General features: G+C 72.3%; 50 protein-coding genes and 1 pseudogene. 32 read left to right on the top strand and 19 right to left on the bottom strand.

Translation table 11 applies throughout. The features are described 5' to 3' along the window. Positions 1-35: 35 nt before the first annotated feature. Positions 36-1505: a hypothetical protein gene (locus AB0H81_RS18745; RefSeq protein WP_358375893.1), complete on the bottom strand. Its 1470-nt coding sequence runs from the start codon at positions 1503-1505 to the stop codon at positions 36-38. Further along, complete coding sequence (locus AB0H81_RS18740) at positions 1502-2362, bottom strand: DUF4132 domain-containing protein (protein WP_358375891.1); 861 nt, start codon at positions 2360-2362, stop codon at positions 1502-1504. The genes AB0H81_RS18745 and AB0H81_RS18740 overlap by 4 nt, the downstream gene beginning before the upstream one ends. Before the next feature lie 279 nt (positions 2363-2641). Between AB0H81_RS18740 and AB0H81_RS18735 the strand changes: the two genes are divergently transcribed. Then, positions 2642-3124: a hypothetical protein gene (locus tag AB0H81_RS18735; protein ID WP_358375889.1), complete on the top strand. Its 483-nt coding sequence runs from the start codon at positions 2642-2644 to the stop codon at positions 3122-3124. Here AB0H81_RS18735 and AB0H81_RS18730 read toward each other — a convergent pair. Together AB0H81_RS18730 and AB0H81_RS18725 are read right to left on the bottom strand one after the other, a co-directional pair. Beyond that, positions 3099-5636: a polysaccharide lyase family 8 super-sandwich domain-containing protein gene (locus AB0H81_RS18730; protein WP_358375887.1), complete on the bottom strand. Its 2538-nt coding sequence runs from the start codon at positions 5634-5636 to the stop codon at positions 3099-3101. The genes AB0H81_RS18735 and AB0H81_RS18730 overlap by 26 nt on opposite strands. Positions 5637-5931: 295 nt before the next feature. Further along, positions 5932-6471: an RICIN domain-containing protein gene (locus AB0H81_RS18725; protein WP_358375885.1), complete on the bottom strand. Its 540-nt coding sequence runs from the start codon at positions 6469-6471 to the stop codon at positions 5932-5934. Here AB0H81_RS18725 and AB0H81_RS18720 point away from each other — a divergent pair. From AB0H81_RS18720 to AB0H81_RS18705, 4 genes are read left to right on the top strand one after another with little or no spacing between them, the layout of a single operon-like run. After that, positions 6452-6754, top strand: coding sequence for a hypothetical protein (locus AB0H81_RS18720; RefSeq protein WP_358375884.1), 303 nt, complete (start codon positions 6452-6454; stop codon positions 6752-6754). The genes AB0H81_RS18725 and AB0H81_RS18720 overlap by 20 nt on opposite strands. After that, complete coding sequence (locus AB0H81_RS18715) at positions 6735-7271, top strand: HAD family hydrolase (protein ID WP_358375882.1); 537 nt, start codon at positions 6735-6737, stop codon at positions 7269-7271. Before AB0H81_RS18720 ends, AB0H81_RS18715 begins: the two co-directional genes overlap by 20 nt. Before the next feature lie 56 nt (positions 7272-7327). Further along, positions 7328-7993 carry a YoaK family protein gene (locus AB0H81_RS18710; RefSeq protein WP_358375880.1) on the top strand — a complete coding sequence of 222 codons (666 nt, stop codon included), beginning with the start codon at positions 7328-7330 and terminating at the stop codon, positions 7991-7993. 20 nt (positions 7994-8013) lie between these two features. Next, positions 8014-8451, top strand: a complete 438-nt coding sequence (locus AB0H81_RS18705; RefSeq protein ID WP_358375878.1) for a hypothetical protein — start codon at positions 8014-8016, stop codon at positions 8449-8451. Positions 8452-8467: 16 nt separating this feature from the next. On the opposite strand, the gene AB0H81_RS18700 is transcribed toward AB0H81_RS18705, so the two are convergent. From AB0H81_RS18700 to AB0H81_RS18690, 3 genes are all read right to left on the bottom strand, one after another. Next, on the bottom strand, positions 8468-9121 hold the full coding sequence (locus AB0H81_RS18700) for an alpha/beta hydrolase (RefSeq protein WP_358375876.1): 654 nt from the start codon (positions 9119-9121) through the stop codon (positions 8468-8470). Beyond that, the gene (gene ppk2, locus AB0H81_RS18695) at positions 9118-9933 is read right to left on the bottom strand and encodes a polyphosphate kinase 2 (protein WP_358375874.1); all 816 of its coding nucleotides are present in this window, start codon (positions 9931-9933) and stop codon (positions 9118-9120) included. Before ppk2 ends, AB0H81_RS18700 begins: the two co-directional genes overlap by 4 nt. A 70-nt stretch (positions 9934-10003) precedes the next feature. Continuing rightward, a complete protein-coding gene (locus AB0H81_RS18690) occupies positions 10004-11914 on the bottom strand; it encodes an ABC transporter ATP-binding protein (RefSeq protein WP_358375872.1) in 1911 nt (636 codons plus the stop codon). Between the two features lie 500 nt (positions 11915-12414). Here AB0H81_RS18690 and AB0H81_RS18685 point away from each other — a divergent pair, with 500 nt between their 5' ends. The 7 genes from AB0H81_RS18685 to AB0H81_RS18655 all read left to right on the top strand — a co-directional run bounded on the left by AB0H81_RS18685 (position 12415) and on the right by AB0H81_RS18655 (position 17224). Then, a complete protein-coding gene (locus AB0H81_RS18685) occupies positions 12415-13224 on the top strand; it encodes an alpha/beta hydrolase (RefSeq protein WP_358375870.1) in 810 nt (269 codons plus the stop codon). A 65-nt stretch (positions 13225-13289) separates the two neighbouring features. Further along, a complete protein-coding gene (locus AB0H81_RS18680) occupies positions 13290-13844 on the top strand; it encodes a ferritin-like domain-containing protein (protein WP_358375868.1) in 555 nt (184 codons plus the stop codon). A gap of 180 nt (positions 13845-14024) precedes the next feature. Next, positions 14025-14609, top strand: coding sequence for a hypothetical protein (locus AB0H81_RS18675; protein ID WP_358375866.1), 585 nt, complete (start codon positions 14025-14027; stop codon positions 14607-14609). 61 nt (positions 14610-14670) lie between these two features. Further along, positions 14671-15843, top strand: coding sequence for a histidine kinase (locus AB0H81_RS18670; RefSeq protein ID WP_358375864.1), 1173 nt, complete (start codon positions 14671-14673; stop codon positions 15841-15843). Continuing rightward, positions 15840-16520, top strand: a complete 681-nt coding sequence (locus AB0H81_RS18665) for a response regulator transcription factor (RefSeq protein WP_358375862.1) — start codon at positions 15840-15842, stop codon at positions 16518-16520. The genes AB0H81_RS18670 and AB0H81_RS18665 overlap by 4 nt, the downstream gene beginning before the upstream one ends. Positions 16521-16549: 29 nt before the next feature. Beyond that, positions 16550-16882, top strand: a complete 333-nt coding sequence (locus tag AB0H81_RS18660) for a DUF3140 domain-containing protein (RefSeq protein WP_358375860.1) — start codon at positions 16550-16552, stop codon at positions 16880-16882. A 129-nt stretch (positions 16883-17011) separates the two neighbouring features. Further along, the gene (locus AB0H81_RS18655; RefSeq protein ID WP_175594816.1) at positions 17012-17224 is read left to right on the top strand and encodes a hypothetical protein; all 213 of its coding nucleotides are present in this window, start codon (positions 17012-17014) and stop codon (positions 17222-17224) included. 65 nt (positions 17225-17289) lie between these two features. Here the strand turns inward: AB0H81_RS18655 and AB0H81_RS18650 are convergent, their stop codons facing one another. After that, positions 17290-17799, bottom strand: coding sequence for a GNAT family N-acetyltransferase (locus AB0H81_RS18650; RefSeq protein ID WP_358375859.1), 510 nt, complete (start codon positions 17797-17799; stop codon positions 17290-17292). A gap of 125 nt (positions 17800-17924) precedes the next feature. On the opposite strand from AB0H81_RS18650, the gene AB0H81_RS18645 reads away from it, so the two are divergent. The 3 genes from AB0H81_RS18645 to AB0H81_RS18635 all read left to right on the top strand — a co-directional run bounded on the left by AB0H81_RS18645 (position 17925) and on the right by AB0H81_RS18635 (position 21194). Continuing rightward, positions 17925-18479, top strand: coding sequence for an RNA polymerase sigma factor (locus AB0H81_RS18645; RefSeq protein WP_358375857.1), 555 nt, complete (start codon positions 17925-17927; stop codon positions 18477-18479). After that, complete coding sequence (locus tag AB0H81_RS18640; RefSeq protein WP_358375855.1) at positions 18479-19318, top strand: hypothetical protein; 840 nt, start codon at positions 18479-18481, stop codon at positions 19316-19318. The genes AB0H81_RS18645 and AB0H81_RS18640 overlap by 1 nt, the downstream gene beginning before the upstream one ends. Positions 19319-19526: 208 nt before the next feature. Beyond that, entirely contained in the window at positions 19527-21194 is a 1668-nt protein-coding gene (locus tag AB0H81_RS18635) for a hypothetical protein (RefSeq protein WP_358375853.1), read from the top strand. A 116-nt stretch (positions 21195-21310) separates the two neighbouring features. Here the strand turns inward: AB0H81_RS18635 and AB0H81_RS18630 are convergent. Further along, positions 21311-21487: pseudogene (locus AB0H81_RS18630) on the bottom strand (TetR family transcriptional regulator); the annotation flags it as partial. 87 nt (positions 21488-21574) lie between these two features. On the opposite strand from AB0H81_RS18630, the gene AB0H81_RS18625 reads away from it, so the two are divergent. Beyond that, on the top strand, positions 21575-22513 hold the full coding sequence (locus AB0H81_RS18625) for a beta-ketoacyl-ACP synthase III (RefSeq protein ID WP_358375851.1): 939 nt from the start codon (positions 21575-21577) through the stop codon (positions 22511-22513). A gap of 11 nt (positions 22514-22524) precedes the next feature. On the opposite strand, the gene AB0H81_RS18620 is transcribed toward AB0H81_RS18625, so the two are convergent. Further along, complete coding sequence (locus AB0H81_RS18620) at positions 22525-23115, bottom strand: TetR family transcriptional regulator (RefSeq protein WP_358375849.1); 591 nt, start codon at positions 23113-23115, stop codon at positions 22525-22527. A 64-nt stretch (positions 23116-23179) separates the two neighbouring features. Here AB0H81_RS18620 and AB0H81_RS18615 point away from each other — a divergent pair, with 64 nt between their 5' ends. From AB0H81_RS18615 to AB0H81_RS18605, 3 genes are all read left to right on the top strand, one after another. Continuing rightward, positions 23180-24430, top strand: a complete 1251-nt coding sequence (locus AB0H81_RS18615; RefSeq protein ID WP_358375848.1) for an NAD(P)/FAD-dependent oxidoreductase — start codon at positions 23180-23182, stop codon at positions 24428-24430. A gap of 71 nt (positions 24431-24501) precedes the next feature. Then, positions 24502-27591, top strand: coding sequence for a BTAD domain-containing putative transcriptional regulator (locus AB0H81_RS18610; protein WP_358375846.1), 3090 nt, complete (start codon positions 24502-24504; stop codon positions 27589-27591). A 149-nt stretch (positions 27592-27740) separates the two neighbouring features. Then, entirely contained in the window at positions 27741-28772 is a 1032-nt protein-coding gene (locus tag AB0H81_RS18605; protein WP_358375844.1) for an acyl-CoA desaturase, read from the top strand. A gap of 39 nt (positions 28773-28811) precedes the next feature. Here AB0H81_RS18605 and AB0H81_RS18600 read toward each other — a convergent pair whose 3' ends face one another. Further along, on the bottom strand, positions 28812-29024 hold the full coding sequence (locus AB0H81_RS18600) for a hypothetical protein (protein ID WP_358375842.1): 213 nt from the start codon (positions 29022-29024) through the stop codon (positions 28812-28814). 94 nt (positions 29025-29118) lie between these two features. Here AB0H81_RS18600 and AB0H81_RS18595 point away from each other — a divergent pair, with 94 nt between their 5' ends. The 4 genes from AB0H81_RS18595 to AB0H81_RS18580 all read left to right on the top strand — a co-directional run bounded on the left by AB0H81_RS18595 (position 29119) and on the right by AB0H81_RS18580 (position 33089). After that, positions 29119-30237 carry a sensor histidine kinase gene (locus tag AB0H81_RS18595; protein WP_358375840.1) on the top strand — a complete coding sequence of 373 codons (1119 nt, stop codon included), beginning with the start codon at positions 29119-29121 and terminating at the stop codon, positions 30235-30237. A 51-nt stretch (positions 30238-30288) separates the two neighbouring features. Next, positions 30289-30957: a response regulator transcription factor gene (locus tag AB0H81_RS18590; RefSeq protein WP_358375838.1), complete on the top strand. Its 669-nt coding sequence runs from the start codon at positions 30289-30291 to the stop codon at positions 30955-30957. 124 nt (positions 30958-31081) lie between these two features. Next, positions 31082-32338 (top strand): cytochrome ubiquinol oxidase subunit I, encoded by a 1257-nt coding sequence (locus AB0H81_RS18585; protein ID WP_358375836.1) that lies wholly within the window; start codon positions 31082-31084, stop codon positions 32336-32338. Between the two features lie 10 nt (positions 32339-32348). Beyond that, positions 32349-33089 (top strand): cytochrome d ubiquinol oxidase subunit II, encoded by a 741-nt coding sequence (locus AB0H81_RS18580; RefSeq protein WP_358375834.1) that lies wholly within the window; start codon positions 32349-32351, stop codon positions 33087-33089. 4 nt (positions 33090-33093) lie between these two features. On the opposite strand, the gene AB0H81_RS18575 is transcribed toward AB0H81_RS18580, so the two are convergent. Then, positions 33094-34782 (bottom strand): alpha-amylase family protein, encoded by a 1689-nt coding sequence (locus AB0H81_RS18575; RefSeq protein WP_358375833.1) that lies wholly within the window; start codon positions 34780-34782, stop codon positions 33094-33096. A gap of 103 nt (positions 34783-34885) precedes the next feature. Here AB0H81_RS18575 and AB0H81_RS18570 point away from each other — a divergent pair, with 103 nt between their 5' ends. Continuing rightward, entirely contained in the window at positions 34886-35086 is a 201-nt protein-coding gene (locus AB0H81_RS18570) for an EF-hand domain-containing protein (RefSeq protein WP_358375832.1), read from the top strand. A gap of 42 nt (positions 35087-35128) precedes the next feature. Here the strand turns inward: AB0H81_RS18570 and AB0H81_RS18565 are convergent, their stop codons facing one another. After that, positions 35129-36427 (bottom strand): hypothetical protein, encoded by a 1299-nt coding sequence (locus AB0H81_RS18565; RefSeq protein ID WP_358375830.1) that lies wholly within the window; start codon positions 36425-36427, stop codon positions 35129-35131. A gap of 194 nt (positions 36428-36621) precedes the next feature. Here AB0H81_RS18565 and AB0H81_RS18560 point away from each other — a divergent pair, with 194 nt between their 5' ends. Beyond that, positions 36622-37878 carry an MFS transporter gene (locus AB0H81_RS18560; protein WP_358375829.1) on the top strand — a complete coding sequence of 419 codons (1257 nt, stop codon included), beginning with the start codon at positions 36622-36624 and terminating at the stop codon, positions 37876-37878. Positions 37879-37900: 22 nt separating this feature from the next. Here AB0H81_RS18560 and AB0H81_RS18555 read toward each other — a convergent pair whose 3' ends face one another. Further along, positions 37901-38395, bottom strand: a complete 495-nt coding sequence (locus tag AB0H81_RS18555) for a hypothetical protein (protein WP_358375827.1) — start codon at positions 38393-38395, stop codon at positions 37901-37903. A 155-nt stretch (positions 38396-38550) separates the two neighbouring features. Here AB0H81_RS18555 and AB0H81_RS18550 point away from each other — a divergent pair, with 155 nt between their 5' ends. The 7 genes from AB0H81_RS18550 (at position 38551) to AB0H81_RS18520 (ending at position 45219) form a co-directional block, all read left to right on the top strand. Beyond that, positions 38551-39180: a helix-turn-helix domain-containing protein gene (locus AB0H81_RS18550; RefSeq protein ID WP_358375825.1), complete on the top strand. Its 630-nt coding sequence runs from the start codon at positions 38551-38553 to the stop codon at positions 39178-39180. 82 nt (positions 39181-39262) lie between these two features. Further along, positions 39263-40432 (top strand): homogentisate 1,2-dioxygenase domain-containing protein, encoded by a 1170-nt coding sequence (locus AB0H81_RS18545; protein ID WP_358375824.1) that lies wholly within the window; start codon positions 39263-39265, stop codon positions 40430-40432. After that, on the top strand, positions 40429-41205 hold the full coding sequence (locus tag AB0H81_RS18540; RefSeq protein WP_358375822.1) for a hypothetical protein: 777 nt from the start codon (positions 40429-40431) through the stop codon (positions 41203-41205). Before AB0H81_RS18545 ends, AB0H81_RS18540 begins: the two co-directional genes overlap by 4 nt. 56 nt (positions 41206-41261) lie before the next feature. Beyond that, entirely contained in the window at positions 41262-42365 is a 1104-nt protein-coding gene (gene fahA / locus AB0H81_RS18535) for a fumarylacetoacetase (RefSeq protein ID WP_358375820.1), read from the top strand. Between the two features lie 70 nt (positions 42366-42435). Further along, positions 42436-43617 (top strand): Ig-like domain-containing protein, encoded by a 1182-nt coding sequence (locus tag AB0H81_RS18530; RefSeq protein WP_358375818.1) that lies wholly within the window; start codon positions 42436-42438, stop codon positions 43615-43617. A 73-nt stretch (positions 43618-43690) separates the two neighbouring features. Next, positions 43691-44122 carry an NfeD family protein gene (locus AB0H81_RS18525; RefSeq protein ID WP_358375817.1) on the top strand — a complete coding sequence of 144 codons (432 nt, stop codon included), beginning with the start codon at positions 43691-43693 and terminating at the stop codon, positions 44120-44122. Between the two features lie 2 nt (positions 44123-44124). Next, entirely contained in the window at positions 44125-45219 is a 1095-nt protein-coding gene (locus AB0H81_RS18520) for an SPFH domain-containing protein (RefSeq protein WP_358375815.1), read from the top strand. A gap of 70 nt (positions 45220-45289) precedes the next feature. Here AB0H81_RS18520 and AB0H81_RS18515 read toward each other — a convergent pair whose 3' ends face one another. From AB0H81_RS18515 to AB0H81_RS18495, 5 genes are all read right to left on the bottom strand, one after another. Further along, a complete protein-coding gene (locus tag AB0H81_RS18515; RefSeq protein WP_358375813.1) occupies positions 45290-45895 on the bottom strand; it encodes a hypothetical protein in 606 nt (201 codons plus the stop codon). Further along, positions 45892-46479 carry an RNA polymerase sigma factor gene (locus AB0H81_RS18510; RefSeq protein WP_358375811.1) on the bottom strand — a complete coding sequence of 196 codons (588 nt, stop codon included), beginning with the start codon at positions 46477-46479 and terminating at the stop codon, positions 45892-45894. The genes AB0H81_RS18515 and AB0H81_RS18510 overlap by 4 nt, the downstream gene beginning before the upstream one ends. A 74-nt stretch (positions 46480-46553) precedes the next feature. Further along, a complete protein-coding gene (locus AB0H81_RS18505; protein ID WP_358375810.1) occupies positions 46554-47732 on the bottom strand; it encodes a Gfo/Idh/MocA family oxidoreductase in 1179 nt (392 codons plus the stop codon). Between the two features lie 28 nt (positions 47733-47760). Then, the gene (locus AB0H81_RS18500; RefSeq protein WP_358375808.1) at positions 47761-48576 is read right to left on the bottom strand and encodes a carbohydrate ABC transporter permease; all 816 of its coding nucleotides are present in this window, start codon (positions 48574-48576) and stop codon (positions 47761-47763) included. Then, positions 48569-49484, bottom strand: a 916-nt coding sequence (locus AB0H81_RS18495) for a sugar ABC transporter permease (RefSeq protein WP_358375806.1), incomplete at its 5' end; no start/stop codon positions are given. The genes AB0H81_RS18500 and AB0H81_RS18495, both read right to left, overlap by 8 nt.

Raw genomic sequence — 49484 nt, 5'->3', positions numbered from 1 at the left:
CGACAGGCATGTGTCCAAGCTCGCCCGGATCTTCGTCACCGAGCATGCCTACGTCGAGCCGGGTGCGGTATGAGCGGGCAGCGCCCGCCCGGCGACTCCGCCAGCAGCCGGATGGCGCGCCGGCCGCTCTCGTCGTCGCTGAACCGGTAGGCGGACGACCGGAACGAGGCCCGGAAACGGCTGTCGGCCTCCAGCGCCACGAGGTCGCGCCGCTCCTCGCCGTCCGCCCAACGCTCCAGCCAGAGCCAGTGGTGCTCGCCGGGGTCGGCCACCGGCACGTCCATGGACAGCAGCAGGTCGAGCAGGTCGACCTCCTCCGGGGCCTTCAGGGTGCGGCCGGCGGCGGTCAACTCGGTCCGTACATGGTCGCCCAGCCGCTCGACGAGCGCGTAGAGCCGGGGCAGGCGCGGTGTCCGCCCGTACGGGCCGTTGCGGAACTCCAGGAAGCGCGTCAGCCAGCCCGCGACCCCGTCGGCGGGCCGCAGCACGCCGTCGGCCAGCTCGCCGGTGACTCCGGACGACTCCAGGATCTCCAGCCACACGCCGGGCATGTCGTGGTCCCTGGCCTCCGGCATGATCTCCAGCAGCGTCGCGCGTACGGCGGGATCGTCCTGGGCCAGCGCGACGATGGCGGGCGCGTGCGACTTCCACCAGCCGGTGGCCGCCCGCAGCGTGGCCGGCAGGGCGATCAGCTCCGCCAGGTAGGCGCGCTCGGCGGCGTCGGCGTCCATCTTCGCGGCGCGGGCGAGCTTGCGCAGATCCTGCGCCATCTGGGACGACGGCGGCAACCCGCCCGCGGTCCGCCGCAGGCACAGCCGGGTGAAACGGCGCAGCGCCTCGTCGGCGGGCAGACGGCCGGCCAGCTCCCTGGCGTACCCGGACAGCACCTTGACCGGCAGCGCCCCCGCCAGCGCGAACTCCAGGAACACGGCGTCGAGCCGGTCCTCGTCCACGTCGAGCCCGTACTGCGCCTCCGCCCTGCGGGCGTGGGAGAACATCTGGCCGGCGTAGGTCGCGTTCTCCACGCCGGTGAAGACGCGCCCGGCCTGCTCGTAGAACGTGGGCAGGAAGTGCGGCACGGACGCGGCGAGCCGGCCGGCCAGCTCCTGGTACGCGTCGAGCGCCGCCTTGGGCTTGGACTTGGCCTGCCGGGCGATGCGTTCGAGCTCGGGCACGACGGCCAGCGCCTGGCGCCCGTCCTCGGGGTGGCGCACCAGCACCCACTCGGGGAAACCGAGCGAGCGGCGCTGCCCGATGCCGACGACCGCGGGCTCGCCCTCGGGCTCCAGCCCGAGGAACCCGGCCGCCAGATCCTCGGCCGCGCGCAGTTCCTCGGCCACCAGCCGGACCACCACCCGGTCGTCCAGCCCCGGGTGCCGGAAGGCGCGGGTCACCAGCGGCACCGCGCCCTCGCCCGCCCCTTCGGCTCCGGGCGGCAGCACGGCCCCGGCCTTCAGCAGCTCCCGCGCCGTCTCTCCCGGCTTCGGCTGCGGCGTCTCCGTCACGACCCCTCCTCGATCTGCCGGCCGGCGTGGAGCGCCGCGGCCATCCGCATTCCCTCCGACCACGCCACCGGCCCGACCTCGGACAGCGGCAGCGACCTGCCCTCCTGGTCGTGCCAGGAGAGATTTCCGGTCTCCATCTCGCCGTCCCAGTACGGCTCGCCGATCCACACGGACGCCTCCGTGATGCGGCCCGCGTCCCGGACCCTGCACGTGGCGTAGCCGCCGGACACCCGGTAGCCGAGCTGCGTGGCCCGGGCCGCCAGCCCGAACCGGGAGGCGTACTTGCCGCCGGCGAACTCCGTCACCTGCGTCGCCCGCGCCCTCACCTCGGCGGGCTTGCGCCAGGTCGCCCGGTGGATCTGCTCGACCTTCTGCGTCACCCCCAGCTCCGCGGCGAACTCCCGCAGATCGTCGAGATCGGGCAGGAGCACCGGATGGGGCAGCGTCACCGTCTCGGGGGACAACCGGACGGTCTCGCCGTCGAGGTTGACCACCCGCAGCTCGCCCGAGGCGGTGGCGTCCCGCAGGAACCCGACCTCGTCGGGGTCGTCGCCGACGACGGCGAGGTCGCGCAGCGCCGCCTGCCACGCCTCGTCCGGCCACACCCGGGCCAGCAGCCCGGTCGGGACGGGCAGGGAGGACACCATCCAGGTGTCCACCTGCGCGACGCACGCCGCCGCGTGCCGGTCGAGCCACTCGGCCAGCCGGCGCAGCCGGTCGACCTCGGGATGCTCGCGCAAGGTCTTGGGCAGAGACTTGAGCTGCCGCCCCACCGCGCGGCCGCTGGTGGAGCGTGCCACCACCCGGCCTTCCATGAGGGCGACCTCATATCCGTCGCCCGCCGCCAGCCAACCCAACGCGTCCGCCTTTCAGACGTCATGTCTCAGAAGTCATGTCTCAGAGGTCATGGGGATGCCGAAACGCCGCGGCTTTCGTCGCCGCGTTGCGGGAACGCTAGCGACCCTGACCGACAAATGGATCACTTTCGGTGCACAACCTACGACGCTCCAGGCTCAGGGGCGTTCCCGCGGGGGGTTATGCGGAGTTTCCCGCCTGCCTTGATCCCTGTCCTTCGGGCGGCTCTCATCAGAAGGAGGAATCTGCCCTGGCATACGCCGAGCGAAGGGGACCCCGACATGACGATCCGGCAGGTGGCGCCTCACCTGGTCTCCTGCGTCCTCGCCTGCATGGCGGTCGCCTGCGCGGCTCCGACTCCAGCGGACCCGACGCGGCGGGACGCTTCCTCATCGGCCGTCCCGACCGAGACCGCGGTGACCACACGACCACCCGCCAAGCGCGTGCCCCTCCGCCTGCCCGGCATGGACGCGGGTACGAAGACCGTCCTCAAGGCCGGCCCTACGAAGGGGTCCATGGTCGTCGGGGACATCCCGCCCGGCAAGGACGAGCTGTGGGTGCTGTTCAACTGTCGAGGGGACGGCAAGGCCGAGATCATGCTGGAGCCGGACGTGCAGATGCCCTTCACCTGCCTCGACGGCCTGATCAGTCCCATCATGAACCGGCTCGACCTCGGGCAGCGGAAGACCCTGACGGTGCGTGTTCAGGCTCCGGACTCGGTCGAGTGGGCCCTCCGCGTCACACGGGGCGCAGGGAGACGGTGAAGGTGCGGCCGTACGCGTGCCGCGTGGCCGCCTGGACCAGCGTGCCGCCCGGCACCCGCCGTACCGTCACCCCTTCGTCCGCCTTCTCCACCCGCAAACGCGCGCCAGGCAGAACGACCGAGACCCGGTCCTGCTTCATCGTCGGGTCCGACAGCGCCACGACCGTACGGTCCCCCGACCGGACCATCACCGAGGCCGGCCCGTCGATGAGCAACCGCCCGGCGAGGCGCGGCCCGTTGGCGAAGACGTTCGCGGCGACGATCCCGAGGGTCTCGTGCCTGATCGCCTGCACGTGCTCAGTGTTGGCGAGGACGGTCAGCGGGCCGCGCGCGTAACGGCGCAGACGGTCCTCCGTCGCGTTCGGGACCAGGGCGTAGGCGAGGGCGGTGAGCCCCCCGGCCGCGGGGTGGGTGACGGACGCGGTGAAGACGTTCTTGGTCACCGGGGTGTCGGGGTTGGACGTGCGGACGACTCTGCGGCTGCGGGTCACCGTCTCCAGCCCCGCCGTCACCGGCTGCCGGGTGAGGAAGGCGTAGCCGACGGCGGTGCGGCGGGTGTCGTTGGCGTACCGGAGCCAGCGGGGTGGCCTGGTGTCGCCCGCCTGCCACGCCTTGCCGTCCCAGCCCTCACCGGCCAGCGCGACCGCGTCTCCCGGGGCGGCGATGCGGCTGTCCACGGTGGTCACCGCGTCGCGGCCGCTCTGTCCGGACACGCCCGCCGCCAGCACGACAATTTCGTCGTCCAGCATGAACCACGACTTGGTCGCGCGGGCGTTCTGGTAGACGACGAAGTCGTCCGGCAGGATGCCGGCCTGCTTGGCGGTGTACGCGGCGTCGTCGGACTGGACCATGCCGGCCACCCCGTACGCGCCGAGGGTGGCGCCGCCGGAGAAGGCGTTGCCGGCGCGCGGGAAGTACACGTAGGTGTTCTGCGACTCGGAGGAGGAGGTGAAGTTCAGCGGGTGGCCCGGGTTCTCGTACCAGAGCCGGCCACCGTACAGCTGGGGCACGGTGCGCCGCTCCTCCACCGGCGCGGTGACGCCGGCCAGCCGGTACGGCGAGACGGTCGTGTAGTAGTCGACGCCGAACGCCTCCCGCTGGTCCTCGCCGGCGAGATAGAGGTGGAAGGCGCCCTCGCCCTGGAACCAGGGCATGAGGTTCTCGCCGCTCATGTACTCGTACTTGCTGATCCGCTCGGAGTTGCGGGCCAGGGCGAAGGCGTAGCCGGGGCGCCGGTGGACGGTCCGGTCCATGGCGTTGAACGCGACGCAGCGCTCCGGCGCGTTCAGGTCGGCGGCGGGGATGGTGGCGTCGGCGCGGATGGCCGCGTAACGGGCGATGCTGACCGGGGAGACGAAGGCGGTCGTGTCGGCGGCCGGGAGGAACTTGACGTACTTCTTCAGCGGGAGCGGGTCCTCGACGTGGTCGGCGAGGTCGGCGACGGCCTCCACGACCACCCCGACGTCGGCGTACCCGGTGCCGGTGCGCGAGACCGCCCGCCCCTTGACGATCTCCATCAGCCAGCCCTCGAAGATCAGCGGGGCGAAGCCGTCGGCGACCCAGCGGTGGACCACGCCGGGCAGGTCCGCCGACGTGCCGCCGCTCGTCGCGCCCTCCAGCGTCTTGAGGGTCTGGACGACGCGGGTGAGCAGGGCCTTGCCGTACGAGCCGGTGTAGGCGACCGAGTGGTGCTGGATGAAGGAGCCGTCGCGGTAGTAGCCGTCGGTGTTGCCGTGCTGGAGGTTGTACGGGTCGATGGTGGCGAAGACGGTCGCCTGGTCGGCGATGGCCTTGCCGACGCGGGCGTCGTCGCCGGTGAGCGCGCCCTGGACGATGCGGTTGGCGGTGATGTCGGCCAGGTTCGCCCCGGTGTGGAAGCGGGAGTCGAGGTCGACGTCGCCGTTCTTGCCGTTGCGCAGGTAGGCGTCCATCGAGGCGATGTAGGTCGCCGTCAGGTCGGGCCGTTCGTCCCGTACCCTGTCGGCGAGCAGGGCGAGGGTCCTGCTCACGTGGGTGGGGATGCCGATCTCCCAGTTGTGCCAGTTGCCGTAGTAGCCCTTCGACTGGTCGCCGTAGTAGCGCTCGTGCAGCCACACCAGCCCGTCGAGGACCCGCCGCTGGGCGGCCGCGTCGTCGAGGAGCTGGCCGCCCGGCGTGCGGGTCGCGAGGGCGATCTCGTACAGGTACTGGAAGGCGAGCCGCAGGTTGACGTCGTCGGCGCCGAGCCGCAGGCCGGAGAACAGCTCGCCGTCGCCCGCCTTGTCCATGGCGGTCAGCCTCTGGCGCGCGGCGTTGAGGATCGAGGCGAGCTTGGCGGCGACCTCGGGACGGGCGTTGACGTCGGGGGTTCCGGCGAGCATCGCCACGGTGTTGGTGATCAGCCGCGCGTGGTCGATCCCGGCCGCGGCACGCGCGTAGGCTCCGGCCTGGGCCTGGGCCTGGGCTTGGGCGGGGGCGGCTGCGGCGAGCAGGCCGGCGGCGGGGAGCAGGGAGAGGACCTGGCGACGGGACATGTGCGGCACTGCGAGCTCCAGAGCCGTAGGGGGGTACGCCCGGCTCACACTACATGATCTACTTTTGTCAGCCCAGGATGCTGACAGCCCCATTCGCCCCCGCGCCGCCGGACGGGGTCAGGCCGCGGTGGGCCGCCGGGTGGTGAGGCCGCGACCGGCGCGGAGGCCGACGAGATCGCCGGGATGCCGTCGCTCGATCGACGGCAAGCCGCCATTGTTTCTCAGGGCATCGGGAAACACCACGGGAAAAGGGCGCCCCGCGCTCCGCGAGGCGCCCCGGGTCAGGTCGTGGTCATCAGAAGACGTTCCAGCGCTGGCTCCAGGTCGAATAGCAGTCCCAGACGTGCAGAATCGCGCCGTTGGTGAAATCGGGACCCTTCACGTCGAGGCACCGCCCGCCGGCCACGTTCTTGAGCTGGACATGGCCGCTGCTGCCGAGCACCTCCCACTTCTGGTTGCTCGCGCTCGAGCAGCCGTACTGGTAGACGGCGTTTCCGTTGGCGTTGGGGACGTCCTCGGACTTGTCGAGGCACTTCTTGGAGAGCACGTTTCTCAACCTGATGAGGCGATGCCCGTTCGTGTTGCCCACTTCCTCGACGATCCAGCGCTGGTTGCGCACCTCGCCGCTGGTCCGATGATCGGACAGGGTCGCCTGGCCGCGGTCCTCGGTCGAATAACCGCGGATGTCGAGAACCTTCTTGCCACTCGATCCCGCCGGGGTCTGCACACTGATCCAGATCCCGTCGTCGGCCTGCGCCGGCGCCGTCGTGACGAGGATCGAGGCGGCGGCCGCCGCGCACGCCACCATCGCGGAGATGATTCTCTTCCTCGGCATGGTCACTGCTTCTCCTTCTGTCGGCTGCACTCGATGCTCGGCTTTCACCGGCACCTGCGACAAAGCCTTTTCGGCAGAGCGCAAAAGCCCAGGAAATCGGCAGGCTTCTCGCATATTCCGGAATCATCTAAAGTGGACGATCATGCAGCGGCTGGTGCTCTTCGATCTGGACAACACGCTCGTCGATCGGCTGGACGCCTTCCGGCGCTGGGTGCGGGCGTTCACGGCGCGGAGGAGGCATCGGCGGCGGGGCCTTCGAGTGGATGGTGCGGCTGGACGGTGACGGCAGCCTGCCGATGGACGTCTTCTTCCAGCGGGTTCGGGAGCGGTTCTCGTTGCCGGAGCCGGTCGAGGAGTTGTGGGGGGAGTACCGGGCCGCATTGCCGCGGCTCGTGGTGTGCCGGGAGCCGGTGCTGCGGGCGTTGGAGGGGTTGCGGGAGGCCGGGTGGCGGGTCGGCGTCGTGACCAACGGGATGGCGGACAACCAGCTCGGGAAGATCCGGCACTCGGGGCTGGCCGAGCGGGTCGACGGGTGGGCGATCTCCGGGGCCGAGGGGGTCCGGAAGCCGGACTCCCGGTTGTTCGAGATCGCGGCGGAGCGGTGTGGCGTCGGTCTCGACGGCGGGGGGTGGGTCGTGGGGGACGATCCGGTCAAGGACGTCGAGGGTGGGCGGGCGGCGGGGTTGCGGACCGTTTGGGTTGATCGAGGGGTTCAGGCGTGGCCTTCCGGTTTGGCGGCGCCCGGTCATGTGGTCGCCGATGTCGAGGGGGCCGTGGGCGTCATCACCGCGCCGGCGTGACACCGGCGTCGGGTCCACGTACGTGGAGGCTCACGTCCGTACCGTGGGGGGCGGGGGTGAGCTGGGTGGGCGGTGCGGTGCCGCGGGGCGGGCGGGCGGTGTTGCCGCTGTCGTTGACGCTGGTGAGCGGCATGCTGGACGCCGTCTCCTACCTGGGCCTGGGGCACGTCTTCGTGGCCAACATGACGGGGAACGTCGTCGTCCTCGGCATGGCTCTCGGCGGTTCGCCGGACTTCTCCACGCCGGGGTGCCTGGTGGCGCTGACGGGGTTCGTCGGCGGGACGGTGGTGTCGGGGCGGCTGGCCAGGGCCGTGCCGCGCTGGCCGCTGCCGGCGCTGGTCGTCGAGTCCGCACTGCTGGTGACGGCCACCGTCGTGGCGTTCGCCGGGCTCACGTCCGCGTGGCGGTTCGTGGTGATCTGCGTGCTGGGGCTGGCGATGGGGTTGCGTACGGCGAGCATCCGGCTCGCGGGGGTGTCGGACATCACCACCACCGTGATCACCAGCACTCTGGCCGTCCTCGGCGCGCACTCCGCGCTGGCCGGGGGCGACGGGGCCGGGTGGGAGCGGCGGCTCGGGGCCGTCCTGCTGCTGCTGGCGGGTGCGGCCGGCGGCGCGTGGCTGATCCTGCGCTGGGGGCCGGGCGTCGCGTTGGCGGTGGCCGTCGGGATTCAGGTCGTCGCGGGCGGCGCGTACGCTTACCTGGCGCGACGTCGGTCGTAGACCATTCTGTGGGGTGCGGTGTGACCTGGTGGGCGGTGGTCCGGTTCCTGCACGTGCTGTCGGCGGCGGTGTGGGTGGGCGGGCAGCTCACCGTGTCGCTGGTGGTGCTGCCGCCGGCGCGGCGCCTGCTGGACGAGGATCGGCGGGGCGCGCTGCTTAAGGCCGTGGGGCAGCGGTTCGGGGTGTTCACCGTGGCGGTGTTCCTGCCGGTGCAGGTCGCCACCGGCGTGGCCATCGCCGCGCACAAGGGCGTCACCTGGGGATCGCTGGCCGAGCCGGGGTACGGGCGGGTCCTCGCGGCCAAGCTGCTGGTGTTCTGCCTGGTCATGGTGGCGGCGGGGGTTCATGGGTGGGCCGGCGTCGCGGGGCGGGCCCTGTTCGCCCGGGTGACGGCGCTGGCGGGGCTGGTGGGGTCCGTCGTGGTCGTCCTGCTGGCGACCGCGCTCCCCTCCACGTGACCGCGCCTGATTGCGGCTACAGGTACGTGGTGAACCAGGCCGTCGCGAGACGGGCCACCTCGTCCAGGGCTCCGGGCTCCTCGAACAGGTGCGTCGCCCCCGGCACGATCTCCAGCCGCGTCTCCCCCGCCAGCCGTTCCATCGCCTGGCCGTTGAGGTCGAGGACCAGCGGGTCGGCGCCGCCGACGATCAGCAGCGTGGGCTGGCGTACGCGCTCGAGGCGATCCCCCGCGAGGTCGGGCCGGCCGCCGCGCGAGACCACCGCGTGCACCCTGTTGGGCAGGGACGCGGCGGTCACGAGGGCCGCCGCCGCGCCCGTGCTGGCACCGAAGAGGCCGGTCGGCAGGCCCTCCGTACGGGCGTCCGTCTGCGCCCAGTCGCTCAGCGCCTCCAGCCGGCGGGCCAGCAGGCCGATGTCGAACCGCAGCTCGCGCGTCACCGAGTCCTGCCGTTCCTCCTCCAGGGTGAGGAGGTCGGCGAGCAGGGTGGCCAGGCCGGCCGCCTGGAGCCGCTCGGCGACGTGACGGTTGCGCGGGCTGTGCCGGCTGCTGCCGCTGCCGTGGGCGAACAGCACCAGCCCCCTGGGGCGACCGGCCGGGCCGGAGGGGAGGGCGAGGTCCGCGTCCAGCGTGACCCCTCCGCCCACGCGCACCCGGAGCGCCTCGTTCATGCCGAGCCCTTCACGGGCAGGCCGGCCGCGGCGTCCGGTACGACGATGTCCATGCGGGCCATCCGCTGGTACCCCGTCTCCGGCGGCCGGGCCGGGATGTCGAGCGACGGCCTGTCCACCTCCTGGTACGGGATCGACGACAGCAGGTGGGAGATCATGTTGATCCTGGCCCGCCGCTTGTCCTCGCTCTCCACCTCGTGCCAGGGGGCCTCCGGGATGTGGGTGTGGACGAGCATCTCGTCCTTGGCCCTGGAGTACTCCTCCCAGCGGACGAACGACTGGAGGTCCATCTCGGACAGCTTCCAGCGCCGCATCGGGTCCTCCAGCCGGTCACGGAAGCGGCGTTCCTGCTCGGCGTCGCTGACCGAGAACCAGTACTTGCGCAGCAGGATCCCGTCCTCCACCAGCAGCCGCTCGAAGATGGGGCACTGGTGCAGGAAACGGGTGTACTCCTCCTGCGTGCAGAAGCCCATGACCCGTTCGACGCCGGCCCGGTTGTACCAGCTCCGGTCGAACAGCACGATCTGCCCGGCGGCCGGCAGGTGCTCGACGTAGCGCTGGAAGTACCACTGCGTCCGCTCGCGCTCGGTGGGCGCGGGCAGGGCCACGATGCGGGCGACGCGGGGATTGAGGTACTCGGCGACGCGCTTGATGGTGCCGCCCTTGCCGGCGGCGTCGCGTCCCTCGAAGACCACGACGACCCGCCGCCCCTCGTCGCGCACCCATTCCTGGAGCTTGACGAGCTCGCCCTGCAGCCGGAGCAGTTCCTCCTCGTAGGGCTTCCTTCTCAGCTTCCCGGAGGTCTTCGTCATCCGTACCACCTACCCGCCTCGGATCCCACCTGCCCCGCCGCACACGCGTGATGCGGCGGGGCAGGGCGAGTCAGACGCCGGCGCCGGCCGCGAGCCGGGCCCCGAGGCGCTTGAGGCGGATCCGGGCCTGGGAGCGCACCGGTTCGAGCGTGATCACACGGGCTCCCTCCGGCACGTGCCGCAGGTCGTGCGTGATGAGGATCGTGGTGCGCCCGGCCATGAGCCGTCGCAGCGGCTCCATGATGCGGGCGGCCGTGACCTCGTCGAGCCCGGTCATCGGTTCGTCGAGCACGAGCACGGGCGCGTCGCGCACGAGGGCGCGGGCGATGGCGATGCGCTGCCGCTGGCCGCCGGAGAGCTGCCGGCCGCGCTGGCCGACCGGCGTGTCGTACCCGCGCGGCAACGCGGTGATGAACTCGTGCGCCCCGGCGAGGGCGGCGGCCTTGACCACCTCGTCGAACGTGGCGCCGGGACGGCCGTAGGCGATGTTCTCCCGCACGCTGCCGGAGAACAGCATGCTCTCCTGGTGCAGGATCGTGATGGCCTCGCGCAGGGAGGACCGGGTCAGGTCACGGATGTCGACGCCGTCGAGGAGGATCCGCCCCTGGTCGGGGTCGTAGAACCTCAGCAGCAGCTTGGCCAGCGTGGACTTGCCCGCCCCGCTGGGGCCGGTGCACACGATCAGCTCGCCCGGCTCGGCGGTGAGCGACAGGTGCCGCAGCGTCGGCCGGTGGCGGCCCGGGTAGGTGAAGCCGACGTCCTCGAACTCGATCCGCCCGTGGCTGCGCGACACCAGGGTCAGGGCGGTGCCGCGGTCGTTCACGCTGGACCGGGCGTCGAGGATCTCCATGACGCGGTCGGAGCCGGCCGCCGCCTCGGACACGGTCAGGGCGATCTCCCCCAGGTTCTGCACCGCCGGGTAGAGCAGCCCCAGGTACGCGGCGAAGGCGAGCAGCCCGCCGAGCGTCAGCCGGCCCTCGGCGATCTCCCAGGCGCCGACGCCGAGGATGACGACCATGCACACGGTCTGGAGGACCTGCACCATCGGGCCGTACATGCCGGACAGCCGGGCCTGCCACATGTTGGCGCGCAGCCACCCGCGGCCCTCGCGGTGCAGCCGGCGCGACTCGGTGGCCTGCCGGTTGTACGCCTGGACGAGCGCCTGGTTGGCCAGGCTCTCCTCGATGACGCTGTTCATGGCGCCGTTGCTGAGCCGCTCGCGGGCGGCGGCCACCCGGAACCGCGTGGCGAACATCTTCGACACCAGCAGGAACGCGGGGACCAGCGCCAGGGTGACGAGCGCGAGGTCCCATCGGATGAAGAACGCCGCCCCGGCGAAGAAGACGACGCTGACGACCGTGGTGAGCACCTTGACCAGGCCTGAGCCGACGAGCTGCTCGATGGCCTCGATGTCGTCGGTGAGCCGGGCCATCAGGTCGCCGAGGCGCCGGTTCTCGAAGAAGTCCGGTGACAGGCTCTGCACGTGGGCGAACACCCGGTCGCGCAGGCTCAGCAGGAAGCGTTCGGCGCCGAGCGCGGTGACGTACGCCCCGCCGAACGACATGACTCCGGCCACCACCGCGAGGCCCAGCCAGGCGAGCGCCGGCGCCCAGAACGCGGACAGGACGCGCGTCGTGAGCACCTTGTCGGTGATGTGACCGAAGAGCGCGATCGCGGCGACCTCGCAGACCGCCGCCAGGATGGCGAGCACCGTGCCGGCGACGAAGAGCCGGCGCAGCCCTCGCGTACCCGGCCAGAACTCGCGGAACGTCCGGCGGATGGTCACCGCCGGCGCGAGTGCGGGACGGTCGGCGCGGCCCCTGGGCGAGAAGGAGAGCCGGCGGGAAACCCGCCGGCTCTCAGGTGGTTTTACCACCACCAGCCTCCGCCGCCGCCCCAGCCGCAGCCTCCTCCGCCGCAGCCGCCCCAGCGACGGCGCCATCCACAGCCGCCCCAACCGCAGCGGCGACGCCTCCAGCACGGTCCCCAGCCCTGCCGGAATCCGTTTGTGGTGCCCATAGTCCCCTCCCCCGAGTCGGACTTTCACTGTCAAACCGGACCGTACCACCCATAAGCCTCTAAATCACCACTTATCGCGGAGGGCAAATCAGACTTGACCGGGAGGCCCGAAGAAAGAGCCGGTTGCTTAGAAGCGGTAAATCACCAGCAAAGATGCGGACGCCCTTCCATACTTCGCCACCGGTTTAGCCGGGACACCCACTCCCACCTGGGGTTTCGCGCCATCGCGAGCGAGCCGGAGCGGCGATTGGGCGCCGCTTGAAGAATGTTTTTGCGACCCAATGGTGTTCGTTATACGCGACCGCCCGGCTATCGACGTCCACCCCTTCCCTTCCCGGGAACCCCCTGCCAGCGGAACGCCCGCCCCCGCCGGGGAACGGCCGGACATACACGCACGCACATGCGAGGCCTTGACAACTTTTTTTGTCGGTGAGACGCTGGGCGCATCCCGAGGAGGTAGCCATGGACAAGGTCGTTTCCAGTGACGGCACCGCGATCGCCTATACCCGCGTGGGCCAGGGCCCGCCCGTCGTGCTCGTGGACGGGGCGATGTGCCACCGCGCCTTCGGCCCCAACCCCGCGCTGGCCGAGGCGCTCGCCCGCGACTTCACCGTCTACACCTACGACCGCCGGGGCCGCGGCGACAGCGGCGACACGCCTCCGGCCGTCGCAGCGGCGGTCGACCCGCGCCACGAGATCGACGACCTGGCCGCCCTGGTGAAGGAGGCGGGCGGCGATGTGCGCCTGTACGGCATCTCCTCCGGAGCGGCCCTGGCCCTGGCCGCCGCCGACGCGGGCGTGCCGGTGGCGAAGCTCGCGGTGTACGAACCGCCGTTCATCGTGGACCGCTCGCGGCCGCCGATCCCGGACGACTATGAGCAGCGCCTGAGGGAGCTCGTGGCCGCCGGCCGTCGCTCCGAGGCCATCCGCTACTTCATGCGCGCGGGCGTCGGGCTGCCGGCCGTCATGGTGGCGATGATGCGGTTCATGCCGGCCTGGTCGGGGCTGAAGGCCGTGGCCCACACGCTGGCGTACGACGCCGCGTTCGTCACGGCGTACGAGCGGGGCGAGCCGCTTCCGGAAGGGTCCTGGGCGCGCGTCACCGTGCCGACCCTGGTGATCGACGGCGGCAAGAGCCCCGCGTGGATACGGGCCGGCGCACGGGCGCTGGCCGGGACGCTGCCCGCGGCCCGCCACCGCACCCTGGAGGGGCAGACCCACCAGGTCAAGCCCGCCGCCCTCGCCCCCGTCCTCACCGAGTTCTTCCGCTGATCGGCCGCACGGCCCCCGACCTGCGCCGGGCGAGTCTTCACCTGTCCTGTGGGCATAGGGAGCCCATGGCTGAGTTCCTGACCGACATCACCACCATCCGCGAACGGGCCCGCGCCGAGATCGGCAAGGGTCCCATCACCGACGCGTACGGCGCCGACCTGGACCGCGTGATCCAGGTGTGCAACGAGGCCCTGGCCACCGAGCTGGTGTGCGTCCTGCGCTACAAGCGCCACTACTACACCGCCTCCGGGATCCAGTCGGAGTCCGTCGCGCAGGAGTTCCTGGAGCACGCGGGCGAGGAGCAGGAGCACGCGGACAAGCTCGCGGCCCGGATCGTCCAGCTCGGCGGCGAGCCCGACTTCAACCCCGACACACTGACAGCCCGCTCCCACTCCCAGTACGACGCCAGCCGCGGCCTGATCGAGATGATCAAGGAAGACCTGGTCGCCGAGCGGGTCGCCGTTGCCACCTACACGGAGATCATCCAGTGGCTGGGCGACCGTGACATCACGACGCGACGGGTGTTCGAGGAGCTGCTCGCCAAGGAGGAGGAGCACGCCGACGACATGCAGAGCCTGCTCGAACGCATCCCCCAGGGCCCGTCGGCGTCACCGGCCTGAAGGACCGCCGTCCCTGGCCCGCCGGCCTCACTCACGCGGGCCGGCGGGGCGGACCGGTCGTACGGGCGAGGGCACTCCCCCTCAGGAGTGAGATCGAGGATCGCTCGTCGCGGCGATCCGCTCTGACCAGCGAAATCGGAGGATTACCGGGGTAAGCACAACGCCCCCTGGAGGTCCTTCATGAACGTCCGCACCGCTTTCCTCGCCGCCCCTCTGCTGATCTTGGCGTACGGGATGATCCGCATCGTCGACGGGTTCGACGGCGAGAGAGGCCCCGGCCTGGCCTGGACCACCGGGCACCTGGCCTTCATGGCGGCCCTCGTGCTGTTCGTCCCGATCTTCTGGGAGATGAGGCGGCGGCTGGACCGCAACGCGCTCTCCACCGCGGCCGTGGCGATGGGCGTGGCCGGCATCGCCTGCGCGTTCGCCCAGTTCGCCATCGACATCGTCGTGGGCTTCATGGCCGCCGACCACGCGGCGATGGTGCCGCTGTTCCAGCAGGTCAAGGCCGTGCCCGGGGTGTCCCTGGCGGTCTACGACGCCGGGCCGTTCCTGTTCTACGTCGCGCAGTTCGTCCTCGTCACCCAGCTCGCCGTGCGGCGGCAGGCCCGGGCGTGGACGCCCGTCCTCGTGTTCCTCGACTTCACCCTGCCGATCATCGACCGCGACCTGATCCCGGTCGGCGCGCTGCTGCTGCTGGTCTCGTTCGTTCAGCTCTCCCGCCGTGGCGCTGCGACCCCGCGCCACGCCCTCGCGCATGCCTGACGTCGCCGCCGAGAAGAGGCGCGTGGGGCGTCATGTCGGATATGCGGCAGACTGGGACGCCGTGTCCTCCCCGCCGTCGTATCCCCCCTTCGTCGCCGTCGCGCGCCGGCGGCTGGGTGAGCTGCCCCACCTCTGGGTCGACGCGGCCCTGACCGCGGCGATCCTCCTGGCGCAGCTCTGGCCGCTCCTGACCGGTGACAGCCACACCGGACGCCCGTGGGACTGGTGGGGCTACGCGGTCGCGACCGGCGCCTCGCTGCCCCTGGTGTGGCGGCGCCGGGCGCCCGTGGCCGTCCTGGTCACGAGCCTCTGCGTCGGCGCCCTGTACGACCTGGCCGACGAGGTCGCCCGGCAACCCATCTGGTACGGCGCGACCGTCGCCTTCTACACCGTCGCCGTCTACTCGCCCCGCTGGAAGCGGCTCGTCATGCTGGTCGTGACGCTCTCCGGCGGGATGCTGCTGGTCGGCTCCTCGGAGACCGCGCTGCGCGGCGTCATCCTGTTCCTCGCCGCGTACGCCGTCGGCCGGGCGACCGCCACGTCCCGCGCGCACGCCGCGGCCCTGGAGGAACGGGCCGCTCGACTGGAGAGGGAGCGCCAGGTGGAGGCCGAACGAGCCGCCGAGCGCGAGCGGGCCCGCATCGCCCGCGACATGCACGACATCCTCGCCCACGCGGTCAGCATCATGGTGGTGCAGGCCGAGGCGGGCCCCGTGGTGGTCCGGACGAACCCGGCCCGCGCCGAGGCCGCGTTCGACGCGATCGCCGCGGCCGGGCGCGACGCGATGACGCAGCTCAGGCGGATGCTCGGCGTGCTGAAGGAGGGCGAGGCGCCCAGGGCCCCGCAGCCGACCGTCGAGGACCTGCCCGCGCTGGCCGGCCAGGTCACCGGCACCGGCCTCGACGTGGGGTTCTCCGCGACCGGAGAGCCGCGGCCGCTCACGCCCGACTGCGCGGTGGCCGCCTACCGGATCGCGCAGGAGGCCCTGACCAACACCGTCAAGCACGCCGGCGCGCACCGCGCCGACATCCGGCTCACCTGGGAGGACGACAGTCTCATGATCGATATCACCGACGACGGCCGGGGCGCGGGCCGCGGGCTGCCCTCGGGCGGCAACGGCCTGATCGGGATGCGGGAGCGCGCCGCCGCGTGCGGCGGGACCGCCACGGCCGGCCCCCGCCAGGACGGGCCGGGCTACCGGGTGTCGGTACGGCTTCCGGTGGCGGGATCGTGAGCGACCCCAAGGGAGCGGAGGCGGGCGAGCGCATCCGGCTCGTGGTGGCCGACGACCAGGAGCTGGTCCGGGGCGGCTTCTCGATGATCCTCGACGCCCAGCCGGACATCGACGTGGTCGCCGAGGCCGGCGACGGCGTCGCGGCCGTCGCGGCGGTGCGCGAGCACGACCCCGACGTGCTCCTGCTCGACATCCGCATGCCCCGCATGGACGGCATCGAGGCGGCCCGCATCGTCTGCGCGGAGAGCGGCTGCCGGGTGCTCATGCTGACGACGTTCGACCACGACGACTACGTCTACGACGCGCTGCGGGCCGGAGCGAGCGGGTTCCTGCTCAAGGACGTCCGCCGCGACGACCTGGTCAACGCCGTGCGGGTGGTCGCCGGCGGCGAGTCGCTGCTGGCGCCCCAGGTCACCACGCGGCTGATCTCGGCGTTCACGTCCCGCCCGGCCGCCCGGCCCGCGGAGGCGCTGGGCGTCCTGACCGCGAGGGAGCGCGAGACGCTGCAGCTCATCGCCCGCGGCCTGTCCAACGCGGAGATCGCGGAGACGATGGTGGTGAGCGAGCACACCGTGAAGACCCACGTCAGCAACGTGCTGTCCAAGCTCGGCCTGCGCGACCGGGTCCAGGCCGTCATCGCCGCCTACGAGTCGGGGCTGGCCGTGCCGGGCGCGTAAGGCGGAGACGAGCGGGTATGCGGGGCCCCATGAGTGTTGACCCCGAGAGCTACGACGCCGACCTGCTCTGGGAGGAGTTCCACGGCGTGGTGAACATGACCTCCGAGGAGCTGCGGGCCCAGCTGCTGGCCGACGCCGCCGGCGAGGACGCCACCTTCCCTCCCGAGACCGACCTGGGTCTCGACGAGCTGGGACGCGGCGTCCTGCACGTTCTGACCAAGCGGAAGACCGACCTGACCAAGGACGACCTCGACACCATGCGCCAGGTCGTGGACCTGGTCGAGACCCTGGACAACAGGACCGACGACGAGGCACGGCGGCTGCAGCTCTCCGTGGGCCACGACCCCCTGCGTGCCACCTGACCGACTCTCGCCGGAGCCCCCGCCACAGGCTCTCGAAGGGCGACTCGTCGTGGCGAATCAGCAAATGGTGGATGGAGCACGACTTCAGATGGTGCAATGGGCCGTGCCGTACGCATCCGAGGAGGCCCGTTGACAGACAACCTCGACCTCGCCGCGAGCGCCCAGGAACTGGCCGACGCCGCGCCCGCCGGGTCGCTGGACCGTACCGCCGCGACGTCCGTGGCCATCACGCTGGCCACGACGCGTGACGCGGACCACGCCCGGCAGACGCTCGACGGGCTGTCGCCCGACGACGTGCGGCAGGCGGCGCTCCAGCTCTTCGACCGTCTCCGGGCCGGCTGAGGGCCCCCATACAGCCGACCGTGCGGGCTCCAGGCCGGCTGACGGGCCCAGGAGCCCGGTACCGGTCAGAACGTGATCTCGTACTCGACCTGGTCGATCGGGTTGCCGTCGCCGAAGTCGTGGCCGCGCGTGGCGCCCGACTCGGCGAAGCCGCTCTTGGCGTAGAAGCGGCGTGACTGCGCGGTGTCGCGCAGCGTCCACAGGTGCGCGCGCTCGACGCCTCGCGCGCGCAGGGTGTCGAGCGTGGCCGCCATCAGCGTGCCGGCCACGCCGCTGCCCCATGCCTCCGGATGGTTGTAGAAGCCGAAGATCTCCACCACGCCGGGCCGCTCCGGCGAGTCGCCGAAGTACGAGTAGGCCAGGGGACGCCCGCCGGGGCGGGCGGCGAGCAGCATCGTGTCCTTCGTCTCGGCGAGCGTGGCGCGCCACTTGCCGCGCCGGTGCGCGACCGCCTGCTCGAAGAACTCGGGAGCGAAGAACGGCCGGTACGCGATGGCCCAGGCTTCCGCGTGGATCTCGCCCACCGCGTCGCCATGGTCCGGAGTCGCCTGGAAAACGATGAAATCAGATGACATGTCCGAAGCTTAGCCAGGGGTGGGATGACGGCGAGGACATCAAATTCGCCGGAAATCGGGGTGAAACTATCTGGTGGGTCCGGACAGGTACACGATGTCGGACCCACTGGATGAGAGAAGGCAGCGTGACCCACCATGACCGCAAGCAGCGCTTCGAGGTGATCTACGTTGCCAACTACGCCGACATCCTCGCCTACATCCGGCGGCGTACCGACTCCCACGAGGACGCCGCCGATGCCCTGGCCGAGACGTTCACCACGACCTGGCGCCGCCTGGACGACGTCCCCGAGGGGCGGGACGCGCGCCTGTGGCTGTTCGGCGTGGCCCGCCGCGTGCTGGCCAACGGCCGCCGCGCCGAGTCGCGCCGCGGCGAGTTGGTGGAGCGGCTCGGTCACCAGCTCGCCGTGTGGGCGGAGCACACCGCGGCCGGCGAAGGTCTGGCGGGCGTCCAGGAGGCGTTCGCGCGGCTGAGTCCCGACGACCGGGAGATCCTCGCGCTGGCCGGCTGGGAGGGGCTGGGGTCCGACGAGATCGCCACCGTCCTGGGCTGTTCGCGCGCCAACACCCGGCTGCGGCTGCACCGGGCCCGCAAACGCCTGGCCAAGCACCTGGACATGGCCGGCGTCGACATGGCCCGCATCGGCTTGCGCGCCGTCGCGATGACGAAGGGGGTCATGTGATGCACGAGATCGACCGTCTGGTGGCCGGCATCGCGCCCGATCCCGGACCCGGCACGACACCGATCGCCAGGGAGCTGCTGGAGGAGATCACCTCCGTCCCCGTCCCCGAGCGCCGCCGCCTCCGCAGTTGGCTCGCCGTTCCCCGGCCGCGCAGGTGGGCGAGCGTGCCGGTCCTGGCCACGCTGACGGCCCTGCTGTCCTTCGGCATCGCCCAGGCGCCCGCCTCCGCCGCGCTCGACATCGAACTGGTCGACGACCACTACGTGATCACGGTGAACGACCTGCTGGCCGACTCCGAGGTCTATCAGCGCGAGCTCAGGGCCAGGGGGCTGGACATCACGCTCGACGTGGTGCCGACCTCCGCGAGCCTGACGGGCAAGATCATCGTGATCAACGACATGGAACGGTTGATGTCCGGCCGGACGGTGCCCCGCGAAGGCCCGATCACCACGATCGACGCCCAGGGGCCGTGCGAGCGGTTCGCCGGCTGCCCCATCGGCGTGAAGGTGCCGGTCGCCTTCGGCAAGAAGGCCGAGATCACTCTCGGCAGGCGGGCCCTGCCCGGCGAGAGGTACACGATGCCGCCCGGCATCGCCACGCCCGGCGAGCCTCTGCACTGCGTGGACTACGTCAACAAGAGCGTCGCCGAGATCACGGTCCTGCTGCGCGAGCGGGGCGTCACACCGTCGTACATCCAGTACGGCAAACGCGCGGCCCCCTCGGCCCCCGGCGGCTGGTACGTGCACAAGGGCGTCATGACCGCCGACGGCCAGGCCCTCCTGCTGGTCGGCGCCGAGCCCACCACCCAGCGCAACCCCGGGCCGGGGTCCCACTGCTGATCCCGGCCCGGCACTGAGAGCTTCCCTCCGGGGCGCGCGACTGAGCGCGCGCCCCCCATCACCGCGCGACTGAGCGCGCGTCCCCCATCACCGCGCGGCTGAGCGCGCGCCCCCTATCACCGGGCGCGGCTGAGCGCGCCTCCTCATCACCGCCATGCGTCGTCTTCGGCATGCGCGGCCCCCCGTCATGCCCACGATCGGATTTCGCGTGCTCACCGACACCCGCGTGGCGCCGCCCGCGCAGCGCCGCCGCTCCGCCCTCGCCGACCACCGCGTCTTCGCCGCGTTACTGCTCCTGGCCGCCGCGCTGCGGGTGGTGACGATGCTCGCCTACCGTCCCGCCACGCTCTACTGGTACGACTCCTTCACGTATCTCGACACCGCCGTGCACCCGGCACCGTCGGCGACGTTCCACCCGATCGGCTACCCGTTGCTGCTGCGGGCGCTGCTGCCCTTCCACAGCGTGGAGCTGGTCGCGGCCGTCCAGCACGTCATCGGCCTGGGCACCGGGATGCTGCTCTACGCGGTGCTGCGGCGCAGGTCGGCACCCGGCTGGGTGGCCGCGTCGGCGACGGTGCCGCTGCTGTTCGACGCCTCCTTCCTGCGCCTGGAGCAGGCTGTCCTGTCCGACACGCAATTCATCTTCCTGGTCGTGGCCGGGCTGGCCGTGCTGATGTGGTCGCCCCGGCTGTCCGTGCGCGCCGCCGCCGGAGCGGGCCTGCTGTTCGCCTTGGCCGCGCTGACCAGGACGATCGCGTTGCCGCTGCTGCTGCTCGTCGTGCTCGTGCTGGCCGTGCGGCGCGTGGGATGGCGGCCGCTGGCCGTGCTGGCCCTGGCCGGTTCCCTGCCTCTGGCCGGCTACGCCGCCTGGTACGCCCAGCACCACGGCCGTTTCGCCATCAGCGGCGCCGACGGCGTCGCCCTGTGGGCCCGCACGATGACCTTCGCCGACTGCGCCCGCATCCAGCCGCCGCCCGATCTGGCGCGCCTGTGCCCCAACGAGACGAAAGTGGACGCGGCCTCCGAGTACGTGTGGGCCGCCGGGGCCTCGCTCAACCTGCTGCCCGGCGACCGGTTCACGCACAACGACCTCGCCCGCTCGTTCGCGATCGGCGCGATCCTCGCCCAGCCGCTGGACTACCTGGGCGACGTCGTACGCGACACCGCCATCGCCTTCTCCTGGACCCCGGTCCCGCACCCCGACCGCACCACCCCGGCGTTCGGCTTCAGGAGCGGACACTGGGAGCTGCCCGACCAGCCGCTGATCGACAAGGTCAAACGGGAGTACGACCCGGAGATCCGCGGCCTGGCGTCGGTGTCGCCGTACGCGGACTTCCTCATCGCCTACCAGTACGCCGCCTACCTGCGCGGCCCGTTCCTGGGGCTGATCCTCCTGGTGGGTGGGGTCGCCGCGGTGCGGCGGCCCGGCGTGGCGCTGCTGCCGTGGGTCGTGGCGACGGGCCTGCTGATCGGCCCGGTCGCGGTCCTGGACTTCGACCACAGGTACGTGCTGCCCGTCATCCCCGTCGCCTGCCTGGCCGCCGCCCTGGCTCAGGCGCCCGGCGTACGCACCGGGGCCAGGCGGGTGCGGACGGCGCGGCGGGCGCGGTCGGCGGCTCGCGGGTCTCGGTGCAGCTGGATGGCCTGGTTGAGGGCCATGAGCAGGCCCATCAGCTCGAACGCCACGTCCGCGGGATCCGTGCCGCCCGGCAGGTCGCCGGCGTCCACCGCGCGCCCGGCCTCCTTGCGCAGCCGCGCGGACCAGGCGTCGAACCTGGCCTCGACGGCGTCCCGCACCGCCCCTTCCCGCCCGTCGAACTCGTGGGCGGCGGCCACGAAGAAGCACCCGCCGGGGAACACCCCGCGTTCCAGGTAGGAGATCCACGTCTCGCAGAGGGCGGCGAGGCGCGGCAGCCCCGGCGTGACCGGTATGACCGGCTCCCATACCTCCGCGCGGAACACCTCGCCCGCCCGCTCCAGCACCGCGAGCTGGAGCGCCTCCTTGCAACCGAAGTGCCCGAGCACGCCCGACTTGCTCATGCCGAGCTCGGTGGCGAGCCGGCCGATGGTCAGGCCCTCCAGTCCTTCGACGGACGCGATGGCCACGGAGCGGTCGAGGATGGCGGAGCGGGTGCCGAGCGCGTCGGCGGCGGACCTGCGGGGGCTCATGGGCCCATCATGCGGGCTCGGGGCCGCGGAACGGAATCCATGGAGCCACTTTAGCGTCCGAACGGTCGGTTGCTATAGTCGCCGGGCATGAACGGATCGCGCATCGTCGCCACCGGCCACCACCAGCCCGCCAAGGTGCTGACCAACGACGACCTCGCCACCATGGTGGACACCAGCGACGAGTGGATCAGCAAGCGGGTGGGCATCCGCACCCGCCACGTGGCCGGCCCCGGCGAGGGCGTGCCGGAGCTGGCCGCGAACGCCGCGGCCAAGGCGCTGGCCGGCAGCGGCCTGGACGCCGCCGACATCGACCTCGTGCTGGTGGCGACGTGCACCCAGCTCGACCGGGCCCCGAACGTGGCGGCCATCGTCGCCGCCCGCCTCGGCGTGCCGGGCGCGGCGGTCATGGACGTGGGAGTGTCATGCTCGGGGTTCACGCACGCTCTGGCCGTGGCCGACCACACGATCCGCGCGGGCGCGGCAAGGCACGCGCTGGTCATCGGGGCCGACACGATGACGGCGGTCACCGACTGGACCGACCGCACCACGTGCGTGCTGACCGGCGACGGAGCCGGGGCGGCCGTGGTGAGCGCGGCGCCGTCGCCGGAGATCGGCCCGGTCGTCTGGGGCTCGTTCCCCGAACTGGGCGACGCGGTGCGCATCGGGGGGACGCCCACCCGGTTCGCCCAGGAGGGGCAGACCGTCTACCGCTGGGCCACCACCAAGCTACCCGCCATCGCCCGGCAGGCGTGCGAGCGCGCCGGGGTGGCGCCCGAGGAGCTCGCCGCCGTGGTCCTGCACCAGGCCAACCTGCGCATGATCGAGCCCATCGCCGAGCGCATCGGAGCGGTCAACGCGGTCGTGGCCCGCGACGTGGTCGACTCGGGCAACACCTCCGGGGCGAGCGTGCCGCTGGCGCTGGCCAAGCTGGTGGAACGGGGGGAGGTGCGGCGCGGCGCGCCGATGCTGCTGTTCGGCTTCGGCGGCAACCTGTCGTACGCGGGGATGGTCGTCCGCTGCCCCTGACCCGGTGCGGCTTACTCGCTCAAGCGACGGACCAGGCGCGCGACCTGCTCCGCGTAGTACGAGGCGAACTCGGGCGAGGCCGGATCCAGCCCGGTGACGGCCCGCGCGAGCTGGGGGAACGACACTCCGGCCGCGGCCATGGAGAACAGGGCGAGCAGCACGGCCGGCGGGTCGACGTCGGCCGGCAGCTCCCCCGCCTCCTGCCGTCGGCGCAGGTGCTCGGCCTCGCGCCGGAAGTCCTCCTCCATGGCCGGACCGGGCGGACCGTCGTCGGTGAGGCCCTGCCAGACCATGAGCCGGCCGTAGTCGCGATGGGCGGAGTTGGCCAGGACGTATCCGGCGACGAGGTCGGCCAGTGTGGCGCCGGGATCGGCGAACGTGCCCTCCTCGCGCTGCCAGCTCCCGGTCAGGGCCTCATAGAGCCCCTCCTTGCCGCCGAAGTAGTACGAGATGAGCTGCTTGTTGACCCCGGCGCCGGCGGCGATCTCGCTCACCCGGGCCCCCGCGAACCCCTTGGCCGCGAACTCCCGCAACGCCGCTTCCAGGATGCGCGCCTTGGTGCGCTCGGGGTCGCGCTGCTTCTCCTCTGGTGCTCGTCTCACCCTCCAACACTATCATCCATCCGGATGGTTGACAGAATCATCTGTACGGTTGATAGTCGATGTCATGAGAGACGACATCGCGATCATCGGTGGCGGCATCGGCGGGCTCTGCCTCGCCCAGGGGCTGCGCAAGGCGGGCAGGAACGTGACCGTCTACGAGCGGGACCGCACCCCCGCCGACCGGGTGCAGGGCTACCGCGTCCACATCGACCCGAACGGCGCCCGCGCGCTCCACGACTGCCTGCCGCCCGAGCTGTGGCAGGCGTTCCTGGCCACCACCGGGCGGGGCGGCCAGGACTTCGGCTTCCTCACCGAGCGGCTCGACCTCCTCGCCCTGATCGAGACGCCCCCGGCGGCCGACCCGGCCGACGACCATCACTCCGTCAGCCGCATCACGCTCCGCCAGGTGCTGCTGTCGGGGATGGAGGACGTGGTGCGCTTCGGCAAGACCTTCGAGCGCTACGAGCGGCTGCCCGACGGGCGGATCGAGCTGTTCTTCGCCGACGGCTCCAGCGCGCGGGCCGACGTGGTGATCGCCGCCGACGGCGGCAACTCGCGGGTACGGGCGCAGTACCTCCCGCACGCCCAGCGCGTGGACACGGGCATCACCACCGTGGCCGGCAAGTTCCCGCTGACGGACGAGACCCGGCGGCTCATCGCGCCCCGGCTTTCCGACGGGCCGAACAGCATCATCCCGCCCCAGGGCATGGGCATGTTCGCGGCACCGCACGACACGGCCGGACTCGCCCCCGTGGGCGGCATCGGCGTGACCGAGCAGGACGGCGCGCTCATGGACAACACCGGCGCCTACATCCTCTGGGCCATCGGCGCGGCGCAGGGCCGCTTCCCTCGCGACATCTCCGAGATGTCCGGCGAGCGGCTCAAGGCCACGGTCGAGCGGATGATCGCCTCCTGGCACCCGGACCTGCGCCGGATGGTCTCCATGTCCGACCCGGAGACCGTCTCCCTGCTGCCGATCCGCACCTCGGTCCCCGTCGACCCGTGGCCCGCCTCCACCATCACCCTGCTCGGTGACGCCATCCACAGCATGACGCCGATGCGCGGCATCGGCGCCAACACCGCCCTGCGCGACGCCCGCCTGCTCTTCCAGGCGCTCACCGGCGGACGCGAGACCGTCGAGGCCATCGCCTGGTACGAGGACCGGATGCGGGAGTACGGCTTCGGAGCCGTGCGCGACTCGCTGGACGCGGCCCGCCAGTTCGTGGGCGAGAGCCGGCTGGGGCGGCTCGGGTTCAAGACGTTCCTGCGCACGGCCCAGCGTTTCCCCCGGCTGAAGGAGAAGGCGTTCTCGTAGGGGCTCGCCGGCATGCGGGCGGCAGGGACAATGGGGACGCGAGGACGGAGAAGCGCCGGGGTGGAGGGCGGATGCGGATCGGGATCCTGGGGCCGCTCCAGGTGGCCGGGGTCGCGGTCAGGGGCGCCCGGGTGCGGGCGCTGCTGGTGCGGCTGGCGCTGGACCCCGGCCACGTGGTGACGGCCGACCGGTTGATCGGCGACCTGTGGCCGGACGAGGCGCCGGAGCACCCGATGGCGGCGTTGCAGTCGCTGGTGTCCCGGGCGCGGCGGGAGGCGCCGGGGACCGTGGCCTCGCATCCCGCCGGGTACGCGCTCGACGTGCCGGCCACCGAGGTGGACGCGTGGGAGTTCGAGCGGCTCGTACGGGCCGGTGAGGCGCGGGCGGCGCTGCGGCTGTGGCGGGGGCCGGCGCTGGCGGACGTGGCGGCGATGCCGTTCGCGGCCGGGCCGGCGGCGCGACTGGAGGAGCTGCGGCTGACGGCCTTGGGCGCGCGCATCGCCACCGACCTGGCGCGACAGGACGCCGCGACGGGCCCGGGTCACCCGGCCGGACGCGATGACGCGACGCCCGCGGGTCGCCCGGCGGGTACGGGTGGCGGGGCCGAGGAGGTGGTCGCCGAGTTGCGGGCGCTGGTGGCCGAGCATCCGCTGCGGGAGCCGTTCCACGCGCTGCTCGTACGGGCATTGGTGGCGGCCGGGCGGCGGGGTGAGGCGCTGGAGGCGTTCGAGCGGGCACGAGCCGGGCTCGCCGACGAGCTGGGCGCCGATCCCGGACCCGCGCTGCGCGAGGCACACCTGGCGGCACTGCGCGACGAGCCCACGACTCCGGGCGAGCCCGTGCCCCTCACCACCCTTCCGGACGAGCCGCGTGGTGGGCGGATGCCGGCCCGCATGACGAGCTTCGTGGGCCGATCGGACGATCTCTCCCGGCTCCGCGCCCTGCTCACGGCGCCGACGCCCGGCGACGGCGCGCGGCTCGTGACGCTCGTGGGCCCCGGCGGGGCGGGCAAGACGCGGCTGGCCGTCGAGACGGCCGACGCGCTCGACGGCACGGTGTGGCTGGTCGAGCTGGCCGCCGCCGGCGGCGTACGGGCCGCGGTGGAGGGAGTGCTGCGCACGACCGACGCCGTGACGGCGCTGCGCGGCGCCCGGCGGCCGCTGATCGTGCTCGACAACTGCGAGCATCTCGTCGACGAGGCCGCCCGGGTGGCGCAGTCGCTGCTCGGCGCGGTGCCCGCGCTGCGGATCCTGGCCACCAGCCGGGAGCCGCTGGACATCCCCGGCGAGACCCTCCACCGGGTGCTCCCGCTGGAGGAGGCGGCGGCCGTGGAGCTGTTCCGCGATCGCGCCGCCGCGGCGCGGCCCGACGCGCGGGTCGAGGCCGGCAACGCGGCCCGGATCTGCCGGGAGCTCGACGGCGTGCCGCTGGCCATCGAGCTGGCCGCGGCCCGGCTGCGGACCATGCCCGTCGCCCTGCTCCTGCGCGGGCTCGGCGACCGGCTCGCCTTCCGCGGCGGCAGGACCGCCGAGCCGCGGCACCGCACGCTGCGCGCGGTCATCGACTGGAGCTGGGAGCTGCTGTCGGACGCGGAGCGGGAGCTGCTGCGCGCGTTCACGGTGTTCGCGGGCGGTGCGAGCGCGGACGCCGTGGCGCGGGTCTGCGGCCATCGGGTCGAGGCCCACCAGGACAGGCGCAGCGGGGCGGACGGCGAGGCGGACGGGAGTGACGTGCTCGGCGTGCTGGCGTCGCTGGTGGACAAGTCACTCATCGGCCTGTCCGGCGACCGCTACACGATGCTGGAGACCATCAGGCAGTACGCCGCCGCCGACCTGCCCGACGTACGCCGCGCCCACGCGCGCTACTACACGCTGCTGGCCGAGGAGGCCGGCCCCGGGCTGCGGACCGGCGGGCAGCTCCACTGGCTGGCCGTGCTGGACGCCGAGCAGGCCAACCTCGACGCCGCGCTGGAACGCACCGACGACCCGCTCCGGCTCTTCCTGGCCCGGCTGTGGCCGTGGAGCATGCGGGGACGGCGGGGCGAGGCGGCCGAGCGGGCGGCTGAGGTGCTGCGGCGGGTGGGCGACTCACCGCCGGAGGGCCGCGAACTGGCTTACGGGCTCTGCCGGGTGATCCTGGGCGACAGGCCGGGCGACGCCGTCCGGCGCTCGGACCATCCGGCGGCGGTGGCCGCGTTCGCGCTGATGCCGACCCCGCCGCCCGACGTGGTGGAGCTCGCCGAGGCGGCCGCCGAGCGCCTGCGCGACCACCCCGACGCGTGGACCCGGGCCGCGGCCCTGCTGATGTGCGGGCTCGCGCGGTTCGAGTTCGGGCCGGCGGCCGAGGCGGGCGAGCCGCTGCGGGCGGCGCTGGCCGGGTTCCGGGAGACCGGCGACCGGTGGGGGCTGTCGTACACGCTGCACTGGCTGTCGCTGGCCGCCGAGAACGAGGGCGACGACGCGCGGGCCATGGCTCTGGCCATGGAGGGTGAGCGGCTGGCCGGGGAGATCGCCGGGCTGGAGGCGCCCCAGGGGCCGATCATCTTCCTCGCCCGGCTGGGCCGGCTCCAGGCCCGCACGGGCGACTTCGCCGGCGCCGCCGCCACCCTGGCCAGGGCCGAGGAGGCCGCCGGCCGCACGGATGGCCGCCTCCCTGGGAGGACCGGACAGGGCGATCCGGCGAGGCCCGGGGAGGGCGGCGGTGATCCTGTGGCGGTGGCGCGGGTGCTGCACGCGCAGGCCGAGCTGGCCCGCCGGTCGGGCGATCCGGACGAGGCTGCCCGGCTGCTGCGCCGCGCCCTGACGCTGCTGGACGGCGCGCCCCCGCAGTTCGAGGCGCTGGTGAACGTCGAGCTCGCCCGCGTGTCGGCCGACCCCTGGCCGCCGCTGCGCCGCGCCCTGGAGCTGATGGACGCCTCGCCGGACCGTACGGTCCGCGCGGCGGTGCTGGAGGGCGCGGCCGAGCACTGCGCCCCGCCGCTCGCCGCCGAGCTGGCCGGGGCGGCCCGGGCGCTGCGCGGAGGGGCCGTGACCGGGGACGCCGCGCTGCTCGCCCGCTGCCGTGACTCCCTGGGCGAGGACGGCCTTCAACGGGCGCTGGCCAGGGGCGCCGCGATCCCCCACCCCGAGAGGCACGCGCTGAGCCCGCTCTCGTCACCGTGATGGCCGATGTACCCGTCGGGCCGGACGAGGACGACGCCGTCCCGCCGCCACGACGCCGCCACGACACCGCCGGGAGAGCCACGATCTTCCGTACCGGACCGTAATACGCGAGTGTGGGGTCAACTTTCCGCGGCTATGTGAGGAGACCAGTGGCCGATCCCGTCACGCTCGACACGCGAGGCAGCGACTTCGCGCGCCTCTCCAGGAGGATCGCGGAGGCCGGTCTGCTCGACCGGCGCCCGATCTACTACGCCGTACGGTTCTGCCTGGCCGCGGCCGCCTACGCCGGAGCCTGGGCCCTGTTCTGGTGGGCCGGAGACTCATGGCTCCAGCTTCTCGTCGCCGCGGTGCTCGCCGTGGTGTTCGCGCAGTTCGGCTTCCTCGCCCACGACCTCGGGCACCGCCAGGTGTTCCGGACCCGGCGGCCGGGCGACCTCGTGGGGCTCGTGATCGGCGACCTGTGCGTCGGCCTCGGCTGGGGCTGGTGGAACGCCAAGCACAACCGCCACCACGCCAACCCCAACCACGAGGACCACGACCCCGACGTGTCGCCGGCGGTCATCGTCTGGTCGACCGACCAGGCCAGGCGGAGCCGGGGGCTGCCGCGGTTCGTGGCCCGCTGGCAGGCGTTCCTGTTCTTCCCGCTGCTCACGCTGGAGGCGTGGCACCTGCACGTGGCCAGCTTCCGGGCGCTCACCAACCCGGCGATCAAGCGGCGCGGCCTGGAACTGGCCCTGCTGACGGCGCACTTCGCGGTCTACTTCGGCGTGGTGTTCGCGACGCTGTCGCCGGGCAGGGCCGTGGCGTTCCTGATCGTCCACCAGGGGCTGTTCGGGCTGTACCTCGGCTCGACGTTCGCGCCCAACCACAAGGGCATGCCGGTGCTCACCAAGGAGGACAAGCTCGACTTCCTGCGCAAGCAGGTGCTGACCTCGCGCAACGTCAAGGGCGGCCCGCTCCTCGACGTGGCGTTCGGCCAGCTCAACTACCAGATCGAGCACCACCTGTTCCCGCACATGCCGGCGCCCAACCTGCGTCGCGCCCAGCCGATCGTGCGCGACTACTGCGCGTCCATCGGCGTGGACTACCTGGAGACGGGCGTGTTCGACTCGTACGGACAGGCGCTGCGGCACCTGCACGACGTCGGCGCCCCTCTGCGCTCGGCACCCGCGAGGTCGTGACCCCGGCGGCCGGCTCCCGCACCGTGAGCAGCGCAGCGGTCAGTTCTGTGCGAGGCGGCGGCGCAGCTCGTCGCGCCGCCGCTCCAGGTCGGCGATCAGCTGCTCCTGGTCGTCCGCCATGGCGATCATGGAGCCGATCTCGATCGGGTCGGTCGCGCCGAGCTCGCCGATCTGCTGGCGGACTTCCTTGTTCTCCGTGCGCAGCCGCACCAGGTCCTCCTCGACCTGCCGCAGCTCATCCTCAGTGCTCATCCTCCTGATCTACCCAGCCGGAGCCCGCCCGCACGTCGCCGCCGCGCCCTCGCCGGTTGCGGTGGCCCGCCGGCCCCCGTGAACAATGGGGGCCATGCGCGAATCTCGGACCGGCACGGCCATCTCGGTCGGCGTGGTCGCCGTCGTGCTCGGCGCCACGCTGGTCATGGCGCTGTTCAGGCCGGACGGGCGACTGAACGCGCTGGACCTGCTCCTCCCCCTCGTCGCCGGGGCCGCCACGCTCACGCGCCTGCGCCACCCGGTGGCGGCGCTGGTCGTCGTGACCGCGGCCGTCGTCGCCTACTACCCGTTCGCCCGGCTCGACGGCCCCCTGCTGGTCCTCATGTTCGTCGTGCTCTACACCGCCGCCGACCGGGGGCACCTGGTCGCGGCCAGTACCGTGGGCGCCGCCTCACTGCTGGCCGTCGGCTACGGCGAGAGCGGGGACATCCGGCACATCGACGACAGCATGTTCCTGTCCATCATGGGCTGGGTGGTGGCCTGCATCGCGTTCGGCGGCGTCACCCGCAACCGACGCGCCTACCTGCAGGAGGCCGAGCGGCGCGCGCGGGAGGCCGAGCACGGCAGGGAGGAGGAGGCGAGGAGGCGGGCCGGCGAGGAGCGGCTGCGCATCGCCCGTGAGCTGCACGACGTGCTCGGCCACAACGTCTCCATGATCAATGTGCAGGCCGCGGCCGCGCTGCACGGGCTGAAGAAGCGGCCCGAGGAGGCCGAGGCGGCCCTGCGCACGATCAAGGAGACGAGCAAGGAGACGCTGCGCGAGCTGCGGACCACGCTCGGCGTGCTGCGGCAGGTGGACGAGGAGGCGCCGACCGTGCCGGCCGACAGCCTGGCGCGGGTGGACGCGCTGGTCGCCGCGACGGGGCTGTCGGTGCGCACCGAGGTGTCGGGCCCGCTCGGCGACGTGCCCACGGAGATCGACCTGGCGGCGACGCGCATCGTCCGGGAGGCGCTGACGAACGTCTCCCGGCACTCCGGGACGAACGAAGCCACGCTCACCATCACCAACAAGTCCGGACATCTCGTGATTCGGGTGGATGATGATGGTCCCGGGGCGGCGTACACCGAAGGCAGCGGCTTCGGCGTGCAGGGCATGCGCGAGCGCGCCACCGCGCTGGGAGGCACCCTGGAGGCGGGCCCCCGCCCCGAGGGCGGCTTCCGCGTCGTCGCGGACCTCCCCCTCCCGAGCTGAACCCCGGCCCGACGAACCCCCTGTGAACGGCACCACCCCGAACGGAGTCCGATGATCCGCGTACTGCTCGCCGACGACCAGACCCTCGTGCGCGCCGGATTCCGGTCCATCCTGAGCGACGAGGAGGACCTCGACGTGGTCGCCGAGGCCCCCGACGGCGAGGAGGCGGTGGCGCAGGCCGGGCGGCACCACCCCGACGTGGTGCTCATGGACATCCGCATGCCCCGCCTCGACGGCCTGGAGGCGACCCGCCGCATCGTCGCCGACCCCCGCCTGGCCGGCGTCAGGGTGATCATCCTGACCACGTTCGACCTCGACGACTACGTGTACGGGGCGCTGCGGGCGGGCGCGAGCGGCTTCCTGGTCAAGGACACCGAGCCGGCCGAGCTGATCCACGCCGTACGGGTCGTCGCGCGCGGCGACGCGCTGATCGCCCCGGCCATCACCCGCCGGCTGATCGCCGAGTTCGCCGGTCGCGTGAAGCGGCCCGAGCCGGGACCGGAGCTCAACGCCCTGACCGAGCGCGAGCGCGAGGTCATGGCGCTGGTGGCGGCCGGCCTGTCCAACGACGAGATCGCTGCCCGGCTCGTGCTCAGCCCCGCCACGGCCAAGACGCACGTCAGCCGCATCATGACCAAACTGCACGCGCGCGACCGGGCCCAGCTCGTGGTGACGGCCTACGAGGCGGGCATGATCACCCCGGGCTGGCTCACGCCCTGACCCTCCGGGACGCGTACATCCCGGGTCGTACGTCCCGCGCCCCCCCTGCCACCCGCAGGAGTACGCCAGGTGCACGCGCCGGCATGACGCCGCGCACGGCACCGCCACCGCAGGATCGTGAGCCATGGAAACCGTGGACCTCGCCCGCCTGCAGTTCGCCCTCACCGCCGGGGCGCACTTCCTGTTCGTCGCGCTGACGCTCGGCCTCGCGACGCTGGTGGCCGTCGTCCAGACCTGGGCGACGCTCACCCGCAACCCGGTCCACCTGCGGATGACCAGGTTCTGGGGCCAGCTCTACATCATCAACTACGCGATGGGCATCGCCACCGGCCTCGTGATGGAGTTCCAGCTCGGGCTGACGTGGAGCGGGCTGACGGAGTTCGCGGGCAACACCTTCGGCGCCTCGCTGGCGATCGAGACGCTGGTCGCCTTCTTCCTGGAGTCCACGTTCCTGGGCCTGTGGATCTTCGGCTGGAACAAGCTGAACCGGTGGGCCCACCTGGCGGCGATCTGGGTCGTGACGCTCACGGCGTACGCCTCGGCCTTCTGGATCCTCGTCTCCAACGGCTTCCTCCAGCACCCGGTCGGCTACGAGCTCGCGGACGGCGTGCTGCGGCTGACCGACTTCGGCGCGATGGTCGCCAACCCCACCGCCCAGGTCGCGTTCTTCCACGTGCTCGGCGGCGCCATGGTCACGGGCGGCTTCTTCATGGCCGGGGTCAGCGCGTACCACCTGCGCAGGCGCACCGCCGAGCAGGACCTGTTCCGCAAGTCGCTGCGGATCGGCGTCGGCGTGGCGCTGCCCGCGACGCTGTTCACGGCCACGCTCGGTGGGCTCGGCTTCGAGACGCTGCAGCCTACGAAGGCCGCCGTGTGGAGCGGCGACGCCGCGCGCATCGCCGCCGCGCAGGCCGAGATGGTGGCCGCGCACGGCCCCGGCGACTACCTGCCGCCCTCCGGCTGGGTGCACGCCGGCGGCCTGACGATGATGATCGCCTTCGCGGTGATGTTCTTCTTCTCCGGGCTGAGCGCCGTGCTCATGCTCTTCCGGCCCGCCGTGCGGGGCCTGCGGGTGTGGCACTGGCTGCTGACCCTGATGATCCCGGTGCCGTTCCTGGCCATGCTGGGCGGCTGGGTGTTCCGCGAGATGGGCCGCCAGCCGTGGGCGGTGTACGGCCTGCTGACCACGGCGGAGGCGATGTCGCCGCTCACGGAGACGCAGATGCGGGTCTCGCTGACCGCGTTCGTGACCGTGTTCGCCGTGCTGATCGTGACCAACTACCTGCTGCTGGCCAGGGCCGCCCGGCGCGGCCCCGGCGCGGTGACGCTGGGCGACCGGCCGATCGACGCCCCGTCCACCGAGCCCGCCCTGTCCCTCTGAGGAGCCCGTCATGGAGATCTTCGTTCTGGCCTTCTTCGCGCTCGGCTACCTCGTCCTGGGCGGCGCCGACATCGGCGTCGGCATGACGCTGCCGTACCTCGGCCGCGACGGCGGCGAGCGGCGGGAGGTGATCGCCGCGATCGCGCCGTTCTTCCTCGGCAACGAGGTGTGGCTGGTGTCCACGGCGGGCGTGCTCGCGGGGCTCTTCCCCGAACTGGAGGGCGAGCTGCTGAGCGGCAACGTCGCGGTGGTGGTGCCGCTGCTGCTGTCCTGGGTGGCGCGCGACATGGGGCTGTGGCTGCGGGGACGGCTGCCCGGGGTGCGCTGGCAGGGCTTCTGGGACGGCGCGATCGTCGCCGGGAGCTGGGGCCTGGCGCTGAGCTGGGGCGTGCTGCTCAGCGACGTGCTGCTCGGCCTGCACGGGCCGGTCGCGCTGGTGCCCGCGCTGCTGGTGGCCGTGGTGTTCGGCACGCACGGGCTGGCCTTCGCCGCGCTGCGGCTGCGCGGCGAGCTGCGGCAGCGGGCCGCCGTGCTGTCCGGCGGCTCCGGCGAGGCGCGCACGTACGCCCTGACCGCCGCCGCGCTCGTCGGGATCGGGGTGCTGGCCGGGCTGCGGCTGCCTCTGACGGCCGGGCCCACGGCGGCGCTGCTCACACCGGTGATCCTCGCGGTGACACCGCTGCTGGTCGCCTCGCAGGCGTGGGTCTGGTGGACCTTCCGCCACCGCGTGACCGGCCCGTCCTACCTGTGAGTGCTCACCTGCGGCGCGGGTGGGTGAAGGACGCGTCCGACTTCACCGAGGCGTCCTCCGGGGCCACCTCGGGCGGCGAGGCGCGCAGCCACCGGCACCCGTGCGGGCCGAGGGGCAGGCGCACGACCCCCTTCTCCGAGACCTCGGTGGCGCCGTCCGCCAGCAGGTCGGTGAGCCGGTAGTTCGCCAGGCCCTCCAGCGTCAGCTCCACGTCCTCGGCCGTCCTGCCCAGGTTGTGCAGGGCGATCACCGAAGCGCCGTCGGCGTCGCAGCGGTGCGCCAGGACGTGCGGGCTGCCCGGGTCGAGCACCGTGTGGGTGCCCCACGCCAGCTCCGGGCACTCCCGGTAGCGCTCGATGAGGAGCTGGATCCAGCGCAGCAGCGAGTCCGTGTCGCGCTTCTGGCTCGCCACGTTGACCCGGTCCGGCCCGAAGGGACCGTCCGGCATCCGCCGCACGGGCTCGGCCATGCTGAAGCCGCCCTCACCCGACCACTGCATGGGGGTGCGCACCGCCATCCGGCCCTCCGCGTCGAGGTTCTCCCCCATGCCGATCTCCTCTCCGTAGAACAGCACCGGCGTGCCCGGCAGCGAGAAGAGCAGGCTGTAGGCCATCTTGATCCGCCGCAGGTCGCCGCCGAGCATGGGGGGCAGCCGGCGGCGCAGCCCGCGGCCGAAGATCTGCATGTCCTTCTCGGGGCCGAACGCCTGGAAGATCTCCTGACGCTCCTCGTCGGTGAGCTTGTCCAGCGTGAGCTCGTCGTGATTGCGGAGGAACGTCGCCCACTGGCAGTCCTTGGGCGGCTTGGGCCGTGACTTCAGCGCCGCGGCGAGCGGCTCGGCCTCGCCCCTGGCCAGCGCCAGCCAGGCGCTCTGCATGCCGATGAAGTCGAAGCACATGGTGACCTGGTCGCCGAGCCCTTCGCCGAAGTAGCCCATCAGCTCCTTGTAGGGCACGTTGACCTCGCCGAGCAGCACCGAGTCGCCCTGGCGCCGGGTCATGAAGGCACGCAGGTCCGCGAGGAAGTCGTGCGGGTCGGCCAGCTTGGGCTCGACGTTCTCGATGAGGAACGGCACCGCGTCCACCCGGAAGCCCGACAGCCCGAGCTCCATCCAGAAGCCGAGGATGCGCGCGATCTCGTCACGGACCTCGGGGTTGGCCACGTTCAGATCCGGCTGGTGCTTGTAGAAGCTGTGCAGGTAGTACTGGCCCGACCCCTTGTCGTACTGCCAGATGCTGTTCTCCTTGTCGGGGAAGACCACCATGCTCGGGTCGTCCGGCTCCGGCTTGTCGGACCAGACGTACCAGTCGCGGCGCGGCGCGTCCTTGCTCTTCCGCGCCTCCTTGAACCACGGGTGCTGGTCGGAGGTGTGGTTGACGACCAGGTCCGCGATGACGCGCAGCCCCCGGTCATGGGCGGTCCGCATGAACTCCACGAAGTCGCCGAGCGTGCCGAGCCGGGGGTCGATGGCGTAGAAGTCCGTGATGTCGTAGCCGTCGTCCTTGTTGGGGGTGGGATAGAACGGCATGAGCCACAGGCACGTCACCCCCAGCCCCGCCAGGTAGTCGATCTGCTGCGTCAGCCCGCGGAAGTCACCGATGCCGTCGCCGTTGCCGTCCTTGAACGTCTCCACGTCGAGGCAGTAGATGACGGCGTTCTTCCACCACAGGTCCGAGGTGTACGTCAGTCGCATGGACCGCCTGCTACCCAGAGGATCGCCCGGAATGCCGGACGCCTCCCGGGGAAGCGGAGAACGCCACTAAGGTCTGACCCACACGATCCCCCAGGAGGGCACCATGAGCGACCACGCGATCACCTTCGACCTGATCGACGTCGACAAGGACGGCCGCATCTCGGCCGAGGAGCTGGTCCGGCTGATGGAGGCCCTGGGGCAGCCGATCAGCCTGGAGCGGGCCCAGGCCGGCGTGGCCCGGCTCGACCAGGACGGTGACGGGCTGATCGACCTGGAGGAGTTCGGCGCGTTCCTCAAGGACTGACGCGGGACCGCCGGCCAGAGGGCCCGCTCGGCGCCGTGATCGTCAGGCGGCGGAGACGTACACCTGGCCGAAGACCTCGGCCAGGGCCTTCAGGTCGGTCGCGGCGTCCACCTCGGGCTTGGCCGGGTCGTAGAGGGTGGCCAGGCGGGGGCGGACCTCGGCGAGCTTCTTGAGCTGGTCCCAGGTGGCGTTGGCCGACCACTTCTCGCCGTACAGGCGGCTGACCTGGCCCTGCTCGTTCTCGGAGCGGCTCGGCAGCGTGACGGTCTCGGCCGCGTCGTCCTGGATCGGGCTCGCCACGTGCTCGGTGACGGCCTTGGTGACCTGCTCGCCGGAGAGCTGGGGCGCGCCGGCCGCGGTCAGCCCGGCGTCCTCGCTGGCGATCTGCGCGTACGCGTCCCACGCCCGGGCCCGGACCTGCACCCACTGGTTGCGCTGGGCCGCGGCGGCGTCGATCTTCCAGGTGGCGTACTCGGTGCCGAGGTGGGCGCCGTCCAGGGCGAGCTGGTCGATCTTGCCCTTGGCGAGCCAGGCGCCGATCCGCTCCGGGGCGAGCAGCGGGTACTTCTGGGTCATCGCGGTCTTGCAGGCCTCGTCGGCGCCGCAGCCGAACAGCGGCACCGCCGTGTGCGCGGCGAGCTTGCGGCCCGGGGCGAGCTTGCGCAGCCGCGCCGTCGCCTCGTTGACGAAGGTGTCCATCTCGTCGGCGCTCTGGAACGTCTGCCCGGTCCCGAGCTGACGGGTGAAGCGGATGCCGGTCACGCCCGGCTGCGCGGCCAGCGCGGCGACCTGCTTGGCGGCCTCGTCCAGCTTGCCGGCCTTCCAGTCGTCGGCCAGCTCGGCGTCCACCCACACCCGCAGGCCGGCCGCGACCGCGGTCTTGATCGCCTGGCCGGTGGTGCTCTCCATGGCCGTGGAGATCTGCTCGGCCGACAGGCCCTCCGGCGAGACGAAGCACTCCTCGCCGGCCTTGCACTCGGGCGTCCCGCCGTCCTCGGCGCCCTCGACGTCCGGCTCGCCGCCGTCGTGGGCCTGGCCGTCACCCACCCCGTCGTCCTCCGGCGGCTGGCAGACGTTGCCGGCGTCGCCGCAGTTGACGCCGACGGAGTCGAGCGGGCCCGTCTGCTCCATCCGCTCGCCGTCGTTGGCCAGCCACCACCGGGCGATGTCCAGCGCCTCGTCGGGCGTGGCCATCCAGTGGCACACGACGTACGCGGGGGTGTCGCCGGACATCAGGTCGTTGCAGCTCCGGGGATCGTCCTCCGACCAGGCCGGGACACCGATGCCGAGCAGGGAGAGGGCGAGTCCTATGACGAAGATCTGCCGCAGTCGACGTCGCATCGAGGCGCCTTACGTGAGGGGTGATCGTCGGGCATTCAGCACGATATCCGGATGATCAACGACGTTCAATGAGATCAGGGGGTCTTGACCGCTTTTCTGACCGATTCCGCATCCATCGGACAACCTCGAATAACCAGGAGACAGCCTCCCGGGCGACCCGGCAGAATGGGCGCGTTTGTCAAAGGGGGCATCACGTGCGCGGACATTTCCAAGATCTCAGCCTGCTCCGCGACCGGCGGTTCACGCTGCTGCTGGCGGCGCGGACCATCTCGGTGCTCGGCAGCACGTTCGCCCCCGTGGCCCTCGCCTTCGGCATCCTCGACCTGCCCGGGGCCGACGCGACCACGCTGTCGGTGGTGCTCACCGCCGAGTCGCTGCCGATGGTGCTCTTCATGCTGGCCGGCGGGGTGATCGCGGACCGCTTCCCCCGGCACCTGGTGATGATGGCCGGCGAGCTCGCCAACGCGCTGGCGTTCTTCGCCCTGTCCGTGATGATGCTCACCGGCTGGACCCCGCTGCCCGCGCTGGCCGGCGCCGCCGCGCTCAGCGGCGTGTCCATGGCGGTGCTGTTCCCCGCGCTGACCGGCATCATCCCGGAGGTGGTGCCGGCCGAACGGCTCCAGACCGGCAACGCCCTGCTCGGGCTGGGCGCCAACGTCTCCCGGGTGGCCGGGGCGGTCTTCGGCGGCGGCACGGTGGTGCTCTTCGGCGGCGGGTGGGCGCTGGCGGTGAGCGGGCTGATGTTCGCGGTGGCCGGCGGGCTGATCGCGGCCCTGCGGCTGACGCCCGCCGAGCGGCCCGCCGGCCCGCGCCACTCGGTGCTGGCCGACCTGCGCGACGGCTGGCGGGAGTTCAGCTCCCGGCAGTGGATCTGGGTGGTGGTCGCGCAGTTCTCCGTCATGGTGATGGCCATCCAGGCCGGTCACGGCGTGCTCGGGCCGTTGCTGGCCAAGGAGAGCCTGGGCGGGCCGCTGGCCTGGTCGGCGTTCCTGACGGGCGAGGCGGTCGGCACGATCGCCGGGGTGCTGGTGTCGCTGCGGTTGCGGCCGTCGCGCCCGATCCTGGTCGCCACGCTGCTGTGCCTGCCGACCGCCGCGCCGTACCTGCTGCTCGGGCTGGGGGCGCCGGTGTGGGCCATCGTGGCCGGCTCGTTCGCGCTGGGCGTCTGCTTCGACGTCTTCGGCGTGCTCTGGCAGACCACCATGCAGCGGGAGGTCCCGGCGGAGGCGCTGTCGCGGGTCAGCTCGTACGACGCGCTGGGGTCGCTGATGTTCGGCCCGCTCGGACTGATGCTGGCCGGGCCGGTGGCGGGGCTGCTCGGCACCCGCGAGGCGCTGCTCGGTTGCGGCGCGCTGGTCGTGCTCTCGACGCTGGCGGCGCTGCTGTCGCCCGGGGTGCGCAACCTGCGGGCCCCCGCCCCGGCGCCGGCCGCGGAGGGCGTCCCGGGCTGACCGCCGGCTCCGACCGTCCGTCTCAGGCCGGCCGGCCGCGGAAGAAGGCGTTGGCCCGGGGCTGGAACATGAGCGTCACGGCCCCGAGCACGGCCAGCAGGTGCAGGATCCGGCTGCCCGCGAAGAGGAAGTCCATCGGGGCCCAGGCGGCGACCGCCTCCCCGATCGAGCCGCCGTCCAGCAGCCACCGCGCCGGCTCGATCACCAGCGACAGCGTTCCGAAGATCCCGAGGCCGGCGGCCAGCGTGAGCCGCGCCCAGTTCCGTCCCTGCCGCAGCCGCAGGGCGAGGAACACGGCCGCCGCGAACACTGCCAGCCGGAAGGCGATCTGGGGCAGCAGCTCGCCGAACGCGGCACCGGACGACAGGGCCCGGGAGACGATCAGCACGGCCTCGAAGGCGCCGGCCGCGACGGCGAAGAGCCACAGCGACATGGCCGCGACCACGGCGGGCGGCGCCTGGTTCGGCAGGCCGTTCCGGGGCGCGGGCGGCGAGGTGAGGGTGGACGAGTGGTTCATGGGATCCTCCTGGGGCGTTTCCTGAAGTCTGCGCCGATCTGCCGTCCCGATCAGGCCCGCCGCCCCCCGAATCCCGGGTACGGCCCGCCCTACCCCCTCCCGGCCTCACGTGGCGTGACGGCAGGTGGCGACAACCGGACGGCGATAATCGACCCATGGCCGCTGAATCCGCCCAGACGCTGGAGCGCGGGCTCCGCCTGCTGAGGCTGCTCGCCGACGGCAAGGGCGGGCGCACCCCCACCGAGCTGAGTCACGAGCTGCAGCTCAGCCGCCCGGTCGTCTACCGGCTGCTCACCACGCTGTCGAGCGAGGGCTTCGTGCGGCGCGACGCCGAGGGGCGGGCGCACCTCGGGTTCGGGGTGCTGGTGCTGGCGCAGGCGGTGCAGCCGCTGCTGCGCGCGGCGGCGCTGCCCGCGCTGCGGCGGCTGGCCGAGCGGGTGGGCGCGACCGCGCACCTGACGGTGGCCGAGGGTGACGACGGGCTGGCCGTGGCCGTGGTGGAGCCGTCGTGGACGCACATGCACGTGGCCTACCGGGAGGGCTCGCGCCATCCGCTCACCAAGGGCGCGGCGGGGCAGGCGATCCTCGCGCTGCGCGAGGGCCGTTCGGACTACTTGGTGACGGAGGGGCAGTTGCAGGAGGGGGCCCGCGGCATCGCCGCCCCCGTGACCGGGCTGCCATGGCTGGAGGCGTCGGTGGGGGTGGTGACGTTCGGGCCGCTGGAGGAGTCGGCGGGCCCGTTCGTGGTCGAGGCGGCGGCCGAGCTGGCCGGTGCCCTGGGTTGACATCTTCAGGGCGATGGACGACGGTGATTACGTATAGAGGACACTGTCGTCCGATAAGCGGACACCAGCTCGGGGAGGGCGGATGCCGTACTACCGCGTCGTGGGCGAGATTCCCCGCAAGCGCCACGTGCAGTTCAGAAGGCCCGACGGCGGCCTGTACGCCGAGGAGCTGATGGGCGAGGAGGGCTTCTCCTCCGACTCCTCGCTGCTCTACCACCGCCACCTGCCGACGGCCATCGTCAAGGCGGAGGCGGTCTCCCAGGCGGCCGGCACGCGCCTGGAGCCCAACCTGCCGCTCTCCCCACGGCACTTCCGCACCCAGGACATCACCAGCGCCGGCGACCTGGTGACCGGCCGCGTCGTGCTGGCCGGCAACGGCGACGTCCGGTTGTCGTACGCCACCACCGACCAGCCGAGCGAGCTGTACCGCAACTCCATGGGCGACGAGTGCGTGTACGTCCAGCGCGGCCGGGTCCGGTTCGAGTCCACGTACGGCGTCATCGACGCCCACGAGGGCGACTACGTGGTCGTGCCCACCGGGACGATCCACCGCTGGGTGCCCGAGGGCCGGGTCAACGTGCTGGCCATCGAGGCCGCCGGGCACATCAGGCCGCCCAAGCGCTACCTGTCGCAGTACGGCCAGTTCCTGGAGCACGCGCCCTACTGCGAGCGCGACCTGCGCGCCCCGGCCGAGCCGCTGCTCGTCGAGGGCGAGGAGGTGCCGGTGCTCGTCCGCACCCGGGGCGGGCTCACCCGGCTCTTCTACCGCAACCACCCGTTCGACGTGGTGGGCTGGGACGGCTGCCTCTACCCGTACGCCTTCAACATCGAGGACTTCGAGCCGGTCGTGAAGAAGACGCACGCGCCGCCGCCGGTCCACCAGACGTTCGAGGGACCGGGGTTCGTGGTCTGCTCGTTCTGCCCGCGCCCGCTGGACTTCCACCCCGAGTCGGTGCCGATCCCGTACAACCACCACAACGTCGACTCCGACGAGTTCATGTTCTACGTCGGCGGCGACTACTCCGCCCGCAAGGGCTCCGGCATCGACGTCGGCTCGGTGTCGCTGCACCCGGCCGGCTTCACCCACGGACCGCAGCCCGGCGCGGTCGAGGCGGTCATCGACGCGGTCTCCCGCGGCGTCACGACGACCAGCGAGATGGCCGTCATGGTCGACACGTTCCGCCCGCTCGACCTCGGGCCGGGCGCGCTGGCCTGCGAGGATCCCGGCTACGCCTGGACGTGGGCGCGATGAGCACCGCCGTCCTCTTCACCGCCCTGGTGGACGACGCGGGGCTGTTCCCGCCGACGTCCCTGCACATGTCCGAGGCGCTGGCCCGCCACCGACGCGACCAGGAGCTCGGCGACCCGGTGCTGACCCACCGCTTCCTGTGCCCGGCCGGCCGGGTCGACGCGCTGCTCCGCGAGGACTTCACGCCCCGGCGCGTCGGCCTGATCCTGCACACGCCCGAGCCGCCGCCGTTCGACGATCTGCCGGTCGACATCGTGGAGGCGGTCCTGCCGCCCGACACGTCCGTGGCCGCGTTCGCCCAGCGGCTGGCCGGCCGGCTGCCGCGCGGCGTGCGGCTGTTCGTCGAGGTGCCGCCGCACCGGGTCGGCGGCGACGTGCCGGAGGGGGTCGGGCTCAAGGTGCGCTGCGGCGGCGCGACCGCCGACGCCTTCCCGCCGGTCGAGCACCTCGCCGCGTTCATCCGGTCGTGCGCGGAGCAGGACATCCCGTTCAAGGCCACGGCCGGGCTGCACCACGCCGTACGCCACTTCGACCCGGCGCTCGGCACCGACCGGCACGGGTTCCTCAACCTGGTGCTGGCCGTCTGCGAGGCCGTCGAGCGGCGTGATCCCGCGCAGGTGCTGCGCACCACCGACGCCGCCCGGCTGGTGGCGCTGGCCCAGGGGATGTCGCCGGAGACCGCCAAGCACGCCCGCGAGCTGCTCGTGAGCTACGGCTCGTGCAACACCGCGGCGCCGCTGGCCGACCTGCGCGAGCTCGGCCTGATCCCCGAGTGAGCCGCCGGCCGATGGGCAGGATGAGCGGCGCGATGCCGATCGAACAAGGAGGACGTGTGAGCTGGGGAGTGGACCACCTGCCCTACGGGGTGTTCTCCCGGCCGGGCCAGGCGCCGCGGGTGGGGGTGCGCTACGGCGACAGGGTGCTCGACCTGGCCGCCGCGCTGCACGACGAGGTGTTCGCGGCGCCCTCGCTCAACGCGTTCATGGCGCGCGGGCGGGGCGCCTGGCAGGCCACCCGGACGCTGCTCCAGGAGAAGCTGACCACCGACATGGCCGTCACCGAGGCCCACCTGGTCCCGCTGGAGCAGGTACGGCTGCACCTGCCGTTCGAGGTGGCCGACTACGTCGACTTCTACTGCTCGCTCGACCACGCCTCCAACATCGGCCGGATCTTCCGGCCCGACGCCGAGCCGCTGCTGCCCAACTGGCGGCACCTGCCGGTCGGCTACCACGGCCGCGCCGGCACCGTCGTCGTCTCGGGCACCCCGGTCACCCGGCCGCACGGGCAGCTCAAGGCCGGCGTGTTCGGGCCGTGCGCCAAGCTCGACATCGAGGCGGAGCTGGGGTTCGTGATCGGCAAGCCGTCCGAGATGGGGTCGCCGGCCGGCGCGTTCGAGGACCACGTCTTCGGGGTGACGCTGCTCAACGACTGGAGCGCGCGCGACATCCAGGCGTGGGAGTACGTGCCGCTCGGGCCGTTCCTCGGCAAGTCGTTCGCCACGTCGATCTCGCCGTGGATCACCCCGCTGGACGCGCTGCCCCGGATCCCCGGCCCGCCGCAGGACCCGGAACCGCTCGACCACCTGCGGCGACGGGCCGACTGGGGCCTCGACGTCGTCGTCGAGGTGGCGATCAACGGGGAGGTCGTGTCCCGCCCGCCGTACGCGTCGATGTACTGGACGCCGGACCAGATGCTCGCCCACATGACCTCCAACGGCGCGTCCCTGCGCGTCGGCGACCTGTTCGCCAGCGGCACCATCTCCGGGCCGCGGCGCGAGGAGCGCGGCTCCCTCATCGAGCTCACCTGGAACGGGACCGATCCGCTCAAACTCGCCGACGGCCAGACCCGGACGTTCCTGGAGGACGGCGACACCGTGACCCTGCGCGCCACAGCCGGCGGCATCACTTTGGGCGAGGTGTCGGGAACCATCCGATAGGTCACTCGACGTGCTCTCGTCGTGACTCCCCGCTAACCTGGGACGTCCCGTCCCGGAAAGCAGGAGTCAGATGCGGCGCGCCGCGGTCATCTCTCTGGTCATCCTCTGCCTCACCGCCCCGCTCACCGCGGGGTGCGGCTCGGGGAACTCCGACACCCCGCCGCCCGCGGCGCCGGCCGTACGCGTGAAGCCGGCGTTCGACACCAAGCGGGCCCGCACCGACCGCGGCCTCGTCGTCCGGGCGCGCGGCGGCAGGCTGGGCGAGGTGCGCGCCCACGCCGCCGGGGTTCCGGTGCCGGGGCGGCTCGACGCGTCCGGCACCGTCTGGCGCTCCGACTGGGCGCTCAAGCCCGGCGCCGAGTACACCGTGACGGCCAGGGCGGCCGGCCCGGGCGGCCCGCCGGCCGTCGCGAGGGGCCGCTTCCGCACCCGCGTGCCCGGCCACGCGTTCGGCGTGGCCTCGGCCGTGCCGCTGCCCGGCGAGACCGTGGGCGTCGGCATGCCGATCATCCTCGACTTCGACACCCCGGTCCGCGACCGGGTCGCCGTCGAGCGTTCCCTCCAGGTGACCTCCGAGGTGCCGGTCGAGGGGGCCTGGCGGTGGATCGGCGACACCCGGGCGGTCTACCGCACCCGCACCCACTGGGCGCCCCGGCAGCGGGTCACGGTCACCGCCCACCTGTCCGGGGTCCGGGCCGCTCCCGGCGTGTACGGCACGGCCGACCGCACGTTCATGTTCACCGTGGGCCGCGACCAGTCCAGCGTCGTCGACGCCCGTACCCACCAGATGGTGGTCACCCGCGACGGCGCGGTCGTGCGGCGCATGGCGATCAGCGCCGGCATGGGCACCACCCGCGAGTACACCACGACCAGCGGCGTCCACCTCACCATGGACAAGGGCGACCCCGTGCGCATGGTCTCCCCCGGCCGCGAGAAGGGCGAGCCCGGCTACTACGACAAGCTCATCGACCACGCCGTCCGCATCTCCGACAGCGGCGAGTACGTCCACGCCCTGAACAACGTGTGGGCGCAGGGCCGGGCCAACGTGAGCCACGGCTGCATCAACGCCCGCCCCGACCAGGCCGCCTGGTTCTACGCCAGTTCACGGCGCGGCGACCCGGTGACGATCACCGGCACCGACCGCGAGCTGGAATGGGACAACGGCTGGGGGTTCTGGCAACTGCCCTGGGAGGAATGGCTGCTCGGCAGCGCGCTCAACGGCCCCGCCGCGACACCCCTGTCGCAACGCTGAAACGGCGATACCGTAGGAAAAAGGGGAACCGGTGGCGGCCCCTGGCCCGTTGTCCTTATAGGAGGGCCGGAGCATGGACGAATGGATCGTCTGGGTGATCCTCGCGGTGGTCCTCGGCGTCGCCGAGATCTTCACCCTCACCGCGGCGCTCGGGTTGCTGGGCGTGGCGGCACTGCTGACGGCGGCCGGAGCCGCGATCGGATTGCCGGTGCCTCTGCAGTTGCTCGTCTTCGCCCTGTCCTCGACCGCGGGGCTGTTCGTCGTCCGCCCGATGGCCGTACGCCACATCCGCCAGCCGCAGCTGCAACGGTTCGGCGTGGAGGCGCTCGTGGGCAAGCCCGCCTACGCGGTCACCCAGGTGACCGGGCGCGACGGCAGGATCCGCGTCGGCGGGGAGGAATGGTCGGCACGCGCCTACGACGAGACCCTGGTGATCCCGGAAGGGGCGACCGTCGACATCATCGAGATCGAAGGGGCCACCGCCCTCGTATATCCCAGGGAGTGAGCATGGATCCGCTGTTGCTGGCCGGCCTGTTCGTCATACTCTTCGCGGTTTTCACCGTGCTCAAGGCCGTGCGCATCATCCCGCAGGCCCGGGCGCGCAACGTCGAACGGCTCGGCCGCTACCACCGCACTCTCAAGCCCGGCCTGAACTTCGTCATCCCGTACATCGACCGCGTCTACCCCATGATCGACCTGCGTGAACAGGTGGTGTCGTTCCGCCCGCAGCCGGTCATCACCGAGGACAACCTGGTCGTCGAGATCGACACCGTGCTCTACTTCCAGGTCACCGACCCCCGGGCGGCGGCCTACGAGATCGCCAACTACATCCAGGCGGTCGAGCAGCTCACCGTCACCACGCTGCGCAACGTGGTCGGCTCCATGGACCTGGAGAAGACGCTGACCTCCCGCGACACGATCAACAGCCAGCTCCGCGGCGTCCTCGACGAGGCCACCGGCAAGTGGGGCATCCGCGTCAACCGCGTCGAGATCAAGGCGATCGACCCGCCCAAGACCATCAAGGACGCGATGGAGAAGCAGATGCGGGCCGAGCGCGACAAGCGCGCCGCGATCCTCAACGCCGAGGGCCAGCGCCAGTCGCAGATCCTGACGGCCGAGGGCGACAAGCAGAGCAGCATCCTGCGCGCCGAGGGCCAGCGCGCCGCCGCGATCCTGGAGGCCGAGGGTCAGTCGCGGGCCATCGACCAGGTCTTCCAGGCCGTCCACCGCAACGACCCCGACCCGAAGCTGCTGGCCTACCAGTACCTCCAGGTGCTGCCGCAGCTCGCCCAGGGCTCGGGCAACACGTTCTGGGTCATCCCGAGCGAGGTCACCTCGGCGCTCCAGGGCGTGTCGAAGGCGTTCACCGAGGCCCTGCCCAAGTCGGCGGCCACCCGCGAGGAGCTGCCGCCGAGCGCGGAGATGGACGAGGAGGTGGCCAAGGCCGCGGAGGCGGCGGCCGAGGCGGTGGCGGACGCGCAGGAGGCCGAGAGCCCCAACGGCCCGCGGCAGCTCACGCAGGCCGTCCCGGAGCCGGCCCCGTTCCCCGACCTCGACGCCGACCGCGCCCCGGCCGGCGAGCGCAACCACCAGGAGCACTGAACCACCCGGAGCAGTGACGGGGCACGTGCCCGCCGACCCCCGTGGGCGGCGGGCACACCCGTGTCCCCGGTCAGTGCGACAGCGGCGGCTCCGTGGTGTCCACGAGGGTGCAGTCGGCCACGGCGCCCTCGGCGACACGGGCCCAGATGGCCGCCACTCTCACAGGGTCGTCCGGGTCGTCGAACACGCTGAACTCCAGCACGCCCGTCTGGCCGTCCTTGATGACGCGGGGGTCGATGACGAAGCCCGGCCCGTCGTCCTTCCCGTCGGGGACGACGTACAGCGGGGCCTCCTCCTCCGGCAGGAAGCGCGCGGCACGCGGCTGCGGGCTGCACTTCTTGCCCTTCGGGACGTAGTCCACCACCACGCTCATCCCCTTGGCCCGCAGGTCGGCCTCCAGCTTGTCGGCGTCCCGGACCTCGTTGATCTGGATGCGGACGGTGCCGTCCGGGTTGTCGGTGACGGCGTACGCCGGGTCGCCGCCGCCCACGAGCAGCGGGAGCGCCACGGCCGCCGCGGCGGCGAGCCCCAGGACGGGCGCCAGGACAGCGGGGCGCAGCAGGCGGCGGCGCGGGGCGCGGGCCTTCTGGGCCTTGTGCTCGATCTCGGTCATCACGAACTCCTTGAGCAGCCGGTGACGGCCCTCGGGAAGATCGCGTTCGTCGTTCCAGGTCATCGGATCTCCTCCTTCGCGGGGCCTCGGTCACCTACTACCTGTCGGGGCGCGGGCGGCGGTTCCACGAATCTCGCGAGTTTCCGCCGAGCCCTCGACAACCGCGACCGCACGGTGCCCACCGGGATGTCCAGCGCCTCGGCAGCCTCCGCGTAGTCGAGCCCCGCCCACACGCACAGCGCGAACACGTCGCGCTCGTGGCGGCGCAGCCCTCCGAACGCCTCCCGCACGGCGGCCAGGCGCTCGGCGTCGTCGATGCGGCCCACCACCTCGTCGGCGAAGTCGGGCACCGGCTCGCCCCTGGGCAGCCGGGCCAGCGCGTCGTCGTGGCGGCGCGAGGCCCGGCGGGTGTTGCGGGCCACGTTCGTGGCGATCCCGAGCAGCCACGGCCGCAGCGAGCCGCCCTCGGGGTCCACCCGGGCGCGTAACCGCCACGCCTCCAGGAACGTCAGCGCCATCACGTCCTCGGCCGCCGACCAGTCGCCGGTCAGGCGGTAGGCGTGGTTGTAGACGGCCTTCGAGCACTCGTCGAAGAGCTGCTCGAAGGCCGCCGGGTCTCCGGTACGTATTCCGGCACGTAACGACATGTCCACACACAGGACTGTCCGCGGCGGGCCGGGAGTTCCCGCTCGGCTCTCCCGCGTCTGCCCCGCCTCGAAGCTCAGCTCTCCCGTTGCTGACCCGCCTCGAAGTACGCGACCAGCTCCGGGTCCAGCGCGGGCACGTCGTACGGCGTCCCTCCGTCGCGCAGTGACATCGTGGCCTGGTAGCCCGCCGCCACGCTCATCCGGGCCGCCACCGGCGAGGTGTCCGTGACCCCGCCCTCCCGGACGAACCGCAGGAACTCGGTGATGATCCCGGTGTCCGCGCCACCGTGGCCGCCCTGCGCGTCGGGCACCCGGTAGGCGATGTCGGCGTCGCCGCGGTGGCCGGTCGGGCCGGTGTTCCACACCTTGACCGTGTCGCCGGGGCCGTCGCCGAAGTTCTCCAGCCGGCCCTCGGTGCCGATGACCGTGTAGTTGCGCACGTAGTCGGGGGTGAAGTGGCACTGCTGGTAGGCGGCGATGACGCCGTTGTCCAGGCGCATGTTCATCACCGACACGTCCTCGACGTCCACGACGTGGTGCAGGTCGCGGCGGGCCGTCGGCGGCCAGTCGTACTCGCGCAGCCACCCCTCGGGCCGCGAGGTGCCGGGCTCGCGGCGCGGCAGGTCGCCGTACACCATGAGGTCGCCGAACGCGCTGACCCGGGTGGTGTAGCCGCCGGCCAGCCAGTGGATGACGTCGAGGTCGTGGGCGGCCTTCTGCAGCAGCAGGCCGGTGGTGCGGGTGCGGTCGGCGTGCCAGTCCTTGAAGTAGTAGTCGCCGCCGTACGAGACGAAGTGGCGCACCCACACCGTCTTCGGCTCGCCGATGTCGCCGCGGCGGATGGCCTCGCGCATCAGCCGTACGACGCCCATGTGCCGCATGTTGTGCCCGACGTACAGCCGGGTGCCGGTGCGGCGGGCGGCGCGCAGGATCGCGTCGCAGCCCTCCACGGTGATCGCGAGCGGCTTCTCCACGTAGACGGCCTTGCCCGCCTCCAGGCAGTCGATCGCGATGCGCTCGTGGGTGTCGTCGGGCGTCATCAGGATCACGGCGTCGAGGTCGTCGCGGTCCAGCAGCCGGCGGTGGTCCTCGGTCACGTACGCGGCGTCGAACACCCCGGCCTGGTGCTTGAGCACGGCCGGGTCGGTGTCGCAGAGCGCGGTGACCGCCGCGCCCGCGCCGGGCCGGTGCGCCGCGCGGGCGAGGCTGGCGCGCAGGCCGAGGCCGATGACGCCGATCCGCAGGTCTTCCACGTGGGTCCTTTCTCGGGGGTACGGCACGCTATTTGGAGCCGGTGAACGCGATGCCCTGGATGAGCTGCTTCTGCATGATGACGAACAGTACGATGATCGGCGCGCTGGCCATGAGCGATCCCGCCATGAGCACCGGGTAGTCGGTCATGTGCTCGCCCTGGAGCGCCGACAGGCCGGCCGAGAGCGGCATGCTCTCGGGGTCGGTGTTGACGATGAGCGGCCACATGAGGTCGTTCCACGACCACAGCACGGTCAGCACGCCGAGCGCCAGCAGTCCGGGCCTGGCCAGCGGCAGCATCACGCTCCAGAAGATCCGCAGCGGGTTGGCGCCGTCCAGGCGGGCCGCCTCCTCCACCTCGGCGGGAAGGGTCATGAAGAACTGCCGCATCATGAACGTGCCGAACGCGCTGAACATGCCGGGCGCGATCAGCCCGGGCAGGGTGTTGAGCCAGCCGAGGCCCTGGACGATCTGGTACTGCGGGATGAGGAAGAGCTGGCCCGGCACCATGAGCACCGACAGCAGGGCGACGAAGATGACGTCGCGGCCGGGGAAGCGCAGCCGGGCGAAGGCGTAGGCCGCCAGCGAGCAGAACAGGAGCTGGGCCAGCGTGCGCCCGGTCGTCATGACCACGGTGTTGCCGAGCTGCCGCAGGAACGGCGTCTCGTCGAGGACCTTGGCGAAGTTGGCCCACTCGAACGAGGGGATCCAGACCGGCGGCGTCCTGGTCGCCTCGGTGAACGTCTTCAGCGAGGTGAGCACCTGCCAGAAGAACGGCATCACCATGGCCGCCGCGCCGACGGCGAGCACCAGGTGGACCGGCCAGAGACGGCCGCCGTTACGCATAGTGGACCCACCTCTTCTGCACGCGGAACTGGATGACGGTCAGCACGAGCGTGATCAGCATGAGGATCACGGCCATGGCCGCCGCGTACCCCTTGGCGCCCTCCTCGAAGGCGCGGGAGAAGAACAGCGACACGACGGTCTGCGTCTCCTCCCGGGCGGGGTTGCCGCGGCGCAGCATGAGATAGACGAGGTCGAACATCTGCAGGCCGTTGATCACGCTGAGCACGGAGACGAAGAAGATGCTCGGCGACAGCAGCGGCAGCGTGATGCCGAAGAACTGCCGGGCCCGCCCGGCCCCGTCGATCGAGGCGGCCTCGTACAGGTGGGCCGGGATCGACTGGAGGCCGGCCATGAAGATGACCGCGTTGTAGCCGATCTGCGTCCAGATGCCCACGGCGACGAGCGCGTACAGGGCGGTGGACGGCTCGGCGATCCAGGACGTGCCGTGGATGCCGACGAGGGAGAGCAGGTAGTTGACCAGGCCGTAGTCGCCGTTGTAGAGCCAGGTCCAGATCATCGCGACGGCCGCCGGCATGGTCACCACGGGCAGGAAGTACAGGGTGCGGTAGAGCGACACGAGCCGCAGCCCCCGGGTGCCGAGCAGGGCCGCCACCGCGATGGACAGCGGGATGCCGAGCAGGCTCAGTCCGCCGTACACGAAGGTGTTGCGCAGCGCCTTGGCGTTGGCCGGGTCGGTGAGGAGCTGCTCGTAGTTGCGCAGGCCCACCCAGGTGGCGTCGCCGAACAGCGTCCACTCGGTGAAGCTGTAGTAGACCGACTGCGCGACCGGCCACAGGTAGAAGACGGCGAGGCCGAGCACGAGCGGCGTGATCATCGCGTAGCCCCAGACCCAGTCGCGGTCGCGCAGCCGGCGGCGGGTGGCGGGGCGGGCGGCCGCCCTGGTGGCG

The organism is Nonomuraea sp. NPDC050691 (assembly GCF_040654455.1).
Taxonomy (GTDB): domain Bacteria; phylum Actinomycetota; class Actinomycetes; order Streptosporangiales; family Streptosporangiaceae; genus Nonomuraea.
The sequence above is the reverse complement of the archived record's forward strand: the minus strand, read 5'-3'. Positions and strand labels throughout refer to the sequence as shown.

What these genes read in the sequence shown, in the direction of transcription:
- AB0H81_RS18735 (WP_358375889.1), top strand. Translation starts at nt 2,642, where the DNA reads ATGACGATCCGGCAGGTGGCGCCTCACCTGGTCTCCTGCGTCCTCGCC.
- AB0H81_RS18730 (WP_358375887.1), bottom strand. Translation starts at nt 5,636, where the DNA reads ATGTCCCGTCGCCAGGTCCTCTCCCTGCTCCCCGCCGCCGGCCTGCTC.
- AB0H81_RS18720 (WP_358375884.1), top strand. Translation starts at nt 6,452, where the DNA reads ATGATTCTCTTCCTCGGCATGGTCACTGCTTCTCCTTCTGTCGGCTGC.
- AB0H81_RS18725 (WP_358375885.1), bottom strand. Translation starts at nt 6,471, where the DNA reads ATGCCGAGGAAGAGAATCATCTCCGCGATGGTGGCGTGCGCGGCGGCC.
- AB0H81_RS18715 (WP_358375882.1), top strand. Translation starts at nt 6,735, where the DNA reads ATGGTGCGGCTGGACGGTGACGGCAGCCTGCCGATGGACGTCTTCTTC.
- AB0H81_RS18700 (WP_358375876.1), bottom strand. Translation starts at nt 9,121, where the DNA reads ATGAACGAGGCGCTCCGGGTGCGCGTGGGCGGAGGGGTCACGCTGGAC.
- ppk2 (WP_358375874.1), bottom strand. Translation starts at nt 9,933, where the DNA reads ATGACGAAGACCTCCGGGAAGCTGAGAAGGAAGCCCTACGAGGAGGAA.
- AB0H81_RS18685 (WP_358375870.1), top strand. Translation starts at nt 12,415, where the DNA reads ATGGACAAGGTCGTTTCCAGTGACGGCACCGCGATCGCCTATACCCGC.
- AB0H81_RS18680 (WP_358375868.1), top strand. Translation starts at nt 13,290, where the DNA reads ATGGCTGAGTTCCTGACCGACATCACCACCATCCGCGAACGGGCCCGC.
- AB0H81_RS18675 (WP_358375866.1), top strand. Translation starts at nt 14,025, where the DNA reads ATGAACGTCCGCACCGCTTTCCTCGCCGCCCCTCTGCTGATCTTGGCG.
- AB0H81_RS18660 (WP_358375860.1), top strand. Translation starts at nt 16,550, where the DNA reads ATGAGTGTTGACCCCGAGAGCTACGACGCCGACCTGCTCTGGGAGGAG.
- AB0H81_RS18650 (WP_358375859.1), bottom strand. Translation starts at nt 17,799, where the DNA reads ATGTCATCTGATTTCATCGTTTTCCAGGCGACTCCGGACCATGGCGAC.
- AB0H81_RS18640 (WP_358375855.1), top strand. Translation starts at nt 18,479, where the DNA reads ATGCACGAGATCGACCGTCTGGTGGCCGGCATCGCGCCCGATCCCGGA.
- AB0H81_RS18625 (WP_358375851.1), top strand. Translation starts at nt 21,575, where the DNA reads ATGAACGGATCGCGCATCGTCGCCACCGGCCACCACCAGCCCGCCAAG.
- AB0H81_RS18615 (WP_358375848.1), top strand. Translation starts at nt 23,180, where the DNA reads ATGAGAGACGACATCGCGATCATCGGTGGCGGCATCGGCGGGCTCTGC.
- AB0H81_RS18610 (WP_358375846.1), top strand. Translation starts at nt 24,502, where the DNA reads ATGCGGATCGGGATCCTGGGGCCGCTCCAGGTGGCCGGGGTCGCGGTC.
- AB0H81_RS18600 (WP_358375842.1), bottom strand. Translation starts at nt 29,024, where the DNA reads ATGAGCACTGAGGATGAGCTGCGGCAGGTCGAGGAGGACCTGGTGCGG.
- AB0H81_RS18595 (WP_358375840.1), top strand. Translation starts at nt 29,119, where the DNA reads ATGCGCGAATCTCGGACCGGCACGGCCATCTCGGTCGGCGTGGTCGCC.
- AB0H81_RS18590 (WP_358375838.1), top strand. Translation starts at nt 30,289, where the DNA reads ATGATCCGCGTACTGCTCGCCGACGACCAGACCCTCGTGCGCGCCGGA.
- AB0H81_RS18585 (WP_358375836.1), top strand. Translation starts at nt 31,082, where the DNA reads ATGGAAACCGTGGACCTCGCCCGCCTGCAGTTCGCCCTCACCGCCGGG.
- AB0H81_RS18580 (WP_358375834.1), top strand. Translation starts at nt 32,349, where the DNA reads ATGGAGATCTTCGTTCTGGCCTTCTTCGCGCTCGGCTACCTCGTCCTG.
- AB0H81_RS18575 (WP_358375833.1), bottom strand. Translation starts at nt 34,782, where the DNA reads ATGCGACTGACGTACACCTCGGACCTGTGGTGGAAGAACGCCGTCATC.
- AB0H81_RS18570 (WP_358375832.1), top strand. Translation starts at nt 34,886, where the DNA reads ATGAGCGACCACGCGATCACCTTCGACCTGATCGACGTCGACAAGGAC.
- AB0H81_RS18565 (WP_358375830.1), bottom strand. Translation starts at nt 36,427, where the DNA reads ATGCGACGTCGACTGCGGCAGATCTTCGTCATAGGACTCGCCCTCTCC.
- AB0H81_RS18555 (WP_358375827.1), bottom strand. Translation starts at nt 38,395, where the DNA reads ATGAACCACTCGTCCACCCTCACCTCGCCGCCCGCGCCCCGGAACGGC.
- AB0H81_RS18550 (WP_358375825.1), top strand. Translation starts at nt 38,551, where the DNA reads ATGGCCGCTGAATCCGCCCAGACGCTGGAGCGCGGGCTCCGCCTGCTG.
- AB0H81_RS18545 (WP_358375824.1), top strand. Translation starts at nt 39,263, where the DNA reads ATGCCGTACTACCGCGTCGTGGGCGAGATTCCCCGCAAGCGCCACGTG.
- AB0H81_RS18540 (WP_358375822.1), top strand. Translation starts at nt 40,429, where the DNA reads ATGAGCACCGCCGTCCTCTTCACCGCCCTGGTGGACGACGCGGGGCTG.
- AB0H81_RS18530 (WP_358375818.1), top strand. Translation starts at nt 42,436, where the DNA reads ATGCGGCGCGCCGCGGTCATCTCTCTGGTCATCCTCTGCCTCACCGCC.
- AB0H81_RS18525 (WP_358375817.1), top strand. Translation starts at nt 43,691, where the DNA reads ATGGACGAATGGATCGTCTGGGTGATCCTCGCGGTGGTCCTCGGCGTC.
- AB0H81_RS18520 (WP_358375815.1), top strand. Translation starts at nt 44,125, where the DNA reads ATGGATCCGCTGTTGCTGGCCGGCCTGTTCGTCATACTCTTCGCGGTT.
- AB0H81_RS18515 (WP_358375813.1), bottom strand. Translation starts at nt 45,895, where the DNA reads ATGACCTGGAACGACGAACGCGATCTTCCCGAGGGCCGTCACCGGCTG.
- AB0H81_RS18510 (WP_358375811.1), bottom strand. Translation starts at nt 46,479, where the DNA reads ATGTCGTTACGTGCCGGAATACGTACCGGAGACCCGGCGGCCTTCGAG.
- AB0H81_RS18500 (WP_358375808.1), bottom strand. Translation starts at nt 48,576, where the DNA reads ATGCGTAACGGCGGCCGTCTCTGGCCGGTCCACCTGGTGCTCGCCGTC.